54 protein-coding genes and 1 pseudogene (2 of these 55 running past the window's edge) are annotated in these 56,121 nt (G+C 61.0%); 25 read left to right on the top strand and 30 right to left on the bottom strand.

Annotated features, from left to right (window positions below):
• Both BFD71_RS22165 and BFD71_RS22160 read left to right on the top strand, forming a co-directional pair.
• A protein-coding gene (locus BFD71_RS22165; protein ID WP_083245406.1) for a Pr6Pr family membrane protein crosses the window boundary here: on the top strand, positions 1-695 show its 3' portion. The gene continues 49 nt to the left of window position 1, outside the view; 695 of the gene's 744 nt are visible here — the last part of the coding sequence; its start codon lies beyond the left edge, outside the window; the stop codon is at positions 693-695.
• 23 nt (positions 696-718) lie between these two features.
• The gene (locus tag BFD71_RS22160) at positions 719-1,228 is read left to right on the top strand and encodes a DUF1697 domain-containing protein (protein ID WP_069266458.1); all 510 of its coding nucleotides are present in this window, start codon (positions 719-721) and stop codon (positions 1,226-1,228) included.
• A gap of 151 nt (positions 1,229-1,379) precedes the next feature.
• On the opposite strand, the gene BFD71_RS22155 is transcribed toward BFD71_RS22160, so the two are convergent.
• From BFD71_RS22155 to BFD71_RS22140, 4 genes are read right to left on the bottom strand one after another with little or no spacing between them, the layout of a single operon-like run.
• Complete coding sequence (locus tag BFD71_RS22155; protein ID WP_069266543.1) at positions 1,380-2,672, bottom strand: MFS transporter; 1,293 nt, start codon at positions 2,670-2,672, stop codon at positions 1,380-1,382.
• Between the two features lie 17 nt (positions 2,673-2,689).
• Positions 2,690-3,241, bottom strand: coding sequence for a GAF domain-containing protein (locus BFD71_RS22150; RefSeq protein WP_069266457.1), 552 nt, complete (start codon positions 3,239-3,241; stop codon positions 2,690-2,692).
• Between the two features lie 30 nt (positions 3,242-3,271).
• The gene (locus tag BFD71_RS22145) at positions 3,272-4,684 is read right to left on the bottom strand and encodes an MFS transporter (RefSeq protein WP_069266456.1); all 1,413 of its coding nucleotides are present in this window, start codon (positions 4,682-4,684) and stop codon (positions 3,272-3,274) included.
• 33 nt (positions 4,685-4,717) lie between these two features.
• On the bottom strand, positions 4,718-6,502 hold the full coding sequence (locus BFD71_RS22140) for a gamma-glutamyltransferase family protein (RefSeq protein ID WP_069266455.1): 1,785 nt from the start codon (positions 6,500-6,502) through the stop codon (positions 4,718-4,720).
• A 235-nt stretch (positions 6,503-6,737) separates the two neighbouring features.
• Here BFD71_RS22140 and BFD71_RS22135 point away from each other — a divergent pair, with 235 nt between their 5' ends.
• A complete protein-coding gene (locus BFD71_RS22135) occupies positions 6,738-7,376 on the top strand; it encodes a FadR/GntR family transcriptional regulator (RefSeq protein WP_370684302.1) in 639 nt (212 codons plus the stop codon).
• Between the two features lie 27 nt (positions 7,377-7,403).
• Here BFD71_RS22135 and BFD71_RS22130 read toward each other — a convergent pair whose 3' ends face one another.
• Positions 7,404-7,928 (bottom strand): GlcG/HbpS family heme-binding protein, encoded by a 525-nt coding sequence (locus BFD71_RS22130; RefSeq protein ID WP_069266453.1) that lies wholly within the window; start codon positions 7,926-7,928, stop codon positions 7,404-7,406.
• Between the two features lie 97 nt (positions 7,929-8,025).
• Positions 8,026-9,222, bottom strand: a complete 1,197-nt coding sequence (locus tag BFD71_RS22125; RefSeq protein ID WP_069266452.1) for an NnrS family protein — start codon at positions 9,220-9,222, stop codon at positions 8,026-8,028.
• Here BFD71_RS22125 and BFD71_RS41530 point away from each other — a divergent pair.
• From BFD71_RS41530 to BFD71_RS42865, 9 genes and pseudogenes are all read left to right on the top strand, one after another.
• Entirely contained in the window at positions 9,221-9,373 is a 153-nt protein-coding gene (locus BFD71_RS41530; protein WP_176732932.1) for a hypothetical protein, read from the top strand. The genes BFD71_RS22125 and BFD71_RS41530 overlap by 2 nt on opposite strands.
• 340 nt (positions 9,374-9,713) lie before the next feature.
• Positions 9,714-10,025 carry a BufA1 family periplasmic bufferin-type metallophore gene (locus BFD71_RS22120; RefSeq protein ID WP_069266451.1) on the top strand — a complete coding sequence of 104 codons (312 nt, stop codon included), beginning with the start codon at positions 9,714-9,716 and terminating at the stop codon, positions 10,023-10,025.
• 43 nt (positions 10,026-10,068) lie between these two features.
• Positions 10,069-10,998, top strand: a complete 930-nt coding sequence (bufB, locus tag BFD71_RS22115; RefSeq protein ID WP_141710771.1) for an MNIO family bufferin maturase — start codon at positions 10,069-10,071, stop codon at positions 10,996-10,998.
• The gene (locus BFD71_RS22110) at positions 10,988-11,767 is read left to right on the top strand and encodes an HvfC/BufC N-terminal domain-containing protein (RefSeq protein ID WP_069266449.1); all 780 of its coding nucleotides are present in this window, start codon (positions 10,988-10,990) and stop codon (positions 11,765-11,767) included. Before bufB ends, BFD71_RS22110 begins: the two co-directional genes overlap by 11 nt.
• Before the next feature lie 5 nt (positions 11,768-11,772).
• Complete coding sequence (locus BFD71_RS22105; protein WP_083245397.1) at positions 11,773-12,276, top strand: DoxX family protein; 504 nt, start codon at positions 11,773-11,775, stop codon at positions 12,274-12,276.
• Positions 12,273-12,914, top strand: coding sequence for a DUF1109 domain-containing protein (locus BFD71_RS22100; RefSeq protein WP_069266448.1), 642 nt, complete (start codon positions 12,273-12,275; stop codon positions 12,912-12,914). The genes BFD71_RS22105 and BFD71_RS22100 overlap by 4 nt, the downstream gene beginning before the upstream one ends.
• A gap of 52 nt (positions 12,915-12,966) precedes the next feature.
• Entirely contained in the window at positions 12,967-15,045 is a 2,079-nt protein-coding gene (locus BFD71_RS22095) for an NAD(P)/FAD-dependent oxidoreductase (RefSeq protein ID WP_069266447.1), read from the top strand.
• Positions 15,046-15,510: 465 nt separating this feature from the next.
• Positions 15,511-16,392 (top strand): isochorismatase family cysteine hydrolase, encoded by an 882-nt coding sequence (locus BFD71_RS22090; RefSeq protein WP_256094863.1) that lies wholly within the window; start codon positions 15,511-15,513, stop codon positions 16,390-16,392.
• A 66-nt stretch (positions 16,393-16,458) separates the two neighbouring features.
• Positions 16,459-17,168 (top strand): annotated as a pseudogene (locus tag BFD71_RS42865) (SDR family NAD(P)-dependent oxidoreductase).
• A gap of 130 nt (positions 17,169-17,298) precedes the next feature.
• Here BFD71_RS42865 and BFD71_RS42860 read toward each other — a convergent pair.
• The 8 genes from BFD71_RS42860 to BFD71_RS22050 form a co-directional block, all read right to left on the bottom strand.
• Entirely contained in the window at positions 17,299-17,376 is a 78-nt protein-coding gene (locus tag BFD71_RS42860; protein WP_370684303.1) for a DUF1272 domain-containing protein, read from the bottom strand.
• Positions 17,377-17,468: 92 nt separating this feature from the next.
• Positions 17,469-18,485 carry a GlxA family transcriptional regulator gene (locus tag BFD71_RS22080; RefSeq protein ID WP_069266446.1) on the bottom strand — a complete coding sequence of 339 codons (1,017 nt, stop codon included), beginning with the start codon at positions 18,483-18,485 and terminating at the stop codon, positions 17,469-17,471.
• A gap of 181 nt (positions 18,486-18,666) precedes the next feature.
• Positions 18,667-18,909, bottom strand: coding sequence for a hypothetical protein (locus BFD71_RS41525; protein ID WP_069266445.1), 243 nt, complete (start codon positions 18,907-18,909; stop codon positions 18,667-18,669).
• A 307-nt stretch (positions 18,910-19,216) separates the two neighbouring features.
• Positions 19,217-20,029: an isocitrate lyase/PEP mutase family protein gene (locus tag BFD71_RS22070; RefSeq protein WP_069266444.1), complete on the bottom strand. Its 813-nt coding sequence runs from the start codon at positions 20,027-20,029 to the stop codon at positions 19,217-19,219.
• Positions 20,030-20,057: 28 nt separating this feature from the next.
• Positions 20,058-21,233: an MFS transporter gene (locus BFD71_RS22065; protein WP_069266443.1), complete on the bottom strand. Its 1,176-nt coding sequence runs from the start codon at positions 21,231-21,233 to the stop codon at positions 20,058-20,060.
• A gap of 126 nt (positions 21,234-21,359) precedes the next feature.
• The gene (locus tag BFD71_RS22060; protein WP_069266442.1) at positions 21,360-22,838 is read right to left on the bottom strand and encodes an efflux transporter outer membrane subunit; all 1,479 of its coding nucleotides are present in this window, start codon (positions 22,836-22,838) and stop codon (positions 21,360-21,362) included.
• Entirely contained in the window at positions 22,835-26,023 is a 3,189-nt protein-coding gene (locus BFD71_RS22055; protein WP_069266441.1) for an efflux RND transporter permease subunit, read from the bottom strand. Before BFD71_RS22055 ends, BFD71_RS22060 begins: the two co-directional genes overlap by 4 nt.
• Positions 26,020-27,270: an efflux RND transporter periplasmic adaptor subunit gene (locus BFD71_RS22050; protein ID WP_069266440.1), complete on the bottom strand. Its 1,251-nt coding sequence runs from the start codon at positions 27,268-27,270 to the stop codon at positions 26,020-26,022. Before BFD71_RS22050 ends, BFD71_RS22055 begins: the two co-directional genes overlap by 4 nt.
• 299 nt (positions 27,271-27,569) lie before the next feature.
• Between BFD71_RS22050 and BFD71_RS22045 the strand changes: the two genes are divergently transcribed.
• Entirely contained in the window at positions 27,570-28,013 is a 444-nt protein-coding gene (locus BFD71_RS22045; RefSeq protein WP_256094860.1) for a winged helix-turn-helix transcriptional regulator, read from the top strand.
• 85 nt (positions 28,014-28,098) lie between these two features.
• Here the strand turns inward: BFD71_RS22045 and BFD71_RS22040 are convergent, their stop codons facing one another.
• Positions 28,099-29,001: a LysR family transcriptional regulator gene (locus BFD71_RS22040; RefSeq protein WP_256094859.1), complete on the bottom strand. Its 903-nt coding sequence runs from the start codon at positions 28,999-29,001 to the stop codon at positions 28,099-28,101.
• Between the two features lie 92 nt (positions 29,002-29,093).
• On the opposite strand from BFD71_RS22040, the gene BFD71_RS22035 reads away from it, so the two are divergent.
• Positions 29,094-29,627, top strand: coding sequence for a DUF1993 domain-containing protein (locus BFD71_RS22035; protein ID WP_256094858.1), 534 nt, complete (start codon positions 29,094-29,096; stop codon positions 29,625-29,627).
• A 369-nt stretch (positions 29,628-29,996) separates the two neighbouring features.
• Here BFD71_RS22035 and BFD71_RS22030 read toward each other — a convergent pair whose 3' ends face one another.
• Complete coding sequence (locus BFD71_RS22030; RefSeq protein WP_069266539.1) at positions 29,997-30,698, bottom strand: alpha/beta fold hydrolase; 702 nt, start codon at positions 30,696-30,698, stop codon at positions 29,997-29,999.
• A gap of 254 nt (positions 30,699-30,952) precedes the next feature.
• Positions 30,953-31,408 carry a RidA family protein gene (locus tag BFD71_RS22025; RefSeq protein WP_069266437.1) on the bottom strand — a complete coding sequence of 152 codons (456 nt, stop codon included), beginning with the start codon at positions 31,406-31,408 and terminating at the stop codon, positions 30,953-30,955.
• Positions 31,409-31,691: 283 nt separating this feature from the next.
• Between BFD71_RS22025 and BFD71_RS22020 the strand changes: the two genes are divergently transcribed.
• The 3 genes from BFD71_RS22020 to BFD71_RS22015 all read left to right on the top strand — a co-directional run bounded on the left by BFD71_RS22020 (position 31,692) and on the right by BFD71_RS22015 (position 33,705).
• Complete coding sequence (locus BFD71_RS22020) at positions 31,692-32,504, top strand: GNAT family N-acetyltransferase (protein WP_069266538.1); 813 nt, start codon at positions 31,692-31,694, stop codon at positions 32,502-32,504.
• A 151-nt stretch (positions 32,505-32,655) separates the two neighbouring features.
• Complete coding sequence (locus BFD71_RS39275; RefSeq protein ID WP_176732935.1) at positions 32,656-33,156, top strand: SRPBCC domain-containing protein; 501 nt, start codon at positions 32,656-32,658, stop codon at positions 33,154-33,156.
• 78 nt (positions 33,157-33,234) lie between these two features.
• Entirely contained in the window at positions 33,235-33,705 is a 471-nt protein-coding gene (locus BFD71_RS22015) for a cupin domain-containing protein (protein ID WP_083245393.1), read from the top strand.
• Between the two features lie 386 nt (positions 33,706-34,091).
• Here BFD71_RS22015 and BFD71_RS22010 read toward each other — a convergent pair whose 3' ends face one another.
• Positions 34,092-35,006, bottom strand: coding sequence for a LysR family transcriptional regulator (locus BFD71_RS22010; protein ID WP_069266435.1), 915 nt, complete (start codon positions 35,004-35,006; stop codon positions 34,092-34,094).
• Between the two features lie 94 nt (positions 35,007-35,100).
• On the opposite strand from BFD71_RS22010, the gene BFD71_RS22005 reads away from it, so the two are divergent.
• The gene (locus BFD71_RS22005) at positions 35,101-36,078 is read left to right on the top strand and encodes a zinc-binding dehydrogenase (protein ID WP_069266434.1); all 978 of its coding nucleotides are present in this window, start codon (positions 35,101-35,103) and stop codon (positions 36,076-36,078) included.
• 641 nt (positions 36,079-36,719) lie between these two features.
• Here BFD71_RS22005 and BFD71_RS22000 read toward each other — a convergent pair.
• From BFD71_RS22000 to BFD71_RS21985, 4 genes are read right to left on the bottom strand one after another with little or no spacing between them, the layout of a single operon-like run.
• Positions 36,720-37,847, bottom strand: a complete 1,128-nt coding sequence (locus BFD71_RS22000; RefSeq protein ID WP_141710767.1) for a hypothetical protein — start codon at positions 37,845-37,847, stop codon at positions 36,720-36,722.
• 53 nt (positions 37,848-37,900) lie between these two features.
• Positions 37,901-39,211, bottom strand: coding sequence for a hypothetical protein (locus BFD71_RS21995; protein WP_141710766.1), 1,311 nt, complete (start codon positions 39,209-39,211; stop codon positions 37,901-37,903).
• Positions 39,212-39,236: 25 nt separating this feature from the next.
• The gene (locus BFD71_RS21990) at positions 39,237-40,496 is read right to left on the bottom strand and encodes a hypothetical protein (protein WP_141710765.1); all 1,260 of its coding nucleotides are present in this window, start codon (positions 40,494-40,496) and stop codon (positions 39,237-39,239) included.
• Positions 40,497-40,540: 44 nt separating this feature from the next.
• Positions 40,541-41,221, bottom strand: coding sequence for an NADPH-dependent F420 reductase (locus tag BFD71_RS21985; protein ID WP_256094877.1), 681 nt, complete (start codon positions 41,219-41,221; stop codon positions 40,541-40,543).
• 138 nt (positions 41,222-41,359) lie between these two features.
• Between BFD71_RS21985 and BFD71_RS21980 the strand changes: the two genes are divergently transcribed.
• Both BFD71_RS21980 and BFD71_RS21975 read left to right on the top strand, forming a co-directional pair.
• Positions 41,360-41,818, top strand: a complete 459-nt coding sequence (locus BFD71_RS21980) for a nuclear transport factor 2 family protein (protein WP_083245391.1) — start codon at positions 41,360-41,362, stop codon at positions 41,816-41,818.
• Between the two features lie 131 nt (positions 41,819-41,949).
• Positions 41,950-42,861, top strand: coding sequence for a LysR family transcriptional regulator (locus tag BFD71_RS21975; RefSeq protein ID WP_069266428.1), 912 nt, complete (start codon positions 41,950-41,952; stop codon positions 42,859-42,861).
• Between the two features lie 75 nt (positions 42,862-42,936).
• Here BFD71_RS21975 and BFD71_RS21970 read toward each other — a convergent pair whose 3' ends face one another.
• On the bottom strand, positions 42,937-43,848 hold the full coding sequence (locus BFD71_RS21970) for a LysR family transcriptional regulator (protein ID WP_069266427.1): 912 nt from the start codon (positions 43,846-43,848) through the stop codon (positions 42,937-42,939).
• A 212-nt stretch (positions 43,849-44,060) separates the two neighbouring features.
• Between BFD71_RS21970 and BFD71_RS21965 the strand changes: the two genes are divergently transcribed.
• Complete coding sequence (locus tag BFD71_RS21965; RefSeq protein ID WP_083245389.1) at positions 44,061-45,038, top strand: zinc-binding alcohol dehydrogenase family protein; 978 nt, start codon at positions 44,061-44,063, stop codon at positions 45,036-45,038.
• Positions 45,039-45,081: 43 nt separating this feature from the next.
• Here the strand turns inward: BFD71_RS21965 and BFD71_RS21960 are convergent, their stop codons facing one another.
• From BFD71_RS21960 to BFD71_RS21945, 4 genes are read right to left on the bottom strand one after another with little or no spacing between them, the layout of a single operon-like run.
• Positions 45,082-46,014, bottom strand: a complete 933-nt coding sequence (locus tag BFD71_RS21960; protein WP_069266426.1) for an MBL fold metallo-hydrolase — start codon at positions 46,012-46,014, stop codon at positions 45,082-45,084.
• A 53-nt stretch (positions 46,015-46,067) separates the two neighbouring features.
• Positions 46,068-46,466, bottom strand: a complete 399-nt coding sequence (locus BFD71_RS21955; RefSeq protein WP_069266425.1) for a cupin domain-containing protein — start codon at positions 46,464-46,466, stop codon at positions 46,068-46,070.
• Between the two features lie 28 nt (positions 46,467-46,494).
• Entirely contained in the window at positions 46,495-46,974 is a 480-nt protein-coding gene (locus BFD71_RS21950; protein ID WP_069266424.1) for a carboxymuconolactone decarboxylase family protein, read from the bottom strand.
• Positions 46,975-47,019: 45 nt separating this feature from the next.
• Positions 47,020-47,775, bottom strand: a complete 756-nt coding sequence (locus BFD71_RS21945; RefSeq protein WP_069266423.1) for an SDR family oxidoreductase — start codon at positions 47,773-47,775, stop codon at positions 47,020-47,022.
• Between the two features lie 182 nt (positions 47,776-47,957).
• On the opposite strand from BFD71_RS21945, the gene BFD71_RS21940 reads away from it, so the two are divergent.
• Entirely contained in the window at positions 47,958-49,547 is a 1,590-nt protein-coding gene (locus BFD71_RS21940) for a winged helix-turn-helix domain-containing tetratricopeptide repeat protein (protein ID WP_069266422.1), read from the top strand.
• A 184-nt stretch (positions 49,548-49,731) separates the two neighbouring features.
• Here BFD71_RS21940 and BFD71_RS21935 read toward each other — a convergent pair whose 3' ends face one another.
• A complete protein-coding gene (locus tag BFD71_RS21935) occupies positions 49,732-51,417 on the bottom strand; it encodes a sialidase family protein (protein WP_069266421.1) in 1,686 nt (561 codons plus the stop codon).
• 503 nt (positions 51,418-51,920) lie between these two features.
• On the opposite strand from BFD71_RS21935, the gene BFD71_RS41520 reads away from it, so the two are divergent.
• Positions 51,921-52,076 carry a hypothetical protein gene (locus BFD71_RS41520; RefSeq protein ID WP_176732934.1) on the top strand — a complete coding sequence of 52 codons (156 nt, stop codon included), beginning with the start codon at positions 51,921-51,923 and terminating at the stop codon, positions 52,074-52,076.
• Between the two features lie 95 nt (positions 52,077-52,171).
• Entirely contained in the window at positions 52,172-53,158 is a 987-nt protein-coding gene (locus BFD71_RS21930) for an aldo/keto reductase (protein ID WP_069266420.1), read from the top strand.
• Here the strand turns inward: BFD71_RS21930 and BFD71_RS21925 are convergent.
• On the bottom strand, positions 53,155-54,204 hold the full coding sequence (locus BFD71_RS21925) for a methyltransferase (protein ID WP_069266419.1): 1,050 nt from the start codon (positions 54,202-54,204) through the stop codon (positions 53,155-53,157). The two genes, BFD71_RS21930 and BFD71_RS21925, sit on opposite strands and share 4 nt — an antisense overlap.
• Before the next feature lie 400 nt (positions 54,205-54,604).
• Here BFD71_RS21925 and BFD71_RS21920 point away from each other — a divergent pair, with 400 nt between their 5' ends.
• On the top strand, positions 54,605-55,366 hold the full coding sequence (locus BFD71_RS21920) for a bestrophin-like domain (RefSeq protein WP_069266418.1): 762 nt from the start codon (positions 54,605-54,607) through the stop codon (positions 55,364-55,366).
• 66 nt (positions 55,367-55,432) lie between these two features.
• Here the strand turns inward: BFD71_RS21920 and BFD71_RS21915 are convergent, their stop codons facing one another.
• Positions 55,433-56,121, bottom strand: the 3' portion of a protein-coding gene (locus BFD71_RS21915) for an AraC family transcriptional regulator (protein WP_069266417.1). 229 nt of this gene lie beyond the right edge of the window; 689 of the gene's 918 nt are visible here — the last part of the coding sequence; the start codon falls outside the window, past its right edge; its stop codon occupies positions 55,433-55,435.

Here is a 56,121-nt window from a genome sequence, read left to right as displayed (position 1 = left end):
ACACGGCGCAGCCCCCAGGCCCCTATGCCACCGCATTGGCGGCTGTGATCGCGCTGCTCGCGTGGGGGGCGCTCGCCGCACAAACCGACATTACGATCCAGCGCATGGTGCTGCGCGGTTTCGACACGTTCGAGGCCATCGGCAGGCTTTCGGCCTACCTCACCAATCTCACGGTGCTGCTCGTTGCGCTCACCTTCACCTGCATCGCACTGCGCGTGCGCACGTGGCCGGCACGCTTGCTCCGCGCTCCGGGCAGCGTGAGCGCGGTTACGGTGTATATCGTCTTCGTTGGCATTGCTTATAATCTGCTGCTGCGGCATCTCTGGACGCCACACGGTTATCGCGCGCTGCTCAACGAGAGCCTGCATAGCCTGATCCCGCTGCTATGCGCCGCGTATTGGCTCCTGTTCGTGCCGCGCTTCACCCTGACTGCTCGCGACCGCCTCGCCTGGCTCGTCTATCCGCTGGGCTACCTTGCCGTCACCTTCTGGCGCGGCAGCGAGACTGACTTCTACCCCTATCCATTCATCGACGTCGCTCAGCTCGGCTATGCACATGTGCTCGTCAACAGCGCCTTGCTGCTTGCCGCCTTCATGGTGCTGATGACGGTCTTCGTGACGATCAACGCACGCAGGCGCCCTGCCGTCGTCGCAAACGAGGCCCTCGCCGTCACCGACTTGCAGCGCCCTGACTAACTCCTGGCTTCCCGATCGAACCCATGCCCGTCTATATCGCCCTGCTACGCGCCGTGAATGTCGGCGGAACCGGCAAGCTTCCCATGCCCGAACTTCGCGGCATGTGCGAAGCGCTCGGGTTCGCGCAAGTGCGTACCTATATCGCGAGCGGCAACGTGGTGTTCGAGAGCCGGCTGGCCGAAGCATCGGTGAAAAAGAAGCTCGAGCAGAGCCTCGAGGCTTATGCAGGCAAACCCGTCGGCGTGGTGGTGCGTACGGCTGCCGAATTGGCCGCCGTATTGCATGACAACCCCTTTCCCGCTGGCGCGCCTGATCGCACTGTCGCGATCTTTCTCGACACGCCGCCGCCCTCGGACGCGTTCGACAACGTAAGCGGTCAGCAGGCGGAAGAATTCCAGCTGGGCGAGCGCGAGATCTACGTGTTTTACAAGGACGGTATCGGGCGCTCGAAGCTCAGGATCGCTGCGGCGAAGGCCGGAACCGCGCGCAACATGAATACCGTGGCGAAGCTTCTGGAGATGGCGCAAGCGTAGGCTGCCCTTTTAAGCACGGCCCAAGCCCCTACTTCAACGACCAAAAGAGCGTTGTATCGTGAGTTACGAGCGGAGTTTTTTCAGGCCCGTGTTAGCGTAGCGTAAATGCAGCGACGCATCGCAGTCGATACAATGTGTGTCCCACTACGCGTCACCCTTTTCCAGTCGCCGGCGTCAACGTCCCCTGCCGAGCCTCCCCACTCGCCTGCGCCGGATCGCCTTCGCTCGTATCGTGCAGGCGGTCCGGAATGAACAGCGCCATCACGCCGCTCAGGAAAAACACCGCGCCGACCACAAGAAAACCCATGCCGATCGAAAACTGCGTAGCGATATAGCCGATCACAATAGGCGCCGCGCCCGAACAGAAGCGTCCCACGTTATACGAACCGCCCACCGCCGTGCCCCGAATGCGCGTTTCGAAGCTCTCCGACATGAACGTCCCGATCGTGCCCAGCGGCACGCCGTAGAGAAAACCGAATACGAGCATCAGCCACGCAATGTTCTCGCGGGTATGGAACAGCACGATCACGGGAAGAAAGACGGCAGCACCGATACAGCCCAGCACATACACGCCGCGCCGGCTCCAGATGTCACCTAGCCAGCCCGCCACGATCTTGCCGATGAACGCCACGACCCACGTCGCGGTCATGTACCCCGTCATCGAGCTGAATTTGATGTGCAATTCGCTTTCCAGATACGTGGGCAACCAGTTGTTCAAGCCATAGAACCCTGAAAGCGCAAACACGGAAGCGAGCGACCAGAAAATGAACATCCTGCGTGCCTCGCGGTCCGCGAAAATCAACGCGTAGCGGTTGTCGTGCCAGCGGCGGCCGCTCGGGCGAGCCGCGGCCTCGCTCATGCGCCAGCTCGGCGGCTCGGGCACGAAGAAGTGAATCGCCAACGCGAGCAGCACGGGCGCCGCCGCCACATAAAACAACGTGCGCCAGCCGTAATGCGGCAGGATCCACGTGCTGAGCGCGATCACTGTGATATAGCCTGCGGAAATCGCCGTTTGGAGCACGCCGAGTATCAGCGAGCGTCGCGCCATGGGTACGTATTCGGCCACGAGCGTACTCACCAGCACCATGCAGCCAATGCCCATCGAGCTGAAGAAGCGTACGACCGCGAATTCCAGGAAGCTGTGCGTGAAACCGAGCAGCCCCGCGCCCACCGAGAACAGCACCATCGCCCAGACCACCACGCGCACGCGCCCGAGCGAGTCGCTCGCCCAGCCGCCAAGAATGCCGCCAATCGCCATGCCGAGCAGCGTCAGGCTGCCGAGCGCACCCGCCTCGACATTGGTCAAGCCGAATTCACTCTTGATACGCGAGAGCGTGAGGCCGTACATCATGACGTCGGCACCGTCGACCAGCAGCGCGAGATAGCCGAGCGCGAAGACGAGTAGCCAGCGATTGGCGGTTCCGGTGGATGTCGTTGTGTTCATCGACAAGGGTCCTGCGTTCAGAGACTTGCATGGGCCGCAAAAGACATGCCATGTGCGACGAGCGCAGGCGCGAGAAACGCGCCGAGCAGCAGGCCCGTTTCTTCGTGTTGCGCGGTGTACCAGCCCTCCACGTGCGTGAGGTTCATCGTCCCGACGCAGCGGCCGTCATAGGCAACCGGTATGTTCAGTATCGAGCCTAGCCCCATCGCCGTCATTACCGCGTGATCGTCGAAGGCTTCGCGCAGGCCCTCTGGCGTCGTGGCGCGAAACGGTTCGAGATCCGAAAGAATGCGCCGCGCCCAGGGCGTGCCGCTTTTCCGCTTGCGTCCGCCCGGCGGGTAGACGTCGGGCATGTTCGTGAACATGCGCTCCACCTCCTGGTTCCTGGCGTCGTAGGCCATGATCGTGAAGAGGCGAAAGCCGATGGCTTCGGCGGCGACGGCGCACACTTCGCGGAAAATCGCGTCCGGTTGCCCGGGCTGGCGAATGACGTGCGAAAGGCGCGCGAGCGCGGCAAGTTCGCGTTGGAGCGCGTAGGGTTCGTTCGCGAGGGAAAGGGGCGTTTGCATGGGGCGTACGAGAGTGAGAGTGGCGCGCGCTCAGCCTCGCAGCCCGTCGCGGGCAAGCGGCTTGTGCGCATGGAACTCCGCCTGCGCGCCGCTCGCCTCGATGTCTTCGAGCGAGCGATTGCGGGTTTCGATGCCGAGGAAAAACACGACGCAAGCGCCCGCCAGCAGCACGGCGGTCGTCATGGCGAACACGCCGAAGAAGCCGAACGCCGGATACACGAGACCCACCAGAATGGGCGCGCTTACCGAGCCGATGCGACCGAACGAAGACGAAGATCCCGTGCCGGTCGTGCGTACGGCCGTCGGGAATACCTCCGGCGTATAGGCATAGACGCCCGCAAATGCGCCATTCATGAAGAACGAGAGGCACACGCCCGCCACCGTGATCTGCACGCCCGTATGCGAGAAAGCCAGCGCAATCGCGGCGAGCCCGCCAAGCGTCATGTAGGAGGCCACGACGCCCTTGCGCCCGATCCGCTCATTGAGCCACGCCGCCGAGAAATAGCCGGGAATCTGCGCACCGTAGATGGCAATCGAATAGCCGAAGCTCCTGGTGAGCGTTAGGCCTTCTTTGACGAGCAGGCTAGGAATCCACGAGAAGAACGAGTAATACGCGAAGGCCACGGAGAACCACATCAGCCAGCTCACCGCCGTCGTGCCCACGAGCCGGCGCGAAAACAGTGTCAACACGTTTTGCAGCGCACTGCCGCTGCCCTGCGCGGCGGCGGGAATCGCGCCCACCGAGCCGAGCGGCGCCAGCGCAATGCCCTCCTGCTCGTAGCGCGACTCGATCGCCCGCACGATGCTGTCGGCTTCGGCGGAGCGTCCGCGGCTTTCGAGCCAGCGCGGCGACTCTGGCAACGTCCTGCGCCACCAGAGCAGCATCACGACCGGCAGCGAGGTCAGCACGGCGAGATAGCGCCAGCCGTCCGCGAAATTGCGCACGACGGTATAGCCAAGAATCGACGAGCTTAGATATCCGAACGACATGAATCCGACGAGCGCGCCGCAGAACATGCCGCGATAGCGTCGCGGCACGAATTCCGCGAGGAACGGTGCGATGACGACCGTTTCTGCGCCCGAACCAAACCCCGCGAGCATGCGCAGGGCGAAAAACGTATGCCAGTCGTGCGCCGTCGCGCTCGCCATGGATGCGGCGCAGTAGATGGCTAGCGCGCTCATCATGATGCGGCGGCGGCCAATTACGTCGGCCAGCACGCCCGAGAGAAACGCGCCGAAAAAATAGCCGATATACGTGCTGCTGGCGACGAGTCCCGTTTCGGCGCTCGTCAAATGCCATAGCTTGCTCACGACCGGCAGCAAAAAGGCGAGCGACGAAGAGTCCAGCCCGTCGAACATATAGCCGAGCCCGCCGATCAACAGCAGTTTGCGATGGAAGCCAGCGAGCGGCAGTCGTTCGAGTCGGGCGGCGACGGTGGACATGGTGAGTCGGTTCCGGTTGAGCGTGGCGCGTGTTCAGCGGCCGATCGCATAGGCCTGCATCTGGCGCGGCGTGGCCGCGCCGCGCATGAGTCCGTTGCGCACGCCCACCGCGCACACGCGCCCGAGCCCCCATGGCTCGGCCACCGTGAGATCGTGGCCGCGCGCGCGCAATTCGGCGAGCGTGGCTTCGGGAAAGCGCGACTCGGCCGACATCTTGCCGAGCTGCATCGAGCGCGGATAAAACGAGCCGGGGAAATGCGCGGTCTGGAACGAGGGGGCATCCACGGCGGCCTGCAGGTTCATCCCCGCATGCACGTGCCTCAAGAACAACTGCATCGACCATTGATCCTGCTGATCGCCGCCCGGCGTGCCGAACGCCGCATAGGGCTCGCCTTCGCGCGTGACGAGCGTGGGCGAGAGTGTCGTGCGTGGACGCCGGCCCGGCCCGAGCGACGAAGGCAAGCCCTCTTCCATCCAGAACATCTGCGCGCGCGTGGTGATGTTGAAACCGAGGCCGGGGACCGCGGGCGACGCCTGCAGCCAGCCGCCCGACGGCGTGGCCGAGACCATGTTGCCCCAGCGATCGACCACGTCGAGATGAACGGTATCGCCGCGCAATTCGGGCAGCGGTGCGAACGTCGGCTCGCCCTGCCCGAAGCCGCCCGGCTGCTGGCGCCCTGCGTTGGCGAGGATGCGCGCCGCGCGCGCTTCGCTGTCGAGAAGCGGCCCGGGGCGGAATTCGAACGAGGCCTTGTGCGGATCGACGAGACGGCGGCGCGCGTCGTTGTACGCGTCGCTCAGCAGCGTTTGCATCGGCACGTCGGCAAAGTGCGGGTCGCCATAGAACACGTCGCGGTCGGCAAACGCGAGCTTCGACGTTTCGATGACCGTGTGCACGAAATCCGCACCGAACGGATCCATCGCGTCCAGATCGAAGCCCTTGAGCAGCGCGAGTTGTTGCAGGAACATCGGCCCCTGGCCCCACGGTCCTGTCTTGTGCACGCGCAGGCCCGCGTAGTCGTACGAGAGCGCTTCCTCGTAGGTGGGCTCCCAGCGTGCGAGATCGTCCGCATCGAGCAGGCCGCGATTGCGAAGACCGGAGGTGTCGAGCACGTCGGTCGAGCGGAAATACTGGTCGATCGCGTCGGCCACGAAGCCGCGGTAGAACGCCGAGCGCGCGAGTTCGCACTGCTCCGCGCGGTCGCTTTTCGCGCTCGCCTCCCGCAGGATGCGGCGGTACGTGGCGGCAATGGCGGGATTGGCGAACAACGCGTTTGGAGCGGGGGCGTCGCCGTCGCGCAGCCATTGCTCGGCGGAGGTCGTCCATTCGCTGAGGAAAAAGTCCTTGATCGCGAGAATCGACGCGCACATGCGCGGCAGCACCGGATAGCCGTTCTCCGCGTAGCCGATCGCGTAGCTCAGCACGTCTTCGAGCGGCAGTTGCCCGTAGTCGCGCAGCATCATCATCCATGCGCCGAACGCGCCGGGCACCACGGCGGGCAGCAGGCCGGTGCCCGGCACGACTTCGAGCCCGAGCGCGCGCATGCGTTCGATCGTCATGGTCGCCGGCGTCACTCCCTGGCCGCACAGCACGCGCACACGGTCTTGCCTTGCGCTGTAGAACACGACGGGCAACTCGCCGCCGGGGCCGTTGAGATGCGGCTCGACGATCTGCAGCACGAAGCCGGCAGCAGCAGCCGCATCGAACGCGTTACCGCCCTTCTCGAGCACCGCCATCGCCGACGCGCTGGCGAGCCAATGCGTGGACGCCACCATCCCGAAGGTCCCGATCAGCTCCGGACGCGTTGTAAACGACATCTTCCACTCCCTGTGTGAAAGGTTCGGCCCGTAGTCGAACCTTTCCAGATTGGTTCCAAAACCTTTCACGATCAGCATACGAAGGAAGATTTTTGGCTGCACCCCGTGTTAACCCTGTAAATCTACGGAGTACCGTGGATTACGTCGATTTGACGAGCGCACGGTTGCGCGGCGCAGCACAACTGATAGAATCAAACCAATTCATATTGGTTCACGCTACATCATGGAAAGGTCCGTGCTCGACAGTCTGCTTGCCTACATCGCACAGCACCGCTTGAAAGACGGCGACGCGTTGCCTCCCGAACGCAAGCTCGCCGAGGACCTCGGCGTGAGCCGCCGCGAACTGCGCACGGCGCTCGCCTCGCTGGAGGCATCGGGCCGGATCTGGCGCGGCGTGGGCCGCGGCACGTATCTGGGCGCGCGGCCGCTGAAGTTCGCGCCCACGCTGCGCGGCCTGCGCTCGCGTACGAGCCCGGTCGACATCGCGGAGATGCGCCTCATGTTCGAGCCGGCGTTAGCTGGGCTTGCCGCCGCCAAGGCCACGCCCGAGGATCTGGCTGAACTGGAGAAGTGCGCGAAACGGAACGCGACGGCAAAAAACGATGAGGAGTGGCAACTATGGGACCAGCGCTTTCATCTGCTGATCGCACAGGCCTCGCGCAATCCCGCGATCATTGCCCTGATGGAAGTGATCAACGGCATGCGGGTCAAGCCGACCCAACGTGAAAAGACCACGGATCAGGCCACGCGCCATCATTTCGCACAGCAGCACCAGGCCATCGTCGAGGCAATTCTCGCGCGCGACGGCGAAACCGCCGCGCGTTGCATGCGCGAGCATCTGCTGAAGGTCCAGGGGTACGGCTCGCCGCATTGACGGAAGAAGCTACGGCGTTCCGCGCGCTTACTTCACGGTGGAAGCCGCCGCCTTGCACGTGACGGCATCCTGTTCGCCCGTGCCGCCGCTGCAGCCGATCGCGCCGATCACCTTGCCGTCCTCGACGAGCGGAAAGCCGCCGGGCGAAGCCACGAGGTCCGGCACGAGCGTGGCAACGTAGGCATGACCGCTCTCGAACTGGTTATAGAAAACGCGGGTCTCGCGGCGAAAGCGTGCGGACGTGCGCGCCTTGTTCTGCGAAACCTCGACAGAGGCGTATTGCGCGCCATCCATACGCTCGAAGGCAACGAGATCGCCATGCGGATCGACCACGGCGATGTTCATTTTCCAGTCGTGCCTGCGCGCCTCGGCTTCAGCAAGCGCAAGCAGATGCTTCGCCGCATCAAGCCCGATAGGCGAACCGTAAGGAATGTCGTAAGGCATGCGCTCGGGCACGGCAGCCGCTGGCGGTGCGGAAGCTGACGTTTGAGCCTGCACAGAGGTTACAAAGACGAGACAGGCCGCGCCTGCGATCTGAACAGAGTGATGCATTGCACACCCTCCTTCATCGGCGGGCCAAGGCGTTACGCGCGTGCAGCCCTTGCCAGTCAACATACTCGCGCGATACGCCTTGTGCAAGGCCGATGAATCAGCCCTCCTTACCATCGACACGCGGCGCCACCAGCCAGCCTGCGTAGCGATAACAATAGGCTGCGAACGCAACGACCCAGCACGCACCCGACGCTTCGATCCAGAACGCGAGCCACTGCGGCGCGAGCGAGGGTCCCGCCACGCGAATCAGCGCGGCAAGCACGAGCAACACATAACAGGCGATATCGAAGCCGCCCGCCATCAGTTTGCGACCCGTGTGTCCGCGCGCCGTGCGTGTGATCATCGCCATGATCGCGCAGCCGATAGCGCCCACCGTGAACGCGTGAATGGCGAGCGTATGCGCGACCGAACCCATTGCTGCGAGCGCGAGCAGCACAAAGCCGACGGGGATCCATGCATAGGCGATGTGCAGGATAGTCAGGATCGGCCGGTTGCCGACGCGCCACGAACGCCAACCCCAGATTCGCGTACCTTGTGCGCACGCCGCCGCGAGCGCGGCGATCGCAACGAGCACGCCGGAGCCGAGCGCGGCGTCGAGCACGAACGCCAGCGCGCTGAGCGGCATCACCGCGCGCTCGACCGCGTTCCAGCGCTGTGCCGCGTAGCCGGGCACGGCGTTGGCCGTGAACGACGGGATGATGCGCCCGCCGATGATCGTGATGAACAGCACCAGCATGCCCACGGCGAGATACGCGCTGTGCAGCGCCCAGTCCGCGCGGCCCGCCAGCATCGAAAGATGGAACGCCACATTCAGCGCGGCGAGCATGCCGAGCGCGACCGGCAAGAAGATGTTGTGGCTGTTCCTGGCGCCGATGAGCACGCGCAGCAGCACGAGCGCGCATGCGGGGAGAAAGAGGCTGTCGACCACGGCGGCGACGCCTGACGGTGCGTAAGCAACCGTGATGCGCCCCGCGAGCCACAACAGCCACAGCGCCGCCAGCGACTTGCCCTGCGCCGGCGTGATCGACGTCCACGCGCGCACCGCGGTCAGCAGAAAACCCGCCACGATCGCCGCGCCGAAGCCGAAAATCATCTCGTGCGCGTGCCAGAACATGCCCGGCAGGTAGGAACTGAGACCCGGCAACGGATGGCCGGCATACGCGGCCATCCAGGCCAGCAGCGCCGCGCCGCCAAAGAGCGCGCCGCCAAGGTAGAACGGCCGGAAGCCGAGCGCCCACAGCGCGAAACCGCCGCGGGCCGCGGGGGTGGGTTCTTCGATTCGAAAAACGGTCATGATCGCTCTCGCCAATACATTCATTTTCAATGCATCTTATATGGACTGGCTGAGAATTGCCGCTGGGAAATTGAATGGTGCGGCACAAAAGCAATTGAAAAGTCTGCGAAAAAACCCGAAAACCGGCGTCGGGCGTGGACAATCGACATGAAAAACTGAAAGAGCGGTGTAATGTCGCGCCCCATTCCCTCCTCAAAGACAGCCTGGATGGTCGTCTCCCATTTTTGTTACTCGCTGAACGCCTTCGCCCTAAAACGTCGACCGGGATCAGGTCATCCCACCCGATTCGGCGATTGCGCATCCCGGTTACAAGCTGAAGTGCTTTTTTTTGCGCGATAAAGCTTGGCAGAGCTTGAAAGGGTTTTGCTCTCCCCCTCCTTCGAAGCTTCGCGCAAAAATAAATCGATCGCTGTAACCGGCCCACTGCATCGCGCGAATTAGCTGGTGTATCCGCGACGGATACCTCAAATCTCAATCACTGGAGAACGTCAATGTCCGCAAAGACCACTGTTAGTTCCGCCCTGCTTGCAGGCGCCGTTGCCAGCCTGCTGGCTTCAGTCGCACATGCCGCACCGCTCACGAAGGAAGAGATGAACGCCGCCGTCGCCGCGCACAAGGAGAAGTGCTTCGGCGTCGCGCTGAAGGGGCAAAACGACTGCGCCGCCGGTCCCGGCACGACCTGTCAGGGAACCTCGACGGTCGACTTCCAGGGCAACTCGTGGAAGTTCGTTCAGGGTGGCACCTGCGCGAGCATCGTCGTGCCAGGCGGTGGCCACGGCTCGCTCACGCCGATCAAGTCCTGATCGCTACGACCACGAAAGAGAGGGGACGGTCATGAGCACTCCCATGCAATCAGCGGCGCGGTCCGGCCGTCCCCTTCGCATGGCGCCCGGCGCGGCTGCGCTAGCAGGCACGAGCTACAAGCATGAGCATCTCGCGGCGATTCTCGAAGACGGTCTGCAGGACGGCTTCTTCGAGGTGCACGCCGAGAACTATATGGGCGCAGGCGGTCCGCCGCACCGCGCATTGAGCGCGATCCGCGAGCGCTATCCAGTCTCGCTGCATGGCGTGTGCATGTCGATCGGCGGACCGGACCGGCTCGACGCCGGCCATCTCGCGCGCTTTGGCGAGTTGGTCGCGCGCTACGAACCCGCACTCGTTTCCGAACACCTCGCGTGGTCTTCGCACGGCGGCACGTTCTTCAACGATCTGCTGCCACTGCCTTACACGAAGGCGACACTCGATAAGGTCTGCGATCACATCGATCAGATGCAGGCAGCCATTGGACGTCCGATGCTGCTCGAGAATCCGTCGACTTACGTGGCATTCGCCTCGTCGACGATGAGCGAAACGGAATTCATCCGTGCGGTCGCGCAGCGCACGGGCTGCGGGCTGCTGCTCGACGTCAACAACGTTTTCGTTTCAGCGACCAATCACGGTTTTCCGGCACACGCGTACCTCGCGGACTTTCCTCTCGAATACGTCGGCGAGATTCACCTGGCCGGCTACAGCGAGCAGCACGACGACGAGCATGCGCCACTGCTCATCGACAGCCACGACCGCGCCGTCGCCGATCCGGTCTGGGCGCTCTACCGCGACGTGATCGCACGCACCGGGCCCATACCGACACTGGTGGAATGGGACAGCCAGTTGCCTGCGTGGCCCGAACTGCGCGCACAAGCATTGGCGGCCCGGCGCATCGCTTCCGAATTTTTTCTCAACAATACATCGGAGTCCGACACATACCTCAAGGAGCGTGCCCGCCATGAAGCCTGAGCCATCCGCGAGCGACTACGCGACGGCCTTCGCGCCGGGACTGACGAACCCCGACCTCGCCGCACCGAATGGTGTCGTGGCGGCGCACGGCAAGGGCGTCGTGAAGCGCTACAACGTCTATCGCAACAACGTCACGGTCAGCCTCATCGATGCGCTGGCCGCGATCTATCCCGCCGTGCAGCGCATCACGGGCGTCGAGTTCTTCCGCGCGATGGCGCGCTGTCACGTGCGCGCTACACCACCGGCTTCGCCGCTCCTGTTCGAGTACGGACGCGATTTTCCGTCGTTCATCGAAACCTGGGAGTACGCGCGTGACATGCCGTGGCTTGCGGATACGGCACGCATCGAGCGCGCGTGGCTCGACGCCTACCACGCCGGGGACGCCACACCGCTTGCGGCCGACGCATTCGCGGGCGTCGATGCGGATTCGCTAGCGCAACTTCGCTTTGTCCCGCATCCGGCTACTCGCATCGTGCGCTCGCGCTACCCGGCCGCCGCGATCTTCGCGATGAACCGGACGCCCGGCCCCGTCACCCCGCTGCATTCGAGCGATGCGGAAGACGCGCTCGTCACGCGGCCCGATTACGACGTGATTGTCTCGCGCCTGCCCGCGGGCGGCGCTGCGTTTCTGCTCGCACTCATCGAGGGCATGCCGCTCGGCGCCGCCGCGCAGGCAGCCTTCGAGGAGAGCGCCGCCTTTGACCTGCCGGCCAGCCTGGCCGCAATGATTTCGGCGGGCGTGTTCGCCGCCGTTCAACCAGGAGCGTAACCATCATGCAAACTCGACAGGACTCCAGACCGTCTTTCGCGGGCAACGTCGCGCACGCGATCGGGTGCGCCCGGCGCTTCATCGAACGGCTCGCACAACCGTCGTTCGTGCAACTCGTGCTGCGCATTGCGCTTGCCGTGCCTTTCTGGAAATCGGGCATCCTCAAGTGGCACGGGTTCCTGCAGCTCAACGACACGGCCATCGATCTCTTCACCGACGAATTCAAGCTCCATCTGCCCGGCGGTCCGTATCCGTTTCCCGCGCCGGCCCTCTTCGCGTTCCTCTCCGCGTGCGGCGAGGTCGGTTTCCCGGTGCTGCTCGTGCTCGGGTTCGGCACGCGCTTCGCGGCCGCAGGATTGCTGCTGATGACCTGCATCATCGAGTTGACGGTGCCGGACGGCTGGCCGATCCACATCACGTGGGCCGCCATGGCGCTCGGCATCGCCGCCTGGGGCCCCGGCGTGATATCGATCGACTACCTGCTCGGAGATCGCGCGTACCGGTCATGAAAACGCGAGAGCTGGTCACCCGGCTCGCGAGCGACGTGTCGCCCATCGAGCGCAACGCCGGCCCAAGGCGGCTCACGCGCGCACTGCTGCACGGCCTCGCCGGTAGCGCGGCCCTGCTGGTTGCGCTGTACGGCGTGCGCAGCGACATGCCCGAGCTGATCCTCACGACGATGTTCTGGGTGCGCCTCGCGTTCCCGCTCGCGATCATCGCCGCGGCCGTGGCGCTCGCCGAGCGGCTGGGCCGCCCCGGCGCGCACCTCAGGCTCGCGGGGCTCGCGGCGGCGCTGCCGGTGGCCTCCATGCTGCTCGCCGCCGGCAGCGTTCTGCTGGCGACGCCGCCGGGCTACCGGCTCGAGTTGATGCTCGGCACGACATGGCGCACGGCGACGGCGAACGTCGTGCTGCTCTCGCTGCCCTCGCTCGCTGCGATATTGCGCGCGATGAAGCAGCTCGCGCCGACGCGCCTCGCCCTGGCCGGCGCAGGCGCGGGTCTGCTGGCAGGCGCGCAGGGCTTGCTCGTCTACTCGCTCTATTGCTCGGAGATGGCGGTCCCGTTCTGGGGAGTCTGGTACGTGCTCGCCATCGTCATCACGACTGCAGTCGGCGCGGCCGTCGCGCCGCATTGTCTGCGCTGGTGAGATTCGCGTCGACGCCGCATGCGCCGTGATGGTTCGTTCGAAAGGGTGCCGTATGTTCTGGAACGCCTTCAAACCGCTGGTCCGCTTCGCGCCCAAACTACGTGCGCTTTGCATGCCTTGGCTGCTTCTTGCCACTCGCGTCTGGTTTGGGCAGGTCGTGCTCGTGCATCAGATCATGACCATGGCGCAAGGCAATCACAGCGGCTCAACCGCCGCCGGATTGCATGCGCCGTCCAGCGTGGAGGCAGCGCTGCACGGTATCGTGCCGCTCCTGCTCACTGCTGGCCTGCTGACCCGGCCCATCGCGCTTGCGTTGCTCGTTGGCGGCTACGGATCGATCGCCCTCGGCCCGGACGGCACAACGCTTGTTTTGCTCGCCTGGCTGGTCGTGCTGGGTCCGGGAACATTCTCCCTCGACGAGATGTTGGCGCGAGGCCTGGCGTGGGCGCCACTTGGGCCGGCCCGACAGGTCAGCAAATGCTATGGGCTGATCGAGCGGTATGTGTCACCTGTGCTCCTGCTCGTCTCGCGCGCAGGCATAGCGGCGTCGCTCAGTCTCGCCTCCGCATTGACGCCTACCCTTTTCGGGCACGCTGCCCATCAAGGTCTGGCGGCACTGTTCGCCTACCCCTCATGGGTCGCTGCGCTGCTCGCATTCTGCATCGCCTTCGGCTGCTTGACGCGGCCGGCGATGTTCATCTATGCCGCCATGGTTCCACTCGCTGGCATCGCCATGTCCATGGACGACCGGCTGGCCATGCTTCTCCTGCTGCTTATGTTTGTCGCCACGGGGCCCGGCGCCATCTCGGTGGATCATTGGCTCGCCCGCTGGGTGCTCGACCGCCCGGACAAAGAAGAAGGCACGCTGGACGAGTGTCCGCATGTCGTGGTGGTCGGCGGCGGCTTTGGCGGGATCGAGACCGTTCGCGGCCTGCGCAATTCGCGCTGCCGGATCACCCTCATCGACCAGCGGAATCATCATCTGTTTCAACCGCTGCTCTATCAGATCGCGACAGCAGCGTTGTCGCCCGGCGAAATCGCGACGCCGATCCGGAGCCTCTTTCGTGGCCAGCGAAATGTCCAGGTCCGTCTGGGAAGCGTCACAGGCATCGACACCGCCGCCCGCGAAGTGCTGATCGGCGCAGCCAGCCTCAAATTCGACTATCTCGTACTCGCGACCGGCGCGCGTCACAGTTACTTCGGCAACGATCACTGGGCGCCTTACGCGCCCGGGCTCAAGAGCATCGAGGACGCGACCTCGATCAGGAGCCGTCTGCTGCGGGCATTTGAAGAAGCGGAAACGGCCGCCGACGAAGCAGCCCGTGCCGCGTGGCTGACGTTCATCATCGTCGGCGGAGGACCGACGGGCATCGAGCTGGCCGGCGCCATCGCGGAACTGGCGCACCACGGGATGGATCAGGAATATCGCACGATCGATCCGTCGACCTCGCGCGTCATTCTGGTCCATGCCGGCCCTCGCGTTCTGCCGACGTTCCCGCCTTCCCTGTCTGCCGCCGCGGAACGTTCCCTTCGCAAGCTGGGGGTCACGATCTACCTCGATACCAGGGTGCTGGGCGTCGATCAGGAGGGCGCCGACCTCGGCAAGGATCGCATTGCATCCCGAACCATCTTGTGGGCTGCCGGAGTGGCAGCGTCTCCGGTCGCCAGATGGCTAAACCAGCCAGAGGACGCGTCCGGACGAATCAAGGTGAACGACGATCTCTCCGTTCCGGCCGCAGAAGGCATCTATGCGATTGGCGACGCCGCTGCGAGTCTGGGCTGGAACGGAGCAGCGGTGCCGGGGTTGGCGCCTGCCGCCAAACAGCAGGGAAGATATGCAGCGCGCGTGATCGACGCACAGCTTGCGGGTCGCCGTCCGCCTCCGCCGTTTCGATACAAGCATTTCGGCAGCCTGGCAACGATCGGGCGTCAGGCTGCGGTGGCAGAAATCGGCCCCATCCGCATTTGGGGTGCGCCAGCGTGGTGGTTCTGGGGCGCCGCACATATCGCGTTTCTCACCGGAGGGCCGAACAGGGTGAAGGTCATGCTGGATTGGCTCTGGGCCTATGTCACCTACCGACGCAGCACGCGACTCATTACCGAACCGGCTTCCGACAGACCGTCGAGTTGATATCCGCTGTGCGCCCACCTCGGGCAACTGGCAATCAAAGCGTCACTGGGTCGAGTGACGGTTGAGGGTGGCTTGCGGGCAGCATATGGGTTAGGCCGTAGGCGGCCATCAAGAGACACCCACCATGCAGCTTCGAACGACCGGAGCGCTCCCGAGTCCGGTCATTCGATGGAGATGCGCTACTGTGCTCCGGCCTCCTGCCCTGAGCTACCGCAAACGAACGGCTTTGCGCTGTTGATCTCCTCATCGGTTACGTTAATGCTGCTCATTTTGAGCCAGACGAGGAGTTCGTGATCGAATTGTGGCGAATGGCAGAACTGGTAAATCACTTCCTGGCCAGCATTTTTACAACTGGTTGGAATCAGATCAATTTGACTGACAAATAGAGTGCGAATTCTGCCACTCTGAAATTCAAAGCGGTCAAGACAACGAGGTACTTCCTTCACTAGCGCATGGAAGCTGAAGATGAACCTGGACTTCGGTTTCAGACTTGATCGTGACCATCGCGGAGCGCTTCGATTGCTTCCAGCGGTCTTGGTTGAGTGGCAGAATCTGCCCTGTTTTTGTCAGAATGGTCCCCTTTTGAATCTGCAATACTTGGTTTGTACGCCTGAATATGAAGGCGCCATGACCCCAAATAGGGAGGCTCAGATGTTGTTCACGCATCGCAACCCCGAGATGGAACTTGACCACAAGCGCACGGCGCTCGTGCTGGTCGACATGCAAAACGAGTTTTTTGAAGAAAAGACCGGGACGTACTACGAGCTGATCGCGGACTCGCTGAAAGAACGGAACGTGATCTCACACACGGAACAGCTTCTCAAAACTGCACAAGAGTTGGGCTACTACATCCTTCACTCCCCCCACTGGTACTACCCAACAGATCTTCAATGGGTGGTTCCCGGTGGCGCTATCGCGCATTACCTCGGAGGGATCGGTTTCTGCGGGCGCAAGGATCCGGTGGACCTGGAGGGCTTTGCTCACTCGCGGGCGGACTATTACGAGCCGTTCAAGAAGTATCTGATGGACGGACGCACCTGCAACACATCTCCGCACAAGCACTTTGGAACTATGGCGAATGACATGGTCAAGCAACTCCGGATGCGCAAAGTGGAGAAAGTCATCATGGCTGGTCCGGCGGCGAATATCTGCCTCGAATCTCACATGCGTGACCTTATCGAAGCTGGTTTTGAGGTTGCAATGGTACGCGACGCGGTAGCGGGACCGAAGAACGAGGAAGGCGACGGCTATGTGGCTGCCATGGTCAATTGGCGCTTCATGGCGAACGGTCTCTGGACGACTGAGGAAGCAGTGAACAAGATGAAGGCTGCTGCGACAGCCGCTTAGCTTTGCGGTTGTGGTGGGCGGCGCTGTGGGCAAGTCCGCTTCAACCAACCTGAGGAATAAAGAACTATGAGTGATATCCAGAAAGTTGTCGTTGTGACGGGATCATCCCACGGGATCGGTGCGGCGTTTGTGAACGCTTATCGCGAGCGTGGGTGGCTAGTCGTCGGGAATGCACGCACCATTGCGGAATCGAATGATCCTGACTACATCACCGTTCCTGGTGATATCGGCAATCCTGAAATTGCACGAAAAGTCATCCATACCGCGCTCGACCGCTTCGGTCGCGTGGATACCTTAATCAACAACGCAGGAATCTGGCGTCCGGGAAGAATCGAAGATATCTCGGAAGAGACTTACCGCCAAGTAATGCGGACTAATCTCGACAGCGTTTTTTCGCAACGCAAGCTGCAGTCCCGGCGATGAAGAAGCAAGGAGGTGGCCATATCGTCCAGATTTCGACCAGCCTCGTCGAGCATGCCCTGCAAACAGTTCCGGCGGTTGTTGCTTCACTCTCAAAGGGTGCCTGCGTTGCTGCTACGCGTGGTCTGGCCATGGAATTGGCCTCGAGCAACATCCGCGTGAACGCAATCTCGCTCGGCATCGTGATCACGCCGCTTCACGATGGATCAAATTCGGAGGACCTGAAGTCGTTCTCCCCTTTGAACCGTAACGGCAAGATCGAAGACGTCGTTCGGGCGATGAACTACCTCGAAGATGCCGACTACGTCACTGGCGAAATCCACTATGTCGACGGCGGTCGCACTGCCGGCCACTAGCCTGAAGCGTTCGAAGGCGCCCCCGCGCGCCTCCGACGCGAACCTTCATGCGACAGCGCTCCTTAATCGCACGGCTAACAAAAAGCGCTGGGCGACGGTGAAACCGCCGCCCAGCGCCTTGTCTCTTATGTCATTCGTAAGAGCAAATCCGTGCTTGTGTCGTCTCTTTCTTTAGGTCGGTTCCGCAGCGTTCACACGAACTCTTCATTTGCAACATAGACCACTCCTATCCTCAAAGCACTGTACCGTCACGAATCATGAAACCGAGTATCGCTATGAACCTCGTCATTGAGCGTTTTTCTATGAAACTGCAACGTTTTGCAATTCAGCTAATTGAAACCCTATATGCCGAGCCATGCCAAACGTTCGACGATAGTCTTTCGGCGTCATCGTGAGTTGTTGACTGAATGCTCTGCGAAGTGACAGTTCGTCGCGGAAGCCGGTCAGTCTTGCGATCGCCTTCACCGGCAGATCGTCGGTCGTAAGGTACACACAAGCTGCCTCTACTCGAATCTTTTGGACCCAACGTGCCGGAGTCGTCTTGAAGTGCAACTCAAACTGGCGAGCGAACGTTCGTGGTGTCATGGCGACCGCCTTTGCCATCGTGTTGACATCCAGTTTTTGCGTTAGGCGTGATTGTGCCCATGCGGGCAGGTCGCGAAGGCGTGTACCGCTGACGTCAGCCTGTTGGGCAAGAAGCGTGCTGTACTGCGATTCATGACTCGGGCGACGGACGTAGAGAACCATCGTATGAGCGATTGCGGCAACCTGTTGGTGTCCGAGATCTTCTTCAACGATAGAGAGTGCTAAATCTATCCCTGCCGTTACGCCGGCCGTGGAGTAGACTTTCCCGTCTTTGTGAAAAATCTTGTCCTTATCGACTTTCAGTTTCGGGAAAAGCTGGGCAAGCTTTGCTGCGTGATGCCAATGGGTAGTTACACGCTTCCCGTCAAGTAGGCCTGTGGGAGCCAAAACAAACGCCCCGGTACAGACAGAAACGAGACGGCGTGTTTGGGGTGCACGTCTACGCACCCATTGAATCAAGTCCGGCGAAACCTCAGCAAATGCACTGATACCTCCGACGACCACAAGTGTGTCAATTGGACCTGTGTACTCCGAGTAGGGGATGCAGTCAGCAAGCGTGATTCCACCTGAACCCTGGACGACTTGGGTCGGTTGAGTCGAGAGGATCTTGGTCGCGTACACAGACTTCCCATCAACTCGCGGGTAGGAGAAGACCGTAGAAATGGAAATCAAGTTGATCAGATCAGCGGGCGATCCAACCAAAAATGCGACTACCTTCGTGCGAGTGGGCATAGCGTCACCTCAAACCAGCGCGCATAGCTTCATGCATAGCGCGTTGCGGTTTTTTAACTTTCGGGATGTAGTAGGGCCGCAGCGAATCGCCCCTGCTGCGCGAGGCGCTGCCCCAGCTCAGCCAGATAGCGCGCGCCATCGGCATGGACCTGCAAGGCGCGATCGTCAGTCTGGACGGCGTCTACGACTGCTGGGCCGACCGCAAGGCGATTTTCAATCGCGGCATGGTTCCCAACATTCCCGAGAAGCCGCGTGGACGCAAAGGCTCAAAGGCGGTCGTAAGCGACGCTTCGATCCGGCGATCTTTTAAGAGCGCTTTCGCATCATTGAGCGCGTGTTCGCCTGGGAAGATAAATTTCACCGTCTGCTGCTGCGCTTCGAACGCATCAGTGACGTGCACTACGCCTTCAAGACGCTCGCCCATACGATGATCAACCTGCGCCACTACAGTCTGAGCGCCATAGCAGGGGCACGCAGTTCATCAGTGGCGCATAGCGCTATGAATAGTCACCTCACATCAATTCGCATTCCTGATGGAAATATCCAGCTGAACAACCCAACAACCGCCATTTACCCCGCAACTATCCATCCTGCTTCGCAGGTTCGTGAATGCCGCCGGTATCCTACAATGCCGCACAGCCACGAAACTAGCAACCAGTTGCTTGTGTGTTCAGTAGTGAAAGGAGTTCGAGCGGACGTCGACGATCGAACCTTCGCGATACGTCTCTCGCTCATCGCTTGATCAGTCCGGCGAAAAGGTTCTGGATTTCGGAGTACGGCAAGGGATTGCTAGCGAGCGTTTCGGAACGGCCGTCGTTCAGAAAGTCCTGCGCGAGGGCCTTCGCCTTGCCGAGCACGACCTGCGAGATGCCGCTGCCCGCGCTCAACCGGCGCACGCCGAGCTTGCCGAGCGCCGCTGCATCGGCGAGTCCTGGCACGGCCATGACGTTAAGAGGCAAACGCGTTGCGCCCGCAATCGTTTCGATATCGGATGACTGCACGAGGGCCGGCAGGAAAAGTCCATCCGCACCGGCCGATGCATATAGATTGCCGCGAGCAATCGACTCTTGCGGCTGCTTCGACTTTTCAGCGAGGCCCGCAAGAAAGACGTCGGAGCGTGCGTTGACGAAGAGATCCGAACCCGACCTCACAAGCGCATTCTTGATCGCCTCTATCTTCAGGGCGAGAAGCGATACCGGGTCTGAGCCATCTTCGATATTGATGCCGGCGATGCCGAGATCCACCAGTTGCATGACATGGTCCGCAACGGTCTTTGGGTCGTCGGAATAGCCATTCTCGATATCGATCGACAAAGGCACATTCAGCACGCGGACGATACGCCGAACAGAAGCGACGACCTCATCGAAAGGCAGTACGCGGCCGTCCGGATAGCCCAATGCCCACGCAAAGCCGGCGCTTGTCGTGGCGATGGCGGGTGCACCCAGCGATTCAATGAGACGTGCACTTCCGGCATCCCACACGTTCGGCAAGCGGAGCGGGACCGAATTGTCGTGCAACCGACGAAATGTATTTACGTTAGACATTGCTTTTTCCTCGAATGGAAATGAAAACTCAAGCCGCTACGGCGCCTTTTGCTGTTTTTGCAAACGATGCGATGCGGCGCGTCGCGAGCCAGGAGACAAGGATCGCGATGACCACGGGAATGCTGGAGAGGTAGCCAAGGTTATGGCTGCCGATGACCGGGATCACAGCAGCACCGAGAGCACCAGCAATGGACACACCCACATAAGTCGCTGAAGTGTTGAGACCGACCAGTACAGCCGTCATCGGAGGATTCAGGCTTGCGAGGCGGAACTGTTGTGGCACCAGCACACCCCATGCACAGGCACCCCAGATCGTCACCGCAATCGCTGCACTCCAAAGATGTGCGCCGGTGATCGGCATGGTGAGGATGACGATTGCCACGATGGAGAGTTTGATCAGAACGACTTTGTGCGAACCGATCTTGTCGAGGATCCGTCCAGTCAGCAGATTCGAGAAGGTTCCTGCCAGTCCCCATAGAACAAGCAGTCCACCCAGTACCAGGGCGCTGTGGCCGATCGCACGATCGAACACAACCGAGAAGTAGCTAAAGATGATGAACGTGCCGATCTGTGCAAGCACAGTCGTCGTGAGCGTAAGTCCGACGCGGGAATCGGTGAGGGGAGATAGGCGTTCGCGCAGCGAAATGGCCGGCGGCAACGGTACGTCAGGCAGGAACGCAAGAATGCCGGCGAACGCGGCTGCGCCAAGTGCGGCAACGAGCACCAGCGTCCAGTGCCAGCTCGCGAGCCCGCCGATCACGGCACCGATGGGCGAGCCCAGCGCGGTAGCGGTTGTTAACCCCGCCACGATGATGGACAATGCGTACCCGCGACGCTCCGGCGGCACCAGTGACGCGCCCGTTCCGCTGGCAGTCGGAGAAAACATCGCTGCACCAAGACCTGCGAAAGCGCGGGTGGCCAACGCGATGGCGAGATTCGGCGCCACGATGGTGCAGAGATTGGCGATGACAAACAATCCGATGCCGCTGAGCAGCAGACGCTTGCGTGCAACGTTCGCAGCAAGCGCTGCGAGGGTCGGACCGAGCAGGGCATAGCTCAGCGCGTAGACGCTGATCAGCTGGCCCGCAGCGCCGATGCTGACGCCAAACGAATGCGCGATTTCAGGCAGGATGCCAGCGAAGACGAAGCTGTCGGTGCCCAACGCGAACATACCGAGTGAGAGTGTTAGAAGGCGGCGATCCATGTCGGCCTCTCCAGAAAGATTGCGAATTCAGTCTCGTGACGAAACTATAGGGAACCCGACTGCATCGCACTACGGGTCGAAAGCAGGAAGCTGTTCCCCATAAACCAGTTAAGTCGTGCTTCGGAGTCAGTTTGTCCGCGCGACCTGCTGATGCGGAGCGTCCCATCCCCCGCCAAGCGAACGGAACGTTCTAACTGCGGCGCGGGCGGCGTCGGCCCTCGTTGCATCGAGATCGTCGCGTGACTCGAGAAGTTGCCGGTCGGCGTCGAGCACATCCGTGAGCGTGATCGATCCCGCGCGATACGCTTTCTCTGAAAGGTCGCGCGCCTTCGTCAATGCGGCGACTTCCTGTTGGATTTCCTGCGCACGAATCTCGGTTTGCGAGAGCGTCATCAACGCGTCTTCGACGTCTTCGGTCGCTTTGAGAGCAGCCTCCCGATACTGCGCCAATGCCTCCGCATACGATCCGCGCGCACTCTTGACCTCGGCATCTACCTTGCCAAAATCGAATAGACGCCATTGCAGCGCACCTGTCCCGATTGGCTGGAACGACTTCGCGCTCAGGAAGTGGCTGGCTGAGATACTGTCGAATCCCAGTGCGCCAGCGAGGGAAATCTTCGGGTAGTAATCGGCAAGTGCGGCGCCGATCGCTTCGTTGGACGCCGCCAGGTGGCGTTCGGCAGCAATGATGTCAGGGCGGCGCCGCAAGACGTCGACGGGCTGATCCGCGCTGCCGATGGCAGGCACGTCTGGAATGACGCCCGCATTCGTGCCGAGTTCTGCCGCATAGGTCCCCGGCTGGACGCCCATCAGCACATCGAGCCGGTTCAATTGCGCTTCGAGCGACACGCGCAAGCTCGGAACGGTGGCGCGTGCCTGACGCAGCAAGGCTTCAGCCTGCGCCACTTCGCGTTCGTCCGATGCACCGGCCTGCTTGCGCGCTTTCACGAGGTCCAGCAGGCGCGCATCAGTATCCACCTGGTCCTGCGTGACGGCCAGCCGCGCCTGCAGCCCTCTGATTTGCAGATATGCGTCGGCAGCATCGGCAACAACCGTCACGCGCGTGCCGAGTTGAGCGGCCTCGGCGGCCTGCTCTTCGTCGGTGGCGGCCGCGTGTGCACGCCGCAGACCGCCGGCCAGATCGATTTCCCAACTTGCCGTCGCACCGGCGACATATTCCTTCTGGTCGCGGCTGTAGTTGGGAAACGCGCTTGCTATCGTGCCAAGAGGACTCTGCGTGCTCTGGTGCACTGCCGTATACGACGCATTGGCATCGACCGTCGGAAGCAGGCGGGCGCCAGCCGCCTGGGCCGCCGCGCGCGACTGTGCAACCCGTGCGATCGCAGCCTGGAGACTCAGGTTTTGATCCAGCGCCCGTCGTACCACCTTGACCAGTTCGGGGTCGTTGAACCCGGTCCACCAGCTATCGAGACTCGGGGCCGGCAACGTCGTTTGCCGGTCCGCGACGACCTTAGCGTTGTGAAACGGCGCCATCTGCGTGTCGGGCGCAACATAGTCCGGCCCGACGGCGCAGGCCGCAAGCAAGGCGCTGACGATCAGACTACCTGCGATCGCTTTCGAAGTTCTGGATACGAAGCCGTTCATTTCACTTCTCCACTACCGAGTTGCCGCACGGCAAGCGCGCCCTTGATGCCGAGCTTGCGAACGAAGGCGTAAAACGCCGGGGTGAATGCCAGCCCGAACAGCGTCACGCCGAGCATGCCGAAGAACACCGTCGTGCCAAGTGATTGCCGCATTTCTGAGCCGGCGCCGCTTGCAATGGCGAGGGGCGCCACACCCGCGATAAAGGCGAATGACGTCATCAGGATGGGACGCAACCGCACATGTGCCGCATGGGTGGCAGCGTCTTCGGCATCGACGCCGTCTTCGGCCTGCCGTTGTCTTGCGAACTCGACGATCAGAATGGCGTTCTTCGCGGCCAGTCCAACGAGCACCACAAACCCAATCTGCGCAAGAATGTCGATCGGCATGCCGCGCACGTTCAGACCGATCGCTGCGGCGAACAGACACATCGGCACGATTAGCACGATCGCGAGAGGCGTCTTCCAGCTTTCATACTGCGCAGCAAGCACGAGGAACACAAACAGTGCCGAGGCAGCAAAGATCACGAGCGGCGACATGGTCTGCTCTTTCTGCTGGTGAGCGAGATCGGTCCATTCGTATGTGATGCCGTTCGGAAGCACCTGCGCTGCGAGTTTTTCCATGTGCTGGATGGCGTCGCCCGACGAATATCCGGGACCGGCTGCACCCATGATTTCCGCTGCGGGATACATGTTGTAGCGCGGCACGCGATACGGCTGGGTCGTGTTTTTGAAGGTCGCTACGCTGCTGATCGGCACCATATCGCCAGTCGAGTTGCGCACCTTGAGCCGTCCGATGTCTTCTGGTGTCCGGCGGAATGCTTCATCGCCCTGAACGCGTACCTGGTACGTGCGGCCCATGAAGTTGAAGTCGTTCACGTACTGCGAGCCAAGGTAGAGATCCATCGTGGAGAACACATCGGTGGGCGTGAGCCCGATCTTTTCCGCCTTCAGGCGGTCGATATCCGCATAGACTGACGGCGCGCCCGCGTTGTAAAGCGTGAAGACACCACCGAATACCTTGTCCTTGTTGGCTGCCGCCACGAGCGCACGTGACGCGTCGGCGAGCGCCTGCGGCCCGAGTCCGCCACGGTCTTCCAGCATCAGCTTGAAGCCGCCTGCCGCGCCCAGCCCTTGCACGGGCGGCGGATTGATCACGACGACCACCGCGTCCTTGACACCCGCGACACGCTTGCGGAGTTCGACCAGCATCGACGCCGCATTGACGCCGGGGACATGCTTGCCATACAGCGAAGGCAGCCCGTAGAAAAGCGTGCCGACGTTGGGCGCAATCGTGCCCGTCGTGACGTCGAGGCCCGACACAGGGGACGTGTGTGTTACGCCCTTGAGTCCGGGCGTATCGAGCACGATGTCGTTGATTTCACGAATCACCTTGTCGGTGCGTTCGAGACTGGCGCCCGGAGGAAGGAACGCAATTACCGCCTGATAGCCGATGTCCTGTTCCGGAATGAAGCCGGTCGGCATTCTCGACATCTGCAACGCAGTTGCTCCAATCAGGCCCGCGTAGACGATCAGCATCACGGTGGTCGCACGCACGGCGCGGCCCGTCATCTTTCCGTAGCGCGACGACAGCCATTCGAACGACGCATTGAACCGGCCGAAAATCGCGTGGTGGAGGCGCCCCAGCGCGGTCGACCCGCCGTGGGACTTCTCCATCTCGTGCGGCTTGAGAAGCACCGCACACAGAGCCGGGCTCAGCGTCAGCGAGACGAAGCACGAGATGACGGTGGACGCGGCGATCGTAATCGCGAACTGCTTGAAGAACAGCCCCGAGATGCCGGACATTAACGCAGTGGGCCCAAACACCGCACACAATGTGAGGGCGATGGCGATAATGGCCGTCGAAACCTCGTTCATCGTCCGATGAGCGGCTTCTTTCGGCGACATGCCGAGCGCCATGTTCCGTTCGACGTTCTCGACCACGACGATCGCATCGTCCACGACAATCCCGACGGCCAGAACGAGTCCGAACAACGAAAGGTTATTGATGGACGCGCCGAACAGCGAAAGGATCGCGAACGTACCGACCAGAGACACCGGAATCGCGACAACCGGGATGATCGTGGCGCGCCAGTTCTGCAGGAACAGATAAACGACACCAACCACCAGCAGAATCGCAATGCCGATGGTTTTCGCGACCTCTTCGATCGACTGGGAAACGAAGGTAGTCGGGTCGTAGATCTTGATGTAGTCGACACCGAGCGGGAAGCTCTTCTTCAGCTCGGCCATTTTGGCCCACACGTCGTGCTCGACCTGCACCACGTTTGCATCGGGAGTGGCAATGACGAACCATGGCGTGGCGGCATACCTGTCAGCGTAAGCCTTGGAGCCGTAGTCCACCGAGCCAAGCTCGACACGGCCGATATCGCGAATGCGCGTCACACGTCCCTGCGTATCGGACTTGACGACGACGTCGCCAAACTGTTCGGGTGTCGTCAGACGGCCAAGCGCGTCGATATTGATCTGATAGGCACCTGTGCCATTGTTCGATACAGGCGGCTGGTTGAGCACACCTGCCGAGACGGCGGCGTTCTGCGCGCGAAGCGCTGCCAGTATTTCATTCGCGCTGATGTTGTACGACGCGGCCTTGTCCGGATCGATCCAGATGCGCATCGCGTACTGCCGTTCGCCGAACAACTGAAAGTCGGACACGCCCGGCAGACGCGCGATCTGATCGCGGACCTTGAGCATGTAGTTCGACAGGTATTCGGGACTACGCGAACCATCGGGCGAATAGACATGAACGCCGAGTAGCAGCGCCTGGATGGTCTTTTTCACCTGCACGCCCTGCAATTGCACTTCGGCGGGCAGGCGCGACAGCGTGTCTTCCACACGGCTGCGTGTCAGCAGAAGCGCGGTGTTCGGGTCCGTGCCGACCTTGAAGATCACCGTGATCGTCAACTGACCATTGCTGGTCGATTGGCTCGAGATGTAATCCATGTTCTCGACACCATTGACGGACTGCTCGAGCGGCGTTGCAACCGTGCGCGCAATCGTATCGGCCGACGCTCCGGGATACGAGGTCGTGATCTGAATGGTCGTGGGAACGATGTTCGGATACTGGGCCACCGGCAGCTTCATCGTGGTTGCCAGGCCGATGAGCACAGCGAATATGTTGAGCACCGCCGCAAAGCGCGGGTGCTCGATAAAAAAGTGAGTCAGTTTCATGACTTGGCTCCTTCGTCGCCGTGTTCCGCCGAGAACGGGATCACCCCCGCGTGCGGCGAAATCTTCGAACCTGGGCGCACCGACGGAATACCGTCGATCACGATGCGGTCAGTCGGGGCGAGTCCAGATCGGATGACTCGCAGGCCGCCGCGAAGCTCGCCAACCTCGACCTTTCTGGGCGTGGCCACGTTGTCGTCTCCCACGACGTACACCATGTGATCGGTTTGATCCTGGAGAACGGCGGCATCGGGGACGAGCAATGCCGCCTGCGGTGCAGTCGTTGCCAGCCGCAGGCGCGCGAAGCCACCGGGCGTCAACGACAGGTCGCTATTGGGGATGGTTGCGCGCGCATGGATGGTTCCGCTCGAACGGTCCAGCGTGTTGTCGATAAAGTTGAGCGTGCCTGTGCGTACATATCCACTGTCGCCTGTCGGCGAAATATTCACTGCGTCTGCCAACGGTCCTTTGCGGTGTTCACGCGAGTGCTGGAAAGCGGCGTAGTCGTTTTCGCTCATGTCGAAATCCAGATAGATCGGGTCCAACGAAACGATCGTCGCAAGCAGCGTCGTGGGGCCGCTGCCGGCGCGGCTGCCGGATACCAGATTGCCCGTCGAAACGAGGTGTGTACCGATGCGGCCGGTGAAGGGTGCAGTAATCTTGCAGCGATCCAGGTCGAACCTGGCGTCGCGAACCAGAGCATTGGCGTTATCGACAGCCGCTTGAGCAGCGCGTTGTTCCGCGACCTTCTGGTCGACGTTCTCGGCCGTTCCCGCCTCCGAGCGCTGCAGTTCCTGCGCACGGGCAAGCTCTCGCGTGGCGAGCGCCAGCCGGGCATTCGCGGATTCGAGTCCCGCCGTCGCTTGGCTCAACTTGATCTGATAAGGTTCCGGGTCGATCTCGAAGAGCACGTCGCCTTTATGCACGATGTCGCCGTCCTTGAAATTGATCTGCGTGAGCGTGCCCCCGACCTGAGCGCGCAATTCGACACGGTTCACGGCAGAGAACTGGCCGAGGAACCCGAGCCGGCCTTCGACGTCGCGCTGCAATGGCGCGCTAATGGCAACCGACGGAGGCGGCGGTGCGGCAACAGGGGCTGCACTCGACCAGTGCATGTGAGCCGCCGTCGCCGCCACGGCGACGATCACAGCGGCTGCAACACCTTTGCCGCCCCATCGAACGGAGCCGGACGTCTCCGGGTTGGCTGGAGTCGCGACCCCCACCTCGGCCTGATCAATACGGTTATTCATGGCATTCCTAAGTATGTTGACAGGCTGCACGTCGTAGAGTCATGTCCAGCTCGCCCGTTAGATGATCAATCTTTGCTTTCTCGTATGAAGAAAGCGGGTTAGTCCAGAACTAGGCCGTGATCGCGGGAGACTTCCCCGTGAACGACTGCCGGCTAAGTTTCGTGACGAAACTATAGGCCACACGGTTGCGTCACACTACTGGCCGAAACCGGGGAACTGTTCCCCGCAATCTGGTTAAGTTGCGTGACGAAACCTGGGCTACGATACGTTCCATCATGTATAGAAAACGCTTCGATGGAATGGACTGTTCGATCGCTCGCGCCCTCGACGAGGTGGGCGAGTGGTGGACGCTTCTGGTCGTTCGCGAGTGCACGCAAGGCAGCAGGCGCTTCGACGAATTTCAGAGCGGGTTGGGTATCGCCCGTAATGTCCTCGCGGCGCGGCTGGAACGTTTGATCGAGCTGGATATTCTCGAACGCTTCCCGATCGCAGAACGCGCCAATACGTTCGGTTACCGATTGACCGCGAAAGGGGCGGATTTATATCCAGTGCTGGTCGCGCTCATGCAATGGGGCGACAGGTGGCTAAGGCCGGACGGCAAGCCGCCCATCACGTTGGTGGACCATGCGAGCGGGAAACCCGTGCAGGCCGTCGAAGTTCGCACGTCGGACGGGCAGGCGCTATCGGGACGTTCGGTTCGCCGCCGGTCCGGGTGCGAAGAAAACGACGCGGGACGTCATTGAGAACCGGAACGATCGGGTGCTCGGTGATCAGACCGACGAGTCGTGAGCCTGGAGGGCAACGAAGCAACGAAGCAACGACACCGCGCTAGTGCCGCTTCTGCTTGCCGAATCTGGATAGCGATTGCCTGAGCTTCGGCGCCGCAAAGTCGATGAAATGCCGCAGTTTGATGGCCATGAGATTTCTGGACACATGAACCAGATGGACGGGCACCGGCTCGATCTCGAACTGCGGCAGGAGTATCTCCAGTTGCCCGTTGCGGAGCGCTTCATCGGCATCGTGCTCGAAGACGTAGGTGATGCCGGCGTTGTCCACGGCGGCGCTGACGGCAGCGTCGGGCGTCGTGACTTCGAGCCGGGGTTTCACGCCGAGCACATAAATCTTGCTCGTCGTGGGAAGGCGGAAGCGCCACGGCGATAGATAGGGGCTATTGAAGACGACGCATGAATATTTGACGAGATCGTCGGGTTCGCGCGGCGGCGTATGGCTGGCAAGAAAGGCCGGGCTCGCGCAGACGATCGGCCGTAATGAACCGATGCGTGTGGCGATCATGCTGCTATCTGCGAGTTCTCCGATCCGCAAGGCGAGATCGGCGTGCGAATCGATGAGATCGATGTTTCGGTCGGAGAGAAGGAGCCGGACGGTGATGTCCGGATACTGCGCGAGGAACTGATTGATGACGGGCAAAACATGCAGACGCCCAAGCTGCACGGGCGCCGTTACGACCAGTTCACCTTTGGCTGTCGCGAACTCGCCCGTGGCCTCGTGTTCCTGTTCACGCACGAGGTCGAGAATGCGCCGGGCCGCCGCGACGTACGACATGCCCGCGTCGGTCAACGTCAGTTTGCGGGTGGTTCGGATCAGCAACCGGGTTCCGAGCAACTCCTCGAGATCGGCTACCTTGCGAGTGAGCGTGCTGACAGGGATTTTCAGTTCGCGTGCTGCCGCCGACAGGCTTCCCCTGTCCACGGCGGTCAGCAGCATTTCCATGGCTTCTAGTCGGTCCAATGCGTTCGCTCATGTGCGATCAGGTCGCAATATTGTATGGGAAGTCCTTCGCGAGTGCCGTACCGAAGCATGACTTGACGAAAACAACATTTCTGAAGATTCAGATGTATGCACAGGCTATCGCGCAATGCGTGCAAGCAGTAAAAACAATGGAGACTTATCTCGACAAAGCCGAGCGCTTCGCGATTGCGAAGAAGTTCGACGTCGCCGTACTGTTGTCGACCCGTCTCGCTCCCGACATGGGGGGCCTGCTCTATCAGATACAAAGCGCTTGCGACTATCTGAAGGGCGGAGCCTCCTGGCTTTCAGGACAACAGCCGCCGCGGCATGAAGACAATGAGCAGACGCTTGATGAAGCACGTGCACGCATCCGCAAGACGATCGACTTTGCTGAAAGCGTGGCGGTAGACCGGTACGCTGACGCCGCCAGTCAGATCGTAAAAGTATCCTGGGTGCCGGGTAAGCTTACTGGTGAAAACTATCTGCTGCAGATCGTGATTCCGAACATCTACTTCCACGTAGCCATGGCTTACGCGATCTTGCGCACGAATGGCGTAGACCTCAAGAAGTTGGATTTCATTGGCCCGGTCAATGCCTTCGATGCCTGATTCGTGGGCAGCCCGAGTCGTTGCTAAAGGGCGAACCGGAGAAGCTGACGTTCTCGTCGAACACGATCTGTTGACGATGCGTTACGATGAGCAACCGCCTCGCGATCGAAAGCAGACATTGGCTCGCAGAAGACGGCCGTCAGCAACGGGTCGACTGCCGCCGACCGCATCGGGCAGAGGTCGGCCAGGAAGCGACGTTCAAGCGAAATACCAGAATTGACGACAATCCAGGATCGAACGGGGTGTGTCCGCTCGTATCCATGGATGTACTCAGCGCGAAAGGATAGGACGTCTTGCAGGACCATCACGGTCATTCACCCACATGGCATCCTATTGCCACTTGCGATCGAGGCCGAAACGATTGTGAACTTAACGCGATGGTTCGGCGATCCACTCGACCAACGCGCGGTTGACCGCATCCGGTTGTTCGAGAGTTGAGGAGTGGCCGCATTGAGGAACCAAGTTTAATTTTGCGTTGGGAATGGCCTTCGCAATCTCCTCGGACTGGTCTGGCGGTGTGAGAGGATCGGAGTCTCCGACAAGGACGAGTGTAGGTACCGATATCGTCGGGAGGCTGGGGCGGCTGTCGATCCGCGAGATAACCGCATCAGTCTGTCGTGCAAAACCCTCGACACCAATAGTCATCGCCATGCGCACGTTGACTTCACGCAGGTTGGGGTCGTTCTGACGAGAAGGATGCACAATCGAACTCAAAGCTGCTGACAGCACCGTCTCGAAATCACCAGCTTGGGCATTGGCGACCAAAGCCCGTCGTTGTTTGCTCTGCTCGGCAGTATCTGAACGCGCCGACGTATCGAGCAGCGCAAGTTTAAGTATTCGTTTTGGCGCCTGTCGCAAGATCTCAAAGCAGATATAGCCACCCATCGAAATGCCGGCGAGAGCGAAGCGCGGAGGAGCTGTGGCGAGAATCGCGGCGGCTATCTCCGACATTGTTTTACCTTCCAGCGTCGACGCGACAGTAACAGGACCAAATCGCCACAAAGCTGCGACTTGAGGCGCAAAGACTTCCGCCGAACAGAGTAAGCCGGGGACAAGAACGATTGGTTGCATAGACATCCGTGAGAAGTGTTGAGTTGGGCTGAGTTGCAATCAATTATTTCTCCGGCTCGATATTATCAATTGCGGAGGATCACCGCTTGGTGCTGCTCGGTGTGGATCGGTCGGCCGAACGAGCCGACTCAATCTTCCCGAACGGCGGCTTTGGAGTAAGCTGATCGGCCGCTCGGGGTCGGTTATTTTGCATGAGTCGTGGGCCGGGGGCGAGCGGCGTGCCCGGTCGTGGGACGCAGTGCGGCCAGAAGTGGTCACTCGATTGCGTCTCGTGAATCGTCGACAATCGCAGCAGACGCGTCGGGCACGCGAAACCTGCAACGCGGAATCTCGGCGACCGCGGTTACTTCGATCATCAGGTCAGGATGATAAAGCCGTTGAATTTGCACGGTTGTGGTAACGGGATAAGGCGCGGCGAAAAACTCCGCTCGAATATCACCGGTCCCCATAAATGCATCTATGTCAGTTGCGTAGTGAACCAGCGAAATGATGTCCGACATGGATCCGCCGATTGACCCAAGGACGTCGCGGATGTTCTCAAGTGTTTGCCGCATCTGCGCCCGAATGTCGCCGCGCCCAACGACGTGCCCGTTCACATTAAGCGAAACCTGGCCCTTCAAGTGGACTATATGACCGTCGCCTTGGACAACAGCCATCGAGAACGCTCCAAAGGGTGACCATACGGTCGAAGGATTGATTGCAGTAGCCATTGCGAAGCCTCCTGACTGCGTAGCCCTATCGCCGAATTATCTATCATCGCAGCGGGTACCGACCGCGTGGATGCTGCAGGGGAGGTCTGCGTATTCATTTAGCATCAGGCGGGGTGCGGCCAATTTGAGACGTTCGACACGGCAGCTTACTTCGTCGACAATCGTAACCCTTGGACTGCACAAAGACGAGAGGCTCCGGACCGTTGAGAGCCTCGTCGATGGGAAAATCAACGCGTACAAGAGGAAAAGTCCGACGTTCCGCTCACTGATTACGGTACTGCACATGCGCCGCCTTTCCGACAATCTTGGTCTCGCGACCGATCTATTGCTGCACACGGAAACCGGCATAGTCGAGTCTCGGAATGACTATATCGTCGTCCGGACGCCTGACGCGCCCGAGTACTTTTTCGGCAACATGCTCGTCCTGCGGCAGCGCCCCTTGGTAAGTGATCTCAAGGGGCTGGAGCATGACTTTGCACAACTCATTGGGACACTGCCACTGATCGCGCACCGTACATTTGCGTGGCCGGAAGGCGCCGACGGCGCCGTAACCCTCGACGCATTCGTCGAACGAGGTTACGACGCGACTGTCTGTCGGGTGTTGACAGCCCATCCTGACGACATACGTCTGCTAGCGACGAACTCACTGGTTAAGGTGCGCCCGCTTACCGGGCGGCAGGATTGGGACGATTGGTCTCGAATGCAGCTAGCCGACATGCCCAATCCGACGGACATCACCTCACAGCGTTACATGGCGCATCAACAAACGGCTTACAGGCGTCTAATTGACCGCGGCCTGGGGAACTGGTGGGGAGCTTTTATTAACGACGAACAGGTCGGAAGCCTCGGTTTGTTCTTCCTTGACGGCATTGGGCGTTTCCAATCAGTTATCACCGGGCAACAGCATCGAAACAGGAATGTTTGCAAGACCTTGGTGGGCGAGGTTATCAGGCGGACCGTCGGGCGTTCGAGCAAGCTTGTCATTGTTGCCGATGAGAGTTACCACGCCGGAGCAATATACGAGGCAATGGGCTTCCAGCAACAAGGGCGCGTTGCCAGCTTGTGTCAAGAGCCGCGCAATACGACTGCGCGCTGAGTGCACGCAGAACGATTTGAGTCGGACGTGCGTCAAGCAACGGCCATTTTCGGCCGGTCGACATCGGTGTTTGGATCATCGACAATCTGTAAATTCAAGGCTGCAGCAGAGCACTACAACGGATTACGGGGCGCATATGGGCTTACGGAGATTGCTGCTGAAAGGCATCGTCGCTAGTGTTGTCGGCGTAATTGGAGCCCTTTGCATCCTGCACGAAGATAGTCGCGCGCGTGCTGACGTTCTTATCGATCGGCCGCCTGCCGTAGTCTGGAAAGTCGTATCAAACAGCGCCGCGTATCCCGATTGGAATCCCTTCATTACTCGGGTTGACGGCGAGTTCAGGGAAGGAGCAACAATCCGCATTGTGCTTGGCACTGGACCGGATTCGATGGTATTCAAACCGACTGTCGTGCGCGTTCGTCCGGAACAAGACCTTTGCTGGCGTGGCAGTGTATGGATTCGCGGTGTCTTCGACGGTACACATTGCATTCACCTGACAGCCGTAGCCGATGGGACCCATCTTGAGCAAACGGAGTCTTTCTCTGGATTGCTTGTTGGATGGTTGACGAAGGACGTGATCGAGGAAACTCGGCGAAACTTTCAGGCAATGAATGCCGCGGTCAAGCAGCGCGCGGAATCTAAAACGCCTTGAGCGCCCGCGCCCGCTTCTCGTGCGACTCCGCACAAAATCCTTACTCCCACCGATTTACCTGTAAAAGTTGAGGCAATTATGTCGAAACACCCGCGCGAGTTGCTTAAGGCTGCCGATATCGAGGCGATGACGCCGCAGCGTTCTGTCCATCCATTAAACGAAAAGGCCATACGCCTCAAGAAGTCGCTCGGAGACATCACGGGGATCACGCAATTCGGCTTTCATTTGGTGACACTCATGCCCGGGCACGAATCCGCCGAATATCATCGGCATCTCTATGAAGAGGAATGTGTCTACGTCCTTTCAGGGGCCGGGGAGGCAGCCATCGACGGCCAGGTGTATGAAATCGGAGCGGGAGATTTCTTGGGGTTCGCACGGGAAGGCGCTGCCCACAATCTTTCGAACACTGGCGGCATCCCTCTGGTATTAATCATCGCCGGTCAGAGGTTGGAGCACGACGTTTGCGATTACCCGCGCAAACGTAAGAGGCTATACGTGGCCGGCCCCAGTGAGGTACTCGTTGACTTTGGCCACGACGGCACAGAATAAATATCGTCCATCGAAGTCGCGCCGACGTTCTGCACTGTTTACAGCACCATTCGTGCAAGACGAGCGACTCCCGGCAATTGTCTGATTCGACCTGGCTCGAAGATCGCCGACGATTTGCGGCCCCCGGGGCGCGGCCGAACGGCCGCTTCCAGCAAGTCCGAGGGTCCGCTACGGGTCGGACTATGCCTTTTGCATGACGCGCATGTGCCAGGTGTTCAGCGCGCGGCGCCGTCGGGATCTGCTCGGACCAGAAAGAGACAGTGGACGTTGATGCTGTAGGTAACATTCGAGCAACGGCCGTTCAACCGAATTAGCTCAAGCGCGAACACCGAGGTTGTATGCCGTGCTGTCAAGTTCGTACACGGCAATAGACCGCCATTTTGGAATCAGTCCGCGGTTGAGATTTTAAAGTTCGGGGCGCGGTCTCTGATGTGCTGCCAAAGCAAATTGGCGATTGGCCCGTGGGGCAAATCGCGTCGGCGCGCCGCGGTTATCTCGACGCGTCCGCCTTGCAGATGTCGCCCGCCGATTGAGAGAAGACGTCCATCGCGTAGATCGCTCTCAATCAGAAAATCGTGCAGATGACCCCAGGCCGCGCCCTGCAAAATGATTTCCTTCTTCATCAACTGATCGCCGACCGACCACGTTTGGGCGCCCTCAATGATGTAGTAATTCGGCCGCACGATATGGCGTGCCGTGTCGCGAATGACGCACTGAACGTATCCGCGCATTTGCTCCGGCGTGATCTCCTCCGAAATGGGCATGCGAAGAAAACCCGGCGCGACGACAGGGATGAGTCTGACGGGACACAGATCGATGTACTCGAGCCGCGGATCCGCCTTGTCGATGTGATGAATGATCAGATCGGCTTCGCCGTCAAACAAGCGTTCCCACGGACCTGCAATGGCCTCCACATGCAAATGCAGTTGCGTCGCAGGATGACCGTCGAAGAAAGAACGAAGCAGTGCGAGTACCTCACGCACGGGTGAGAGATCGCCGATCACGACGCGAAGTTCGCGCTCCTCGCCCATGGCCAGTTGCTCGGCATGGTTCTTCAGTCCGCGAAGCTCTTGAAGGAATACGCGCACGTGGTCATGAAACGAGCGACCCGCGTCGGTCAGTGCCACGCGATAGCCGCTCCGATCGAGCAAGGTCAAGCCAAGCTGTCCTTCGAGGTTCTTCACCGCGGCAAACACCGTCGGCTGCGTGCGCAAGAGCTTTTCGGCCGCGGGCTGGAAACCGCCTTCCGATACCACTGCGTCGAAGCACTGCAGCTGATACAACGTCAGGCCCTCGATCATCGACGAGTCCTATTAACTTGATCAAAACTTCATTATTTTTAACAGAATCTCCGATCTCTAATATTAGACGACACTCACTGATATGGAGATTTTCATGCGTGCCATCGTTATCAAACAGTACGGGGGACCCGAGGTACTGAGCATCGAGGAGCGTCCTGATCCGTCCCCGCGGCTCGGCCATGTTCTCATCGAGGTGAAGGCTTTTGGCGTGAATCGCGCCGAGATGCATATGCGCGAAGGAAAGTGGCCCGAGGCGACTGAGATAAGCGGAATCGAATGTGTCGGGACTGTGCGTGCCGATCCGGATGGCCGGTTCGTGCCGGGTCAAAAGGTCGTCGCATTCATGGGGGGCATGGGCCGAAAGATAAATGGAAGCTATGCCGAGTTGACCAGTGTCCCGGCAAGCAATGTCGTTGCCGTGAATACCGATCTGACCTGGGAGCAACTCGCGGCGATTCCGGAGTCGTATGCGACGGCATGGGCAGCCCTCTTTGGCAATCTTGATCTTGAGTCCGGACAGACCTTGGTTGTTCGTGGCGCCACGTCCGCATTGGGTCGGGCGGCGGTGGATATCGCCGCTCATGCCGGCGTTCGGGTTATCGCCACCACGCGTAACCCGGCACGCGCGCCGTCGCTCGAAGCGCTCGGCGCCAAGGAGGTGTTGCTCGAGGCCCCTGATCTTCCACAGCGTGCGCGCGATTTGCATCCTGACGGCGTTGACGCAGTGTTGGAATTGTTGGGCAACAGTACGGTAATCGGTTCGCTGACCATGGCCCGGCGGCATGGTCGCCTTTGTCTGGCGGGATTTCTGGGTGGCACCGATCCGATTAACGACTTCATGCCCGTGGCCCAGATGCCGAGTGGGGTGCATTTCAGCTTCTTCGGCAGTTTTATGTTTGGGGCGCCAGCGTTTCCGACGGCGGAGATTCCAATGCAACTCATCGTCGATCGCGTGGAACATGGTCAATACAAAGCGATGGCCGCGCGGGTCTTCCGATTTGAGGAAATCCGCGAGGCCCATCGGCTGATGGAGACCGACAGCGCGAATGGAAAGATCGTCGTACGGTTGTGAGTGCAACTATCAAAGCGGCGGCTCGACCACCCGCATAAACCCTCGGACACCTCGTTGGAGGCCTTCGACCTTCATATTGGATCCAGCGGTGAATCCGCACCCAGCATCCGTCACCGGCGTGTCCAGGCGAATGGCCGTTGTGCCATTTCCAGGTTCGGCCAACTCCGGCCAGTCGACAACGGGGCGAAGTTCGTCGACAATGCCTCGGCGCGAATAAACGGGTAGGAGATGGGAAATGACGATCTTTTGGACGTTGAAAAGCATCCCTGAGCTGGCAAATCTAAGCGCGAGAGAGAGACGCGCGTATTGGCGACGTGCCTTTCGTCGAACATGGCGGCATTGGGAGACATGGGCCGGCCTCCTCGGGTGCGCCATATGCGCCGGAGTAGGTTCTGGACTGGGTGCGCTTGCTAATCACACCGTCGTCGGAGCGATGATCGGCGGCGGTGTTGGCGGATTCGTGTTCGGACAAGCGACGGTGCATGTCGCCCGTTTACATTACAAAAACGTACTGCTCAACCGAGACCGTTAAGCAATCGGGCAATTAGCTTGATGCGGCTCCTTCGCTCGAAATCGTTGCCAATCCACACGTCCCGTGGCAAACGACTGGCCGCCGAGGCCAAGGGTTGCCTTCACAATCGTCACGCGGAATTCGCCGGTCGTGTGAGTTCGAAGCGAATCGTGCGATAGGTGCGTTGCGCGCTCGATTCGCGGTGCGCTCGCAGCGGCCCGTCAAAAGCCTCGAACAGGGTGTTGCCGCAGACGTCTTCAAGGTCCGGCGCGACGCGAATGGCGGGCCGCGTCGCCGTCCAGGGCGAATCCGGCGTAAAGGTCCAGCGTCTTTCGCCCTTTTCGATCGCGACTCGCCCTGCTACCGGCCGTTCGTCGTCGCCCACGACCACAATCGCGCGCCGCAGCAACGCCCAATCCAGCGGCCTCGGAAACACGATCTCCAGAGGTTGACAACTCTGCGCCGCAGGAGGCAGAACCGTCCAATGCGCGAGCGCAACGGGCTCCCTGACCGCCTGAGCGACAACGAACGGCTTGTAGAAATTCTGCCGGAGCGGACGACCGGATGAGTCGACCATTGCCGAGCCGATGGCCAACGCGTAGCGTTGCCCCAACCTCAGCGGCGGACCCAGTTCCCGATTGGGACCGACCCAGCGTTTCAGCCTGCCCGGATCCAGCAGAACCGTCAGGCATCGCATGCTCCTGTCCCAAAGCTCCAGCGCAGGCCGATAGAGCACGTCGTGCGCAGGCCGTCCATTGGGGCCGATAAGACTAATCTGCGTTTCGGCACCGCCACGCCGCATCGGGCTGGAAAAGCAAACGTAGAAGCGAAGCAGGTTTTCCGGCAGGACATCGGCGGATGGAAAGACTTCCGACACCGAAGCCGGGTCGACCCCGATGGGGTTCGGTAGCGAGAATTCGAGCGTCAGCACGTCCGCATGCCCAATACAGCCGAGCGGCCGCAAATCGAAGCTTGCTCGATAGCGAACGCCCGGTTCGAACGGAAAACGCGGAACGAATCGCACCCCGGCCTCCAGAAGCTGACAGCAGCCAGCCACATCGGGAAGTTCGTCGCCTTCCCGCATGGCTGCATCGATAACGTTCACACGCAGCACGGGTTGCAGCGGGCGGGCCGTCCCCTGGTGTTCGACGACAAGCGCAGCAAGATCTGCATCGAGGTTGTGCACGCAGACGCAAGCCACCCCGCTCCTCTCGGTCTCGTGCTCGACTCGCAGTGTTGGCTGGAGTGTCATCGGCATCCTTACTCGGTCGCGTTGCGCGATATTCTGCGGCCGGCTGATCTCGCAACCGGCTACGCGTGGTCGATCTCGTTGCGATGTTCGCGGTAGTGGAACGGATCGGGACCATTCGGCCAGTTCATTTCAGCCATTCCCAATCGGCGGTCGAAGAAGTACGGAACCATCAGCGTGCCGATGTCCAGCCGCCAGGACGTCTTTGGATGCCGCCAGATGACGACTGCCCATCGTGGATCGAGAATCGCGATATGTTCCGCCCGGATCGGCAGATCGCGCTGCGTACGCCCGAGGCCACCCGGCCCGAAGTCGATGGGACCACCGGTCGGCTCGGGTTTCGCGGTCGTCAACTCCGCAGCTTCGATACGCGACGCGCTGCGTACGTCGATGGTCACGAGCAAGTAGTCCTTATTGTCTGTCGGATCGGTATAAGTCAGCATATCCAGCGGATTCGACCCATAGCCCAGTTCGCCGATCGTGTCCCCACGCACATGCGCGCCATCCTTTAAATCTTCCAGGCGGAAGCGAACGAGCGGCGTGCAACCATACACGGCAAACAGGTACGGTTTTCCATCCATCTCCCGGATCAGTTGCCGCACGATCGGGGCGCGCGTTTCGAACTCCCCGTGCGTCGGGTGCCAGATTTCGACGGTGCTCGTCGACAGGCGGGAACGGAACGGGTACGGGATGCGATACAGCGTCGATGCAAAGCGCTGATTCGAGATTCCTGTGACGAAAACCTCGCCGTTGTAGTACTTGACGTCCGTAATCGCATAGACCTGCTGGGGCTCGAACTCCAGCATCGCGTTCTGGTCCGGCTCGTTTGGAATTACCGTTTTCGAGTGCGCAATACCGTCGAGTTCGAGCAACTCGAGCTTGCCGTGATTGACCTTCACAATCGCAGCCATGGCGCCTGGTCCGCTGCCGCGCTCGACCGACATGAAAATCTGTCGCGACGGCTGATGGATCGCCATATCGTTGATGACGATATTGCCGACCGTCGTCCCGAAGAGCGCAGCGAGCTTCTGATCCACGCCCAGGACCAGATCGCGGCCTTCGAAGTTATGAAAATTTCCCATTTCCACGTCGGCCTGAGAGGTCACGTCCGAATCCTTCAGTGCGAACGCATGAATGGCCGCACCTGTGATATCGCCGACGAAGAGGACATTGCCGGGCCCGAACTCGAGGGCTCCCGCAGACTGGAGTGGACCGCCCGGCCGCGGCGAGCCGCCCCCCTCTACATCAGCCCTGGTCTTTTCGCCCGCGGCCAGCGCCAGGGCAAGCATGAGTGCCGAAGCCGAGCCAGCCCGCAGAAACTCGCGCCGCGCACGGGCCTCTTCCGCCATACCGGATGTTGTCGTGTGATCCATTGCGTTGCCTGGTTGTCGTTCGGTGCTAGATGGTGGCGAATCCGCCACCGGCAGCCGTCAATCCACCGCTGACCTCGAGCGCGTCGATTGCGCCGTGCAGTTCCAGCGGATTGACGCCTTCGCCATGCGTGATAAGGCCGCCGGCGATCGCGATCTTGCGCGCCGATCCTCCGGGCTTGATGCTGAGCGCTGTCGCCGCAAGCCGGACAACGACGCCCTTGACCAATGAGTCGCCGGTACCGCCCCACGTCTCGATGCCCCGGCGGACCGTGATTTCGCCGACCGGTTGGCTGATCTGAATGCCCACTGCGCCATCGGCATGCGTGACGACGCGCTCGAATTGCGCCGACCGCACGGTGCCCGTGTAGACATTGAAACCGCGCGATCCCTGGCCGAACGTCTCGATCAACGCGTTGACTTCGAGCCGCTCGAGGGAGCCGAAATTCACGAAGCCAATGCCGCTCGGCCCGTGGGACGTGACCTTCCCGTCGACGATCCAGCGATCGACGGCTCCCCAGTTGTCGAGCACCATGTCATTCGGACCGTAGGTCGTCACCGGGCCGTGATTGTGCACGCTGGCCACGAATGCGCCCGACACGACGAATACGCCGCCGGTAATGCGATCCGGCGTGCCGGGCGCGATGCCGCCATCGCTATGGACGGCGCCTGTCTCCAGCCGATTCGCCACGACGCGCCCGCCCGCCTCTCCGGCGCCGCCAACGAAGATGCCGCTGCCGCGAACCGGCGCACCGGCACGGCCCGCCGAAAGCCCGGTGAGGTCCGCCGTGATGACTACGCCGTGGTCTTCGCGCTGATTCCAGAGCGTGAAGACGCCGGGAACGACTTCGACGCCGTATCCCTTCGGGCGCTCTTCATAGCCGCGGGCGTCCGCGGCCCCAATGTCGATATCGTGTGCTTCGACATGGCCGCCAGCCACACTGTCGCGGGCCAGCAGTTGCACGACGCCCGCAACATTCAGATGGCGCAGCACGAGCCGACCGAATCCGTCAACACGCGTGTCATTGAAAATGGCGCGCCGATCGGGGTCTGTGGCAAGCCGCAAGCCTTCTACCCGATTGTCGGCGGAAAGCTGGAGCCCGTCGCTGCCGGGCGCGAAGCGCAGGGCGGCATGTGCGTCGATGCCGGTCAGAGCCAAACCGGGCCGCAGGCGAAGGGCTGCCACCCCATCGATCCGCGCTGAAACGACGATGTGCAGAACCTGGTCGTCGTCGACTGCCGTCTGCATTTCGGCGAGCGTGGAGACGGTGCGCGTTTCGGTGTTCACGATGAGTCGTTCCTCCATGATCTGATGAACGGCGCGCATGCCGCTTAGACGAGCGACACGGCCTCTTTGGCGCTGACCAGCTTGCCAAGCTGTCCATACTCGTGCAGATCGCCGCCAACCTCGATCCGGATCGACTGGTCGATGCCGCCCACGCGCAAAGGAGAAAACCCGCTGACGGTAATGAGTCTTGCTACGACCTCGCCGGCTTGCGCATCGTCCGCTGCATAAAACAGCACGGCCCGCTCCGGCGACCGGTTCGCGCCGGCCTCCAGCGATTGCGCGCCCAGCGTGCCGAACGCCTTGACGAGACGCGCCCGAGCCGGGAGCAGCCCGGAAAACAGCACGCCAGAAGATTGCTCGTCAGGAATGGTCTTTCTGTATCCGCCCTTACCGTCCGGGGCGATCGGGTTTGACGGGTCCACGATGATCTTCCCCGCCAGCGCCTCACGATGCGTGACGAGAAATTGCCTGATCGCGTCGAACTGGATCGCCAGGACAATGACGTCCGCCTTGGCGACTGCATCCTCGACCGTCAGCGCTTCGGCATGGCTGCCGAGGTCTCGGGCCACCTCCTCTGCCTCGTCCGGCGTCCTTGCCGCGACGATGATCGTCTCGCCACCCGTTACCAGATTCTTCGCCAGCCGGGAGCCTATGTTTCCAAGGCCGATGATTGCCGTGCTCATGACAGTTGCGCTCCTTTCTGTTTCCCGCCTGCGTGACCGCAATGTGATCTGAATGGTAGCCAACCGTTCGGTCGACCGCTAACGGACAGTGCGGAAATCGGATTTCCATTTCTGGAAAGCTCACGCGAGCGGCCGCGTTTGTATGCTTGAGCGTGTGCCCTGATGAGGAGGAGAAAGCCCATGCTCGCGCCAACCGAAGTGCTGTCTTCGATACTCGAGAAGCCAACCGATATCGAGCGCGTCCGTTCGCTCGTCACACCTGACGTGATCTATGTTTCGCTCAACTACGACAATCCCGATCTGAAGCGGATCATGCCGTGGGCCGGTACGTCTCGTGGTCCCGAGAGCATCGTGAAGACCTTTATGGATGTCGGCCGCTACTGGCAGATTCAGTCCTTCGAGCCGGAGGCGCTGTTCGGCACCGACGAATACGCCGCCATGTTTGGTCGTTTCACGTACCGGTCGACGGTACTCTCAAAGGTCGTGACGACGCCGTTCGCGGTGTTCGCCAAGGTCGAACATGGCCGCTGCACGTATCTCCAGTTCATGGAGGACACGTTCGCGACAGGCGCGTCGTTCCGAAGCGGCGGAAGCTGGACTTTTCAAGGCACTCCGAACGGCGAGCGAGTCGTGCTCTAGCCGAATGGTTCCTTTACCTCGCCACGGGCGGACTGCCGCCTTGCTGCCGCCCGGTTGCGGCGGTAATCTGCGTCAGACGATGGAAGCTGCAGATAGCCAGCAAGTTGCAGGTCGAACGGAGCGTAACGGTAATGAAAGATCTCAATACGCTGCTCATTTTTGCGAAGGTCGTCGAGGCGAGCAGCTTCTCGGAGGGCGCGAGGCGGCTCAAGATGCCCATTTCCTCTGTGAGCCGCCGTATTGCCGAACTCGAAAATCAGCTGGGTGTTCGTTTGCTCGATCGATCCACGCATCACCTGAGGCTCACGGACTTCGGCACCGAAGTATTCGAGCTCGCAAGACAGGCCACCGAGGTCAGCGAAGCCGTCGACAATGTCATTTCGAACCGCCTGCCCGAGGTGTCCGGCGCCGTACGGCTGTGTGCGCCGCCAAACCTCTCCGACTCGCTGATCGTGCCTGTCGTCGAAGCCTTTCAGCAGTCTTACCCGAACGTGGAGGTCAAGGCGTTCATTACCGAACGCATCGTCGACCAGATAGCCGAGGACGTCGATATCGCGTTCAAGGTCGGAACCTTCACCGACGCGACGCTCGCAGCGCGCACGCTTTTGACTTACCGGCATCAGGTCGTTGCAAGTCCGAAGTACCTCGCCAGACGCCCGCCTCCGCAGTCGCCGCGGGACCTTCCCGCGCACCGGCTTTTCGCGTTCTCTTTCAGGAAGCCGGACTATAGCTGGAGCTTCGTTCATGTCAACGGCCGGGATACCGAAACGGTCTCCTTCCAGCCGACAATGGCCATGAACGACTACACCGGGCTCATTGTGGCGCTGCTCGAGGGCTGCGGCATCGGGGAACTGCCGCCCATCGTCCAGCCAGACCTCGTGCGCAGCGGGCAGCTCGTCGAGGTCTTGCCGGACTGGCATCTGCCTGTGTTCGACCTGACCATCGCCAACCTGCGCGACCGCTATCTGCCCCGGCAGGTACGCATCTTCAGGGACTTCGCCTCGAAGATGGTGCCCGGGCTCTTTGGCACCTTACCATCCTGAAAGGCGAAAACAGGCGATACCATCGAACCCGTTTCAACCATTCGAAATCATTCTGGAGTTCGAATGGTCTGCATCTTACTGCGGAAAATCCGGAAACAACACGGGTGCCATTTCAATCGCGAATTCCTTGAAGAGCCTGCACGGTTTCGAAATGTGCCGGTTGCCCAGGTACACGAGCGAGAGGTCGTATGTCGGGAGGCGCCACTGCGGCATCACCTCCACCAGCTTGCCCTCGCGAACAAGATCGGGCCGGACCACAGGGGGCAGTTCACCAATGCCGGCACCCGCCAGCAACATGGAAGCGAGGCCGGCAAAATCGTTCATCGCGAATAATGGCTGGAACGTGAGCGTCTGCTTTTCCCCTCCATTCTCGTGCACGAAACACCAGCTGCAATCCGCCTTCCAGTGCGAAAACGCAAGGAGGCGATGCTCGAGCAGATCCTGCGGCTTTCGGATCGCCCCGCAGCGCTTGAGGCACGCAGGCGTCGCAACGATGCGATGACGATAGGCCAGAAGGCGCCGCGCGACCAGCGACGAATCGCGCAATGCGCCAACCCGGAACACAAGGTCGACGCCGTCCGCGATATGTTCGACGTAGCGCTCGGTAACGAGAATCTGAAAACGCACATTCGGATAGCGCTTCTGAAATTCCAGGACAAGCGGCGTCAGCAAGGTGTCCGAAACGCTTGGCGGCGCCGAAAGGCGCAAGAGCCCCGACACGTCCGAGAGATGGCTGGACGCGACGCTGTCGATGGCCTCACCCAGCTCGACGCCTCGCACGGCTTGCTCATACACCTCCTTGCCGAGGTCGGTGAGGGTGAGACTGCGCGTGGAGCGCTCAAGGAGCCGAACGCCCAGTGCCTGCTCGAACTCAGCGATGTGCCGGCTGACCGTAGAGACCGGCATGCCAAGCCGGCGTGCGGCCCCGGAAAGGCTGCCCGATTCGACCACCTTTGCGAATATCACCAGCGAGTTGAGGTTCGCCATCGCTTTTCCATCCTTGGAAAACCATTGTGCGCCAATCGTCGGCGACGCCGCAAGGATAGATGCCAACCCGGAGCACGAGCGCCCACGTGACATATCATGGCACGCTGATCTTTCCGGAAGTGGAAAACGATTTTCTGCATTACCGCCTACCGGAAAATCGCAGCTGCTCTATGGTTTCGAATAGACACTCGCGAGCCGCAAAGGAGGCGTCGATGACGACCATGAAAGCAGCAGTGATCCACGAGCCCGGTGGTCCTGAGGTGCTCAAGCTCGAACAACGGCCTATACCGACGCCGCAGCGCGGCGAGGTACTGATCCGCGTGAAGGCGTTCGGACTCAACCGATCCGAAATGTTTACCCGCCAGGGATTTTCTCAGAGCGTGAAGTTTCCACGTGTGCTGGGAATCGAGGCGGTCGGCGTCGTGGAAGACGCACCGGGAATGGAGTTCGCCAAGGGCGAGACGGTTGCCACCGCGATGGGAGGCTTGGGGCGTGAGTTCGACGGCAGCTATGCGGAGTACACCTGCGTACCTGCCCGGCAGGTACAAAAACTGGTCACTGGCTTGCCCTGGGAAACGCTCGGCGCAATGCCGGAAATGCTTCAGACCGCTTGGGGCTCGCTGTTCAAGGCCCTCGCGCTGCAAGTGCGGGACCGGCTGCTGGTTCGGGGCGGAACGACATCGGTTGGACTTGCCGCTGCGGCAATCGCCAAAGCGCACGGTGCGTTTGTGATTTCGACGACCCGCAATCCGCAGAAAGGCGACGCGCTGCGTGCAAACGGCGCCGACCGTGTCGTCATAGACTCGGGCACAATCGCGCAAGAGATCGGCGAAGTGTCGCCCGGCGGCGTGGATAAAGTGCTGGAACTCATCGGAACCACGACGCTGAAGGACTCGTTGCGCTGCGCGAAACAAGGCGGTGTGGTGTGCATGACTGGCATTGTTGGCAACCAGTGGTCGTTCGACACCTTCAGTCCGATGGAAGTGATACCGAGCACGGTGAAACTCACCATTTACGACGGCGGAGTCAATGAATTCATGGCGACGCCGTATGACGAATTGCTGGCGCAGGTGAAGGCCGGAACACTTCGCGTCCCCGTTGGGAAGGTTTTTCGACTCGACGAAATCGTAGAAGCACACCGGTGCATGGAAGAGAACAAGGCCGGCGGGAAGATCGTCGTGCTGCCATGAAGGCGGCCTTCACGCCCGCCGATGATTGACAGGCGTTCATCAATCAGTAATCCCACTGCACCGGCACGAAACGGAAGCCTTTACCGTTCCTTGCAACGTGACCGATGGACGGGAACGCCACATGTGCTGCGGCCAGCAAAGCGCCGGTTTCAGCAGCGTCGGTGAGCAGCGCGATACGCACGTCCGCAGCCACGTCAGGATCGTGCTCGAAGCCATTCTGCCATTCGGGATTGTCGAAGCCGACTTCGAAAATCGCGTCGCCTGCGAACGTCAGTTTCTCGCCGTTCGAGGCGACGTCTACGACGCAATGCCCCGGCGTGTGCCCACCCGTTACGCGCGCCGACACGCCCGTTGCGACTTCGACGGTCTGATCGAACTGCATGATGTTTTCGCTGTAGAGTTCCGTGAACTTCGCAGCCGCTTTGCGGAGCGCGGGAGGAACGGCTTCCGGCATCACCGTCTTGCTGAAGTCCGGACTTTTCCAGAATTCCACTTCGGCCGCAGATACGTGAATGCGCACGTCCTGGCGCAGTCTGGCCTTAACGCCATCGACGTTCAGTCCGCCGACGTGATCCATGTGCATATGCGTAATCACGATATCGGTGATCGCAGCCAGGTCGATGCCAGCCGATTCCAGGCGCATCACCGACCGACCTGCACGCGTGAAGTATTCGAAACCGTCGCCCACACCCGAATCGATCAGGATCAGGCGTTCGCCGCTGCGCACGAGCGCAATATTCAGCGCCCAGTCGAACATGTCGCGTTGCAGGAAGCGACCGTCGAACCATTCGTTGCGGTCCGCTTCGCTCACGTTGGTGGACATGGTCGAGGTCGGAAGCGGCAGAATGCCATCGCTGATCAGCACGACGTCGACGTCACCCACGCGCACGGCGTAGCGGGAAGGCACGAGTTCGACTGAACCTGCTTTGCCAAGGTTGGCGGTAACAGGCTGCACATTGCGGGTTGCTTTAGTCATTTTAAGTAATCCTATTAATAGATTTCGTGAGCCGCGCCGGGCGACGGCATGGTTTACTTCGCTGGCACGAGAACCGGTGCGCCCTTGTCCTTGAGCAGCACTACGATGAACGTCGCGGGCTTCGTCTGGCTCGCATTGCGCCCAACCGTATGAACGTCGTTCGGCCCCTCATAAAACGTCTGTCCCGGACCGAGCGCGACTTGTTTGCCGCCCCTGACCTGCATCACGATGTTGCCTTCCAGCACGTAGATGAAACCGTGCGCATTGTGCCGATGCACGGGGTCCGACGCGCCGGGCGGATATTCCACGCGGATCATCAGCGCTTCCTTGCCCGGATAGTCGTCCAGCGCCTTGGTCATCAGCGGCGTGACTTGTGCTTGCGCCGGCTCGTGCGCTTGCCCAGCGCCCGCAGCGAGCAGCAGCGATGCGATCAGCAATCTCGAAATTTGCATGACGCTACCCCTTTGCGCCGCGGTCAGGTCAGGCCAGGCCCGACTTGTCCACGCCGAAGGCTTTGTCGTAGATCCCCGGCGGGATGCGGAAGCCGATGTTGACCCGGTTCCACGCGTTGATCGACATCACCTGGAAGGTGAGATCGGACAGCTCCTTCTCCGAAAACTGGGTCCGCACGCGGTCGTAGATTTCATCGCTCACGCCAAGCGGTGAAATCTGGGTCAGCGCTTCGGTCCAGGCCAGCGCGGCACGCTCGCGCGGCGTAAACAGGTTGGACTCGCGCCACACGGCGACGTGATGAAGACGCAGCGGACGCTCGCCATGGATCGTGGCTTCCTTCACGTGCATGTCGACGCAGAACGAACAGCCGTTGAGCTGTGAGGCCCGGATATCGACTAGATGGCCGATGGATTCCTCGATAGCGGACTTCTTGAGCACGAGGCTGAATTCGACAAATTTTCTGAACAGTTCCGGGGATTGTTGCTGGTAATCGATGCGCTGGGTCATGGCATGTCCTTTATAGGGTTAAACAGAGGAAAATCGTTGCAGGAATCAGTCTTTCGCAACGGAGAGGCTGAGCCAGGTGTGAAAGCGCGTCGGGCCGACGCGATGGCCACTGCCGGCGACCAGGGTGCGGTCGTCGAGTTCGCTGCCGAAATAGCGTGCGTGGACATCGGCGATTACCGTGCGTGGATCCTTGTGTGCGGCGAGGAACTTGCGGGCCAGGTCGTCCAGCGGGAAGCGGTCCTGACCGGCGACTTCAATGGTGTCGTTCAATGGCATCCCCGCCGCAAGATCGGCGAGGACTGCGGAGACGTCGTCGGCAGCAACCGGCTGGATCAGCGCGGGCGAAAGGTGCACCTCGTCTCGCTGGGTGCCGGAGGCGATGATGCCGCCGACGAATTCGAAGAACTGGGTGGCGCGCAGCAGCGTGTACGGGACCGGCGACGCCTTGATCAGCGTCTCCTGCGCGGCCTTGGCGCGAAAATAGCCGCTTTGCTGCAGGCGTTCGGTGCCCACGACGCAGAGGGCGAGGTGGTGCTCGACGCCCGCAGCGTATTCGGCGGCCAACAGGTTGCGGCCCGCTGTCTGGAAGAAGGCCATCACGGTGTCGTCCTCGAAGGATGGGGCGTTGGCGACATCGACAACGACCTGCGCGCCTTCAAGCGCCCTCACCAACCCCTCGCCCGTCATCAAGTCCACCCCGGTCGAGGGGGATGCGGCCACCACTTCGTGCCCATCGCGGCCAAGCCGCCGCACCACGTTCGAGCCGATCAGTCCGCTGCCACCTATGACGACCACTTTCATGTTGCACTCCCACTGGCCAAGTTTACGAAGGGCTTGCCGCCTTATCCGATGGGTGCAGTATGATTTCCGGACGCGGGCGCCGCTTTGCCTGCACCTTGTATTTCCGTCCAAAATTCCTTGATCTGCTTCATCGGCGCGCCGGGTACCCCATGCCCGGCGGCCTTCTCGCGCTGGAGCCCCGAATGCAATGGGTTTTCGCTGACTGCACGCTGGACCTGGAACGTCGCGACCTGTGCCGTGCTTCCCAACCGGTCGCCACGACGCCGAAGGTGTTCGATCTGCTGGTTTATCTGGCGAGTCATCGCAACCGTGTCGTGGGCCGTGACGAGTTAATCAATGCGGTGTGGGACGGACGCGTGATTTCCGAATCCACCATGGCGAGCCACGTCAATGCCGCGCGCACCGCGGTCGGCGATGACGGTCAGCAGCAGCGTGTGATCAAAACCGTGGCGCGCAAGGGATTCCGGTTCGTCGCCGATATCACCGAACGACCGCTGGCGCTTCAGTCCGGCGAGACAACCACGCCGTCCGAAGCATCGTCGCCGCACGCGGCGCAGCTCAACAAGCCTTCCATCGCCATCCTGCCGTTCGTCAATCTCAGCGGTGACCCGGAGCAGGATTACCTCGCCGACGGTGTGATCGAGGACGTCATCACGGCGTTGTCGCGATACCGCTGGTTATTCGTCGTGGCACGTAATTCCAGCTTCACGTACAAGCATCGAAACGTGGATGTGAAGCAGATCGGGCGCGAGCTTGGCGTGCGCTACGTGCTCGAAGGAAGTTGGCGCCGGGCACAGGGCCGCGTTCGCATCACCGGCCAGCTCGTCGATGCGAGCACCGGCGCGACTCATTGGGCTGGTCGCTTCGAGGGCATGCTCGATAATATATTCGAGTTCCAGGATCAGATCGCCGACAGCGTGGTCGGCGCAATTGCGCCGCAGCTCGAACAGGCGGAGATCGCTCGCGCCCGGTTCAAACCGACCGAAAGTCTGGATGCCTACGACTTCTATCTACGCGGCATGGCGCGGCTTCATCGAGGCACCCGCGAAGCGATTGACGAAGCGTTGCCGCTATTCCAGCGCGCGTTTGAGTGCGACCCGGAATACGCTTCGGCGTATGCAATGGCGGCCTGGTGTCATTGCTGGCGCAAGGTCAACGGCTGGATGCAGGATCGCCCGCGGGAAATGGCCGAAGGCGCGCGTCTGGCGCGCCGCGCGGTCGAGCTTGGCAGATACGACGCCGTGGCCCTGGCGCGTAGCGGGCACGCCCTCGGACATCTTGCCGGTGACCACCTGGCGGAAGGCATTGCGCTTCTGGATCGGGCGTTGGAGCTGAATCACAATCTCGCCGCCGCGTGGTTCCTCGGCGCATTCGTTCGCTTGTGGCACGGCGAAACCGAACAGGCGATCAGGCAATTTTCCCATGCGATGCAGCTGAGCCCGTTGGATCCAGAACGCTACCGGATGCAGTTTGGGTTGTCTGCTGCGCATTTGTTCATGGGCAACTTCGTCGAGGCCGCTGCGTGGGCAGAGAAGGCGATGCGGGATTTGCCGAGTTTCGGCCTTGCCCACGCAACGCTCGCCGCGAGTCAGGCCTGGCTCGGGAATCAACGGGAGGCTCGACAAGCTGCGATTCGTCTACGTGAACTGGTTCCCGATTTGCGCCTCGGCAACTTGACCGAATGGATGCCGATCCAGCGCAACGAAAATCTTGCCGTTTTCACGGAAGGCTTGGCCAAGGCTGGATTTAATCCACAACCCTGCAAGGATTGATGCGATCCGGCGAGCACACCGATGTTACTTCATGACAGTTTCTCTCGCAGTTCAACGAGGCGCTCTCGCCGCCGTCCTGACGAGGAGTGCACGCGTGTCCAACTCCCGTGTCGGCCGGATCGGTCGTCTACACGTGCTTCCCGATTCATGGGCGGCGACCTCCGCCGGCCGCCGCCGTTAGCGCTTACGGCAAGGTGATCTTACGGGTGTATTCGGCCGTCACGTTGGCACTCGTGGCAACACCGAATAAGGGGTAAATAGTTTTCGGTCCGCTAGCGGCCAGACCCATGTAGTCGCCGAGGAAATGTCCGCCCGCTACGGGTGCGTTCAGGATGTTGAACGAGGCGTCAGTCAGTTTCCGTTCGTTACCCCAGTTGGCGGGGTTCGTGCACGCAGTGGCTGTCGAGCAGAACACCGCGAAATAGTCGCTGCCCTCGAAGCCCACAGGCGTGTTCGTGTCATTACGAAAGTCGTAGTAGGTCACCACGATCGTATTGCCGTCGCCCGAAGGCACTATCGCCGGAATGTACGCCTGCTGACGGCAGGGGTTCGTACCGTTCGGCGGCGTCTTGTTGATCATCACGGGTGCTGACCAGGTCGCCCCGCCGTCATCCGACTCGCTGAAGACGATCCCGACAATCGGAATCGATCCGGTGGGTGTGGTGCAGGTCCCGGACGAAAAGCGATCGTCCTGCCAGGCAAGATAGATAGCCCCCGAGACCGGGTTCACAGCGACACTGTAGAGAATAGCGGCGTCGCGTATCGGCTGACCGCTGTCAGGTGTGACCACGCCGGTGACCACGCCGCCGATCGTATGAATATTGTTGGTGAACGTCGGCCCCGACCAGCTCGCGCCTTTGTCCGTCGACTTGATATAGCCGATGCTCAGTGGCGATGGCGTGACGTTGATCGCGGTGAAGAAGTCGAGCACGGTTCCATCAGGCAGCACGCGCACCATGTTGTCGATTGTCTGCGCGTTCGTGCCAGGCTGGTAGATCGGTGCGGCTGTGCTCCACGTCGCGCCATTGTCGGTGGACCGTGAGAAGAAGCTAGGGCCGGTGAAACTGAATTTGGAGGAGGGGGCACCACCCGCGCACGGCGGCGTCCCACATGTCGAAGAGAGGCCCGCCAATTGGCGCGCGATCTCAACACCGTCATTTTGCGCGAGCAGTTGGGCGCCCTCCTTCGTCGGCGGGAACACGCTCAACTGATCCCAGACCGCATAGACGTATTTGTTCGCGGTCGGATCCGCAGTGAGTGAGTTCTTGTCATTGAGCACGTGCGGCGAGTTGGTGCGGATCAGCGTAACGGGAGGCTGCCACGTCGCGCCATGGTCAGTGGAGCGGCTGACCAGCATTCCGCTATTTCGGGCTCCGAATGGAGTCGTCGGCTGCGCAGGGTCCAGTACCAGAGAGAAGAAGAAGGCCGTTCCGTCTTGCGCGAAATCTACCCAGGGATCGGAAGCTCGCCGGAATTTGCCTGCGGTGCACGCAGTCACGCCGGACGGAATCGTATTGGACCAGGTTGTGCCCGCATCGCTCGAGGCGACGCCGACGAGCCCGCGTGAACCGCCGTCGTTCCAGCGATCCTGCTGGTGGCCGGCGAGGAGACGAGACGGGTCGGTCGGATCGACCGCAATCCATGGCTCAATCGAGGTCGCCGGATACAGGACGCTGCCGAATGCCGATTCCTGCGCGTGCACCTGGTCGGCGGCACATCCGCTGAACGGGTCGCCCGCGGCTACCTGGACGAGCGATCCGAGTGTTTGCGCGTTCGCGCCTGGGCCGATCGAGCACGCGAGCGCAATGACCCCGCCGCCTGCCACGCCCTGGAAAGCAAACCGGGATAAGCACCTGATATTGATTTTCATTCTGAGCCTCGCGAAAAAGGGAAAACGCCTGTGCACTTTCCGGCTGTCCGTCACCGGAGCCATGACTTCCATATCGTGATCTTCCGGTACATGTGAAACCGACTTGCCCCACCGCAAAACCAACGCTTGCTACCGTCCGCGTAAACATGCAGCGAAGATGCCACTACCAAAACACACTAGGTCGCTGTAGGCGCATTTGTGTGAAAAAAACATTACGGATTCCGATTCATCACGCGGCGCCCTCACTAATATTGGCTTGGTACGAGGATTGCAGATCCACGGTCAAATCATGTATACGCTTGCAGAAGCATGGTGACGGAACTCCATGGGAGCCATAGACGACTGCGTGTTCGACGGCTCAGTTCTTTCAAACATCGTTGTTTTATTCGGAATGCTTATTTACCTGGAATGAGAATGATCGCGCTTCCACAAGCGTCACAAAGGAAGCGTTTCACGATATTCCCGGCGTTCTTCTGGACGAGATGGAGGACCTTATCCGGCACATGTCCCAAGCGCAGATCGATGCGAGTGACATCATCGACCAGGCCGGCAAGCCAAGCGCGCAACTCGACGGCATGGGTGGTGTCTATTGCGCTGACTGCGAGGTCGCACTCGCATTGCCTTGCGACGACTCAATGGAGTTGGTGAGCGTCCCTTAACTGCAGGAGAATCGTGCAAGCAATCAGGAGTATCGTGCTAACACGTATCCGACGCGCGTGCCATGCTAGGTAGCTAGCCACCACAGGAGGGCAATATGCTGAACACGCGCAAGCTTGGACGTGAAGGACTCGCCGTTTCGGAGATCGGGCTGGGGTGCATGGGGATGTCCTACGCCTACGGCACGCCCGACGACGCCGAGTCGATCGCCACGATTCATCGGGCGATCGAGCTCGGTTGCACATTCCTCGATACCGCTGAGATCTATGGTCCTTTCGCCAACGAGGAACTGCTCGGACGCGCGCTAAAAGGGCGTCGTCACGCAGTGACGATCGCGACGAAATTCGGCTTCAAGATCGACAACGGCGTACGCGGCCTCGACAGCCGCCCCGAGCATATCAAGGAGGTGATCGACGCGTCGCTCGTCCGGTTGCAGACCGATCACATCGATCTGCTCTACCAGCATCGCGTGGATCCCGACGTGCCGATCGAGGACGTGGCGGGCGCGGTCAAGGACGCGATCGCCGCGGGCAAGGTTCGCTATTTCGGCTTGTCGGAAGCGAGCGTCGATACCATCCGGCGCGCCCATGCCGTGCAACCCGTCTCGGCCGTGCAAAGCGAGTATTCGCTGTTCGAGCGCGGCGTCGAAGACAAGGTGCTGCCGGCGCTGCGCGAACTGGGTATCGGCTTTGTTCCCTACAGTCCGCTTGGCCGGGGCTTCCTGACCGGCAACGCCAGGCGGGCGGAGGACCTTCCCGCCAACGACTGGCGGGCAGCCAACGATCCGCGCATACAGGGCAGCAACTTCGATACGAACGTCAAGCTCGCAGATTTCATCAAGGCCCTTGCCGACGAGAAGTCCGTGACACCGGGCCAGCTCGCGCTCGCCTGGCTGCTCAAGCAAGGTGACGATCTGGTGCCGATCCCCGGCACCAAACGGCACCAATACCTCGAGGAAAACGTGAACGCAGCTTCAGTTCGGCTGACGCCGGCGGATCTGGATCACATTCGGAGTTTCCTTGCCGGACACCAGACCGCGGGCACACGTTACCTGCCGCCCATGCTGTCGCATCTCGACCGCTAGCGAACGCCAATCACCATCGAGTTCTGCCCGCCCAGCGGTTCGACCCTGATCTCCCGAAAGCCAGCCTCGGTCATCCATTCGCGGCACTGCCTGGCGGTATAGTCGAAACCGCCGGGCGTCTCGACCAGCATGTTCAGACTCATGAGCAAGCCGAACGCATTGCGCCTGCGCTCGTCGTCGATCATCGCGTCGTAGACGATCAGACATCCGCCGGCGGGCAACGCCTGATAACTCCTCGCGAGCAGTTCGCGCTTCTGTTCGAGATTCCAGTCGTGCAGAATGTGTCCCATCACCATAACGTCGGCTGAAGGCAACGCGTCCACGAAGAAGTCGCCCGGATGAAAGCGAATTCGATCCTCTAGCGCGTTCGCCGCGATGTAGTCGTTGAATACCGGAGCGACGGCGGGCAGATCGAACCCGATTCCCGCAAGATGCTCGTGCGTACGCACAATCTCCGCCACGAGGGCGCCCTGCGCGGTGCCGACGTCGACGACCGAGCGATAGTTCTGCCAGGGAAACTTTTGCGCAATCTCCTTTGCCAGATCCATGCTGACACCGCTCATTGCGCCCAGAAACTCACGGAGCCCGCGTTCGTCACGATAGATTGCATCGAACGGGTTACCGCCCTGCTTTGCTTCGTTCTGCGGGAGCCCCGTGCGCAACGCTTCGGTCAACGAGCCCCAGAACGGATATAAGCGGTTGTTAGCCATGAGCAAAAATCCGGCGATACAACCCGGCCTGGATCTGTCCAGAAATGCATCGGCCTCGGCGGTATTCCGGTACAGCCCGTCGTCTCGATCCAGGACCCCTAGCGCGACCAAAGCGTCGAGGAAGTCGTGTGCCGATCTCGGATGCAACTGCATTTGATCCATCAGTTGTGTTGCTGTGCGCGGGCCCCTGCCCAGAACGGTGAACAGGTCGAGTTCGACCGCGGAGAGCAGCGTCTTCGAGGCCCAGAAACCCATGGCCAGCTGAAGCAGCTTTTGTGGGGAGGCGGCAGATGCGTTCGCGGTTTCAGACGTCAAGGTGCTCAATTGCGTTTCCATTGTCTTGTTTCCTTTCGCAGAGATAGCAAGTTTCTCGATGGCTTTGCTTTGCTACACGAATCGTCTTTGCGTCAACAGAACACCTTGCGGGCGAAGACTATTCCGCGCTTACCTCATCTTCAGGCGGCTGGAAGCGCACGGCGTCTGAAAGAGTGTTTGCTTCGGCAAGACCTCGACATGCCGCCTTCGAGCCTTCCGGAGCCGAATCGAGTGTATCTACGGGAAAGGAGCCATGATATTTCCTTGGGAGTTGGACGCATGCATCAAGGGGCGATGACACGACAAACAAAGAGTAGTGATGCGCCGCAGCCTCGCCCATTACATGGGGTGTAATACAAAATAGTCGTTCAGGCATCCGGCGAAGGCAACCACGCCTCAAGCGAAAACGGAGAATCGAACCGTGCCACACCTGGGCATTGCGATCATTGTGTTTGCATGCGTGTTTAGCTGCGCCCTGCTCGGCCTGTATCTGCATACCATGCTGCCAGCGCATCATCTCGGCGACGAATCGGTCAGCGTCATTAAGCTGACGATTGGATTGATAGCCACCATGGCCGCATTGGTGCTCGGGCTGCTGATCTCGTCGGCGAAAAGCTCATTCGATGCCGCGAACGCCGCGGTCGTACGCGACGCCACCGAAATCATTCTGCTCGATCGCACACTCGCCCAGTACGGTCCAGAGACGCAGGAGATCCGGGTCTTGCTGAAGCAGGGCGTCGCCACTGGCATCCAGAAGATCACCTCCGGCGATCCGGCTCAGCTGGCAAGCATGCGCAGCCCCGAGGAGCTTAAACGCGGGGAAAATATTCAACGCCGGTTGGCGCAACTGTCACCGAACAGTGAAACGCAACGCCGGCTACAGGCGCGCGCCATTCAGATCGCCGGCGACGTCCTGGCGATGCGCGAGCTTGCACTGCTGCAGGCGGCAGGCTCGACCCCGATGCCGCTTCTGCTCACGCTCGTGTTGTGGCTGTGCATCATCTTCGGCTCGTTTGGGCTGTTCACCTCACCCAACACGACGGTCGTCATCACGTTCTTTCTGGGCGCGATATCCACCTCTATCGCCATTTTTTTGATTCTGGAAATGAACACGCCGCTCGGCGGCATCGTCGCTGTCTCCCTCGCGCCCGTGCATGAGGCGCTCTCCATACTCGGACAGTAGTCGCCGCAGTACCGCCTGGAAGTTTGCCAACGTGAACAGCCCTCCCGGCAACCCGCTCGCGCCTGCTTACGCGCCATCCGGGGCCACCTGCTCCTCACGCGCGTACTGCGTAGGCGGCCGGCCGACGTGCCGCGTAAAGGCAACGCTGAACGTGCTGGCCGAGCTGTAGCCGACAAGTTGCGCAATCTCGGCGATACGGCCGTGATTGCGACGCAAGAGGTCCTTCGCGAGCGCCATGCGCCAGGTCAGCAGGTATTCCATCGGCGCGACGCCGACTGCGCGGCTGAAGCGTTCGAAAAACGTCGAACGTGAGAGCGCGGCCTCCTTCGCGAGCGCGGCAACCGTCCACGGCTTCGTCGGGTGCTCGTGCATCTCCCGGATCGCGGCCGCGAGGCGGCTGTCGGAGAGTCCGCGCACGAGCCCCGGTGGCGCATACGTTCCCGCCGTGGATCGCAGTGCTTCGATGAGCAGCACTTCCAGCAGGCGAGAGAGCACCACTTCACGCGCAGGCCGCTGCGCTCTCGATTCCTCGCGCACGAGCTTGACGAGTGTGGCCAGCCGTTCCTGGCCGCGGACATGCACGAGTTGCGGCAGCAGCGAAACCAGCAAAGATGAATCCGGCGACCCGAAGCTGCAGTGGCCCGCCACCATGCGCGAATCGACCGGGTGGTCCGCGGCGCCGATTCTGAATTCATTGTTGCCCAGCGCGACGGGCGTCACTGGCTCGACGTCCGGCGGGGGAGGCTCGAGGCTGC

Origin of the sequence: Paraburkholderia nodosa, from assembly GCF_001718195.1 — a bacterium.
Taxonomy (GTDB): domain Bacteria; phylum Pseudomonadota; class Gammaproteobacteria; order Burkholderiales; family Burkholderiaceae; genus Paraburkholderia; species Paraburkholderia nodosa_A.
This window is presented reverse-complemented; position numbering and strand designations above follow the sequence as displayed.

What these genes read in the sequence shown, in the direction of transcription:
- BFD71_RS22060 (WP_069266442.1), bottom strand. Translation starts at nt 22,838, where the DNA reads ATGAACGGCTTCGTATCCAGAACTTCGAAAGCGATCGCAGGTAGTCTG.
- BFD71_RS21935 (WP_069266421.1), bottom strand. Translation starts at nt 51,417, where the DNA reads ATGAAAATCAATATCAGGTGCTTATCCCGGTTTGCTTTCCAGGGCGTG.
- BFD71_RS41530 (WP_176732932.1), top strand. Translation starts at nt 9,221, where the DNA reads ATGATCGCTCTCGCCAATACATTCATTTTCAATGCATCTTATATGGAC.
- BFD71_RS21995 (WP_141710766.1), bottom strand. Translation starts at nt 39,211, where the DNA reads ATGGATCACACGACAACATCCGGTATGGCGGAAGAGGCCCGTGCGCGG.
- BFD71_RS41525 (WP_069266445.1), bottom strand. Translation starts at nt 18,909, where the DNA reads ATGGGCGAGCGTCTTGAAGGCGTAGTGCACGTCACTGATGCGTTCGAA.
- BFD71_RS21970 (WP_069266427.1), bottom strand. Translation starts at nt 43,848, where the DNA reads ATGGCGAACCTCAACTCGCTGGTGATATTCGCAAAGGTGGTCGAATCG.
- BFD71_RS22080 (WP_069266446.1), bottom strand. Translation starts at nt 18,485, where the DNA reads ATGCCCACTCGCACGAAGGTAGTCGCATTTTTGGTTGGATCGCCCGCT.
- BFD71_RS22125 (WP_069266452.1), bottom strand. Translation starts at nt 9,222, where the DNA reads ATGACCGTTTTTCGAATCGAAGAACCCACCCCCGCGGCCCGCGGCGGT.
- BFD71_RS22050 (WP_069266440.1), bottom strand. Translation starts at nt 27,270, where the DNA reads ATGAATAACCGTATTGATCAGGCCGAGGTGGGGGTCGCGACTCCAGCC.
- BFD71_RS21960 (WP_069266426.1), bottom strand. Translation starts at nt 46,014, where the DNA reads ATGACTAAAGCAACCCGCAATGTGCAGCCTGTTACCGCCAACCTTGGC.
- BFD71_RS22025 (WP_069266437.1), bottom strand. Translation starts at nt 31,408, where the DNA reads ATGGCTACTGCAATCAATCCTTCGACCGTATGGTCACCCTTTGGAGCG.
- BFD71_RS22160 (WP_069266458.1), top strand. Translation starts at nt 719, where the DNA reads ATGCCCGTCTATATCGCCCTGCTACGCGCCGTGAATGTCGGCGGAACC.
- BFD71_RS22120 (WP_069266451.1), top strand. Translation starts at nt 9,714, where the DNA reads ATGTCCGCAAAGACCACTGTTAGTTCCGCCCTGCTTGCAGGCGCCGTT.
- BFD71_RS22015 (WP_083245393.1), top strand. Translation starts at nt 33,235, where the DNA reads ATGTCGAAACACCCGCGCGAGTTGCTTAAGGCTGCCGATATCGAGGCG.
- BFD71_RS22065 (WP_069266443.1), bottom strand. Translation starts at nt 21,233, where the DNA reads ATGGATCGCCGCCTTCTAACACTCTCACTCGGTATGTTCGCGTTGGGC.
- BFD71_RS22095 (WP_069266447.1), top strand. Translation starts at nt 12,967, where the DNA reads ATGTTCTGGAACGCCTTCAAACCGCTGGTCCGCTTCGCGCCCAAACTA.
- BFD71_RS22040 (WP_256094859.1), bottom strand. Translation starts at nt 29,001, where the DNA reads ATGGAAATGCTGCTGACCGCCGTGGACAGGGGAAGCCTGTCGGCGGCA.
- BFD71_RS22010 (WP_069266435.1), bottom strand. Translation starts at nt 35,006, where the DNA reads ATGATCGAGGGCCTGACGTTGTATCAGCTGCAGTGCTTCGACGCAGTG.
- BFD71_RS22005 (WP_069266434.1), top strand. Translation starts at nt 35,101, where the DNA reads ATGCGTGCCATCGTTATCAAACAGTACGGGGGACCCGAGGTACTGAGC.
- BFD71_RS21955 (WP_069266425.1), bottom strand. Translation starts at nt 46,466, where the DNA reads ATGCAAATTTCGAGATTGCTGATCGCATCGCTGCTGCTCGCTGCGGGC.
- BFD71_RS42860 (WP_370684303.1), bottom strand. Translation starts at nt 17,376, where the DNA reads ATGAAGAGTTCGTGTGAACGCTGCGGAACCGACCTAAAGAAAGAGACG.
- BFD71_RS21945 (WP_069266423.1), bottom strand. Translation starts at nt 47,775, where the DNA reads ATGAAAGTGGTCGTCATAGGTGGCAGCGGACTGATCGGCTCGAACGTG.
- bufB (WP_141710771.1), top strand. Translation starts at nt 10,069, where the DNA reads ATGCAATCAGCGGCGCGGTCCGGCCGTCCCCTTCGCATGGCGCCCGGC.
- BFD71_RS22150 (WP_069266457.1), bottom strand. Translation starts at nt 3,241, where the DNA reads ATGCAAACGCCCCTTTCCCTCGCGAACGAACCCTACGCGCTCCAACGC.
- BFD71_RS22110 (WP_069266449.1), top strand. Translation starts at nt 10,988, where the DNA reads ATGAAGCCTGAGCCATCCGCGAGCGACTACGCGACGGCCTTCGCGCCG.
- BFD71_RS21940 (WP_069266422.1), top strand. Translation starts at nt 47,958, where the DNA reads ATGCAATGGGTTTTCGCTGACTGCACGCTGGACCTGGAACGTCGCGAC.
- BFD71_RS21975 (WP_069266428.1), top strand. Translation starts at nt 41,950, where the DNA reads ATGAAAGATCTCAATACGCTGCTCATTTTTGCGAAGGTCGTCGAGGCG.
- BFD71_RS22155 (WP_069266543.1), bottom strand. Translation starts at nt 2,672, where the DNA reads ATGAACACAACGACATCCACCGGAACCGCCAATCGCTGGCTACTCGTC.
- BFD71_RS41520 (WP_176732934.1), top strand. Translation starts at nt 51,921, where the DNA reads ATGTCCCAAGCGCAGATCGATGCGAGTGACATCATCGACCAGGCCGGC.
- BFD71_RS22130 (WP_069266453.1), bottom strand. Translation starts at nt 7,928, where the DNA reads ATGCATCACTCTGTTCAGATCGCAGGCGCGGCCTGTCTCGTCTTTGTA.
- BFD71_RS22090 (WP_256094863.1), top strand. Translation starts at nt 15,511, where the DNA reads ATGAACCTGGACTTCGGTTTCAGACTTGATCGTGACCATCGCGGAGCG.
- BFD71_RS22000 (WP_141710767.1), bottom strand. Translation starts at nt 37,847, where the DNA reads ATGCCGATGACACTCCAGCCAACACTGCGAGTCGAGCACGAGACCGAG.
- BFD71_RS22145 (WP_069266456.1), bottom strand. Translation starts at nt 4,684, where the DNA reads ATGTCCACCGTCGCCGCCCGACTCGAACGACTGCCGCTCGCTGGCTTC.
- BFD71_RS21950 (WP_069266424.1), bottom strand. Translation starts at nt 46,974, where the DNA reads ATGACCCAGCGCATCGATTACCAGCAACAATCCCCGGAACTGTTCAGA.
- BFD71_RS22055 (WP_069266441.1), bottom strand. Translation starts at nt 26,023, where the DNA reads ATGAAACTGACTCACTTTTTTATCGAGCACCCGCGCTTTGCGGCGGTG.
- BFD71_RS22140 (WP_069266455.1), bottom strand. Translation starts at nt 6,502, where the DNA reads ATGTCGTTTACAACGCGTCCGGAGCTGATCGGGACCTTCGGGATGGTG.
- BFD71_RS22070 (WP_069266444.1), bottom strand. Translation starts at nt 20,029, where the DNA reads ATGTCTAACGTAAATACATTTCGTCGGTTGCACGACAATTCGGTCCCG.
- BFD71_RS22030 (WP_069266539.1), bottom strand. Translation starts at nt 30,698, where the DNA reads ATGCAACCAATCGTTCTTGTCCCCGGCTTACTCTGTTCGGCGGAAGTC.
- BFD71_RS22105 (WP_083245397.1), top strand. Translation starts at nt 11,773, where the DNA reads ATGCAAACTCGACAGGACTCCAGACCGTCTTTCGCGGGCAACGTCGCG.
- BFD71_RS21980 (WP_083245391.1), top strand. Translation starts at nt 41,360, where the DNA reads ATGCTCGCGCCAACCGAAGTGCTGTCTTCGATACTCGAGAAGCCAACC.
- BFD71_RS21925 (WP_069266419.1), bottom strand. Translation starts at nt 54,204, where the DNA reads ATGGAAACGCAATTGAGCACCTTGACGTCTGAAACCGCGAACGCATCT.
- BFD71_RS22100 (WP_069266448.1), top strand. Translation starts at nt 12,273, where the DNA reads ATGAAAACGCGAGAGCTGGTCACCCGGCTCGCGAGCGACGTGTCGCCC.
- BFD71_RS22020 (WP_069266538.1), top strand. Translation starts at nt 31,692, where the DNA reads ATGCGCCGCCTTTCCGACAATCTTGGTCTCGCGACCGATCTATTGCTG.
- BFD71_RS21965 (WP_083245389.1), top strand. Translation starts at nt 44,061, where the DNA reads ATGACGACCATGAAAGCAGCAGTGATCCACGAGCCCGGTGGTCCTGAG.
- BFD71_RS21930 (WP_069266420.1), top strand. Translation starts at nt 52,172, where the DNA reads ATGCTGAACACGCGCAAGCTTGGACGTGAAGGACTCGCCGTTTCGGAG.
- BFD71_RS22045 (WP_256094860.1), top strand. Translation starts at nt 27,570, where the DNA reads ATGGACTGTTCGATCGCTCGCGCCCTCGACGAGGTGGGCGAGTGGTGG.